Consider the following 57,222-nt stretch of genomic DNA (forward strand, 5'->3'; position numbering starts at 1 on the left):
CGAAGCTCGCCGAAGTGCGCAACCGCTCGATCATCGTCGACCGCAACGGCGCGCGCGCCGAAGTCCAGCTCCCCGCGAACACGCCGTCGCCCGCGATCTACATGCGTTGAACGGCGGTGGCCTGACCGGCGGTCAGGCCGTCACTGCACCATGTTGTTCAGCTCGATGATCGGCAGCATCACGGCCAGCACGATCACGAGCACGATCCCGCCCATCGCCAGGATCAAGAGCGGCTCGAGCAGGCTCGTCAGGAACATCGTGCGGCGTTCGAGCTCGCGTGCCTCACCTTCCGCCGCGCGATCCAGCATCGTCGTCACGTCGCCCGTCGCCTCGCCGGAGCGGATCAGGTGCACGAGCACCGGCGGAAACGTCTTCACGTTGTTCAGCGCGCGCGACAGCGCGGAGCCTTCGCGCACGCGCACGATCGCGTCGTCGATGTTCGCGCGCATCGCGCGGTTCGACAGCGTCTCGCCGGCCGCCTGCAGCGCGCGCAGGATCGGCACGCCGGCCGCGGTCAGGATGCCGAGCGTGCTCGCGAAGCGCACCGTGTTGTAGCCGCGCACGAGCTTGCCCGCGAGCGGCGCGGTCAGCACCCAGCGGTCGAACGCGAGCCTGGGCCCGTCGCGCGACAGCGTCGCCTTCACGACCCACACGACGAGCGCGATCGCGATCAGGATCGCCCACCACCAGTGCCGCACGAAATCCGACAGCGCCATCATGACGACCGTGAGGATCGGCAACTGCTGCTTCGTGCTCGCGAACACGTTGACGACCTGCGGCACGACGTAGCTCAGCAGGAACGTGACGATGCCGAACGCGATCAGCGTGACGATCCCCGGATACGTGAACGCGAGCAGGATCTTCTGCTTCAGCGCGTTGCTCTGTTCGATGTAGTCGGCCAGGCGCGACAGCACGATGCCGAGCTTGCCGGTGTGCTCGCCCGCCGCGACGAGCGCGCGATAGATTTCGGGGAAGTCGCGCGGATGCTGGCCCAGCGCATTCGCGAGCGAGTGGCCGCCGAGCACCTCCGCGCGGATCGAGGCCATCAGTTCGCGGATGTAGTCGCGCTCGGCCTGCTCGGTGAGCACGCCGAGCGCCTCGTCGAGCGGCAGCCCCGCGATCAGCAGGCTCGCGAGCTGGCGCGTGAGGATCGCCTGCTCGCGCTGCGACAGCTTGCGGCCGAACGCGAGGCGCTGCGAGCGCGCACCGCGGCTCGCGCTGGCGGCCGGCTCGACCACCAGCGGCGTGAGCCCCTGCGTGCGCAGCTGGCCGCGCGCGGCGCGCGCGCTGTCGGCATCGATCACGCCCTTCTGCGCGCGCCCGGCCGAATCGATTGCTTCGAAACGGAATGCCGACATCGCGCTATGCGCCTCCCGTCACGCGCAGCACTTCCTCGAGCGACGTCGCACCGGCCGCGAGCCAGCGCTCGGCGTCGTCGCGCAGCGTGCGCATCCCTTCCGCGCGGCCCGCGGCGAGAATCTCCGCATCGGCCGCGTTGCGGTGGATCAGCGTACGGATCGAATCGTCGACCACCAGCAGTTCGTATACGCCGCGCCGGCCCGTGTAGCCCGAATGCCCGCACTTGTCGCAGCCGACCGGATGCCACACGGTGCGGCCTTCCTCCTGCCGCTCTTCCTTGCAGACCGGGCACAGCTGCCGCACCAGGCGCTGCGCGAGCACGCCGAGCAGCGACGACGCGAGCAGGTACGGCTCGACGCCCATGTCGGTCAGGCGCGTGACGGCGGACGCCGCATCGTTGGTGTGCAGCGTCGCGAGCACGAGGTGGCCCGTGAGCGACGCCTGCACCGCGATCTGCGCGGTTTCGAGGTCGCGGATTTCGCCGATCATGATCACGTCCGGGTCCTGGCGCAGGATCGAACGCAGCGCGCGGGCGAAGGTCATCCCGATCCGCTCGTTCACCTGCGTCTGGCCGATGCCGGACAGGTCGTATTCGATCGGATCCTCGACGGTCATGATGTTGGTCGTCGCCGTTTCGAGCCGCGACATCGACGCATACAGCGTCGTCGTCTTGCCCGAACCGGTCGGGCCCGTCACCAGCACGATCCCGTGCGGGCGGGCGATCAGCTTGTCGAACTGGACGAGCGTGTCGCGGCCCATCCCGAGCGCTTCGAGGTTCAGGCGCTGCGCATCCTTTTCCAGCAGACGCAGCACCGCGCGCTCGCCGTGTCCGGTCGGCAGCGTCGACACCCGCACGTCGACCGGCCGGCCGCCGACGCGCAGCGTGATGCGGCCGTCCTGCGGCAGGCGTTTCTCGGCGATGTCGAGCTGCGCCATGATCTTGATCCGCGAGATCAGCGCGCCGTGCAGCGCCTTCTTCGGGCGCACGACGTCGCGCAGCGTGCCGTCGACGCGAAACCGCACGACCGATGCATTCTCGAACGGCTCGATGTGAATGTCCGACGCCTGTTCGCGCGCCGCTTGCGTGAGCAGCGCGTTGATCATCCGGATGATCGGCGCATCGTCTTCCGATTCGAGCAGATCCTCGACTTCGGGGATGTCCTGCATCAGCCGCGACAGGTCGACTTCGCCTTCGACCTCGCCGACGATCTGCGCCGCGCTGCCGTCCTGGCGCGCGTAGGCCTGGTTGATCGCCTGCGCGAGCTCGTCGGCCGGCACGCGATGCACGGAGATCGAGCCGAAGTTGCGCGCGATTTCGGCGAGCGCCGCATCGTTCGTGCGTTCGCTGATCCACACCTCGAGCGTGTCGTCGAGCTGGTGCGCGATCAGCACCTGGCCGCTCTTCGCGAAGCCGTACGGCAACAGGCGCGCGGCGAGCGGCGACGGCGGCTGCCGTTCGCCGGGCGCGCCGTCGTGGGCGGAGGACGCGAGCACGTCGGTCACTGCGAGGCTCCCGACGGCACCGTCAGCGGCTGTTGCTGCATCTGCTGCTGCGGCACGGCTTGCGGCTGGACGGCCGGTTGCGCCTGCTGCGCCGGCTGCGGGCCCTGCTGCTGGCGGCGAATCTTCGTCAGGTCGAACAGGTTCAGTGCCGAGCCGCCTTCGCTCGGGCCGAGCGGCATCGGCGGAACGGTCGGATCGTCCTTGTCACGCATGACGTTGTTGTCAGACTTATACGAGCCCGTGACGCCCTGGATATAGTCGTAGCGGTTCGCCGACACCGCCTGCGCGGTCTGCCGGTCGGTGATGATCACCGGGCGCAGGAACACCATCAGGTTGGTCTTCTGTCGGTTCTTCGATTCCGAGCGGAACAGCTGGCCGATCCACGGGATGTCGCCCAGCAGCGGCACCTTGCTGTTCGACACGTTGTAGTTGTCCTGCATCAGGCCGCCGAGCACGATGATTTCGCCGTTGTCCGCCAGGATCGTCGACTGGATCGAGCGCTTGGTGAAGGTCGGGCCGGTCGTGGCGGTCAACGTGCTGGTGACGACCGCCGAATCCTCGGTGTAGAGCTGCAGCTTCAGGATGCCGCCGTCGGTGATCTGCGGCTTCACGTGCAGCGTGAGGCCGACATCGCGGCGATCGTAGGTATTGAATGCGTTGTTCGTGTTGCCGCTCGTCAGGTTCGAATACGACCCCGTCGGAATCGGCACGTTCTGGCCGACGACGATCTTCGCCTCTTCGTTGTCGAGCGTGATGAGGTTCGGCGTCGACAGCACGTTCGCGTCGCTCACGCCCGCGAAATAATTCAGCAGCGCGCCAAGGCCCTGCACGCCGAACATGTTGTGCAGCCAGCCGACGTTCAGGCCCGGCAGGAGCGTCTGCCCCAGCGCGCCGAGCCCCGCCGTACCACCGGCGGCAACCGCGCCCGACACCCCGAGGATGTTGCCGCTGGGCGTACCGGGGGCGCTGAAGTTCGTGCCGCCGAGAAACTGGCCCTGGGCGATCTGCCACTGGATGCCGAGGTTGCCGGACGTATTCGAGTTCAGCTCGACGATCAGCGCTTCGATATAGACCTGCGCACGCCGTGCGTCGAGCTGGTCGATCACCGAGCGCAGGTTGCGGTAAACGGGATCGGACGCGGTGATGATCAGCGAGTTGGTGGCCGCGTCGGCCTGGATCATCCCGCCCGGCTGGTTGTCGTCGCCGCTCTTGTCCTTGTCGCCGCCGAGCAGGCCGCCCGTGCCGAGGCCGCCGCCGGACGAGCCGCTGCCGCCGTAGGCCGACGAAGAAGACGAACCGCCCAGGCCGCCCGACGGCAGCGGCGGGGTGCCCGACGTGCCGGTCGAGAAGTTGCCGCTCTGCGACGAGCCGCCGCCCTGGTTGAAGCTGTTCGCGTCGTTGGACGACGCCGACGAACCGCTGTCGCCGCTGCTCTTGCCGAGCATCCCGCGCAGCGTCTTCGCGAGCTTCACCGCGTCGGCGTTGCGCAGCGGCACGACGTGCATGTTGCCGGGCACCGCGCTCGGCGCGTCGAGCTGCTGCACGAGGCGCTTCGCGGCCGCGAGGCGCGACGCGCTCGACGCGCGCAGCATCAGCGAGTTGGTGCGCGGGTCGGCCGTGACCGACACCTTCAGCGTCGCGTCGCTGTTGCCGATCGCGCCCGGGTCGAGCATCTTCTGCAGTTGCGCGGCGAGGTCGATCGCGTTCGCATTGCGCAGCGGCACGACCTGGACCTGCGCGCCCGCGGCGCTATCGACGCCCGAGATGATCTGCGCGATGCGGCGCACGTTGTCCGCGTAATCGGTAACGACGATCGTGTTGTTCGCCGGGTAGGCGGTGACCGTGTTGTTCGGCGAGATCAGCGGCCGCAGCACCGGCAGCAGGTTGTTCGCCGATTCGTTGCGCAGCTCGAACACCTGCGTGATGACCTGGTCACCGCGCGCCTGCGGCGCATTGCCGACATAGGTCGGCACGCCCTGCAGCTTCGCGTCGGCTTCCGGCACGACCTTCAGCACCCCGTGATCCTGCACGAGCGCGAAGCCCTGCATGCGCAGCGCCGACTGCAGCGTCTTCAGCGCCTGGTCTTCCGGCACCGGCCGTTCGGCCACGAGATTGAGCTGCCCCTTCACGCGGGGGTCGACGATGATGGTCTTGCCGGTTGCGGCACCGATCGCCTTGGCGACCTGGTCGATGTCCGCATTCACGAAATTGAGCGTGACCTGAGCGTAGGCGGCCTGCGAGACGATGATGCCGGCGACGATCAGGGTCGTCGCGATGCGCCGCATAACGAAGCGATTTCTTGTCATGGATGAATGGGTCGATGCCGGCTCAGGCCACTTCCGGCGGTAGTGCTGGGATCCAGGTCCGAAAGAGGCGACATTAGCAGCTTTTCATGTCCGAAATATCACATTGAGCCGAGGACTGTCTCACATACGACATGTATCCGGCGCGCCGTATGCAATATGTAAGATTTCGGCGCCGCCCCGGCATGCCGTCCGTCGCCGTCGTTTTTGCGATGAATCGACACGAAAATGCGGTATAAACGGGCAGCCGTCGTTCGCATGTCGCCACGTGACGGACTCTCGGTATGATACGGGCGGCACGTTTCCAGTCGCACGAATAACGGACACGGGTTTTCCCGATCCTTGCGCCCATTCCTTTCGTTTTCCGCACCATGAACAGACGGTTCGCTTCGATCGCGTTGATCGCCGCCGGCGTGTGGTTCGCCTGCGGAAGCGCACGCGCGGATTGTTTCGACGAGGCCGCCCGCTACCAGAAGGTCAATCCGCTGATCCTGCGCGCGATCGCGTGGCAGGAGTCGCACAACCGGCCCGACGCGCTGAACAAGAATACGAACGGCTCGGTCGACTACGGCCTGATGCAGATCAATTCGATCCACCTGCCGGCGCTGTCGCGCTACGGCATCGGCCGCGACACGCTGATGCAGCCGTGCAAGAACGTCTACATCGCCGCGTGGCACCTGCGCCAGAAGATGAATCGCTACGGCAACACATGGCAGGCCGTCGGCGCCTATCATTCGGAAACGCCGTCGCTGCGCGACAAGTATGCGCGGCAGATCGCCGGGATCCTGACGCAGTGGAAGCTGATGCCGCCCGAGCAGTGACGCCGCGCCGCGGGCCGACGCCGTGCCGCTCGGCCGGCCGGCGCGCGTTTGATGCACAATGCGGATCTCACGCCGCGGTTTCGACCGGCCCCGGGCGACCGGCTCCGGGCCGATCGCGCCCCGTCAGGGCGCCGCGGCCGCTTTTCCCTCTTTTCCGTTGGTGCAAATCGTTATGAATCCGGCAATGAATCAGCCGTTGCCCGTCACAGTGCTGTCCGGTTTCCTCGGCGCCGGCAAGACCACGCTGCTCAATCACATCCTCGCGAACCGCGCGGGCATGAAAGTCGCCGTGATCGTCAACGATCTCGCGGCGGTCAACATCGACGCGTCGCTCGTACGCGATGCGCAGGCGCTGTCGCATGTCGAGGAACGCCTGGTCGAGATGTCGAACGGCTGCATCTGCTGCACGCTGCGCGACGACCTGCTCGTCGAGATCCGCAATCTCGCGGCGGATGGCCGCTTCGACGCGATCGTGATCGAATCGACCGGCATCGCGGAGCCGATGCCGATCGCCGAAACCTTCACGTTCGTCGACGACGACGGCGCATCGCTGTCGAACGTCGCGCGGCTCGACACGCTCGTCACCGTGGTCGACGCCTACAATTTCCTGCGCGACTACGGTTCCGACGACGCGCTCGCGACGCGCGGCATCGCCGCATCGGACGAAGACGATCGCACGCTCGTCGAGCTGCTGATCGAGCAGATCGAGTTCTGCGACGTGCTCGTGATCAACAAGACCGACCTCGTCGGCGCGGAAGAACTCGCGCGCCTGCAGCACATCCTCGCGCGGCTCAACCCGCGCGCGCACCAGGTCGTGTCGACGTTCGGCAACGTGCCGCTCGAGGAAGTGCTGAACACCGGCCGCTTCGATTTCGACGAGGCCGCGAACGCGCCGGGCTGGCTCGCGTCGCTCGATCACGATCACACGCATTGCGACGATCCCGACTGCCACGATCCGCATCATGCGCACGTGCATGGCGAAGCCGACGAATTCGGCATCGGCAATTTTGTTTACCGCGCGCGCCGGCCGTTTCATCCGGCACGGCTCTGGGCGCTGCTGCATCAGGAGTGGCCGGGCGTGCTGCGCAGCAAGGGCTTCTTCTGGCTCGCGACGCGCAACGACATCGCGGGCTCGCTGTCGCAGGCGGGCGGCGTATGCCGGCATGGCCCGGCGGGCCTCTGGTGGGCCGCGCAGGATCGCGCGGAATGGCCGGACGACGACGAGTTGCTCGCCGAAATTCGCACGGAGTGGCAGGGCGACCTCGACGACCGCTCGGTCGGCGATCGCCGTCAGGAACTGGTGCTGATCGGCATCGGGCTCGATGCCGACACATGGCGCGCAAAACTCGACGCATGCCTGCTCACCGATGCGGAATTCGCGCTCGGTGCGGCGCAATGGAGCACGTTCGACGATCCGTTTCCGGTGTGGGATGTCGATGCGCACGACGACGACGATCCCGGCGACACGCAGATCGTGCACGCGTAATACGCGGTAAAAACGGCCTGCGACAGGCAACCGTTAAATCTTGCAAGAGGGGCGCGAACTGTGGCAAAAATGCCGCGCGCGCCCAACAAAAAACCCGCCGAAAGGCGGGTTTTTTTCCTGGAACAGGCGCTGGATTAACGCTTGTTGACGGCGTCCTTGAACGCCTTGCCAGCCGTGAACTTGACCGTCTTGGCTGCCGGGATCTTGATGGTTTCGCCGGTCTTCGGGTTGCGGCCCGTACGTGCTGCGCGCTTGCCCGAACCGAAGCTGCCGAAGCCGATCAGCTGAACCGCATCACCCTTCGACACGGCCTTCTTGATGACTTCGAGCAGCGTGTCCAGCGTTTCGCCGGTTTGAGCCTTGCTGGCGCCCGTTTGGGCGGCGACGGCGTCGATCAGTTCCTGTTTGTTCATTAAGGTTCCTTTTTCAGGTTAGGTTTGACACGAACAGCGCGAACGCGCCGATTATACGTGCGCGAACCGTGCCGTCGAGAGTCAGACTTCGACGGCACAGCGCCGAATCCTGGCCCGCGCGACGTGCCGTCCGGTTTGCCGGAAGGCCACCCCGCGGTACGGCGTTGCTATGATAGCGCAGCGCAAACCCAATAACGACAAGGGTTTCAAAGATTTTCATCGGTATTTCGCCGAATGAATCGTCGATTGCCCGTTTTTTGACCTGCGCCAACCGGACGGGATACGCAGCCGGGTCCGCCGCCGCGCAACGCCGTTGGTTTTTGCCAACGACCCGCCGGACGCCTCCGCGCAATCCCTTGCCAGGCTTGGCTGCCACGTTTTTTGTTTCGCATGCCCGACCGACTCGTTCCCGCCACGCTCGCGTTCCGCGACGACGGCACCCTCATCTCGCCCGCGTACGGCGACATCTATCACAACGTCGCGGGCGCGCTCGCGCAGGCGAACTACGTGTTCATCGCGGGCAACGCGCTGCCCGGGCGCTGGCAAGGCCGGCGCACGTTCACGATCGTCGAGACGGGGTTCGGCGCGGGCGTCAACTTCCTCGCGACCTGGGCCGCCTGGCGCGACGATCCCGCGCGCTGCGAACGGCTGCATTTCGTGTCGTTCGAGAAGCATCCGTTTTCGCGCGATGACCTGCGCCTGGCACTGTCCCATATGGTTGCGAACACAACTATATCGACGGAAGCAGAAATGCTCGCCGATGCGTGGCCGATGCTCGTTCCCGGTTTTCATCGCCTCGAATTCGACGCTGGCCGGGTCGTGCTCACGCTCGCGCTGGGCGACGCGTGCGAGATGCTGCCGAAACTGGTCGCCCGCGCCGATGCGTTCTATCTGGACGGTTTCGCGCCCGCGAAAAACCCGGATCTCTGGTCGGCCGACGTGTTCCGCGCGCTCGCACGTATCGCCGCCGAGAAGGCGACCTTTGCGACTTATTCGAGCGCGGGCGTGGTGAAACAAGCGCTCCTCGAAGCGGGTTTCACGTATCGCAAGATGGCCGGGCTGGCCGGCAAGTTCGCGATGCTCGCGGGCGAATACGCACCGCGCTGGCGGATGCGCCGGCACGAACCGCCGCGCGCGTTGCCGGTTGCCGCGCGCGACGCGATCGTGATCGGCGCGGGGCTGGCCGGCTGCGCGGTCGTCGAACGGCTCGCCGCGCGCGGCTGGAACGTCACGCTGATCGAGCGGCACGCGCGGATCGCGAGCGACGCATCGGGCAATCCGGCCGGCGTATTCCATCCACTGATGACGCGCGACGACAACGTCGCGAGCCGCCTCACGCGCAGCGGTTTCCTGCATGCGCTCGCACGCTGGCGCGCGCTCGAGCATGCGGGTCATGCGTTCGCGCGCAGCACGCGCGGGATGATCCATCTCGCGGAATCGGCCGACGATTTCGTGCGGATGCGCGACGCGTTCGACGCGCTCGGCGCACCGTCCGACTACGTGTCGCTGCTCGACACGGACGCCGCGCGCGCGCATCTGAACCTGCCGGTCGCACATGGCGGCCTGCTGTTTCCGCACGGCGGCGCCGTCTGGCCGGCCGGGGTCTGCGCCGCACAAGTCGCGGCGGCCGGTGAACGCGTGACACTGCTCGCCGGCACCGAAGTCGCGCGCCTCGAGCGCGATGGCGACACGTGGCGCGCCGTCGACGCGGCAGGCGCGACGCTCGCCGAGGCGCCGGTCGTCGTGCTCGCGAACGCCGGCGACGCCGTGCGTCTCGCGGGACTGCGGCACGTCGCGCTGCAGCCGGTGCGCGGCCAGCTCACGCTGCTGCCGCCCGGCAGCACGGCACCGCTGCCGTGCCCCGCGATCGGCGACGGCTATGCGGTACCGCTCGACGACGGCACGCTGCTGATCGGCGCGACGTTCGAACCCGACGACCTCGATCCGGCGATGCGCGGCGCCGGGCATATCGAAAATATCGAGCGCGTCCGGCATCTGCTGCCCGGCCTGATCGGCGAGTTGCCGGACGTCGATACGCTGCGCGGGCGCGTCGCGTTTCGCTGGGTCGTCGCCGATCGCGTGCCGGTGATCGGCCCGCTCGCCGACGAAGCGCAGGCCGTCGCGAACGCACGCGCGCTGAGCGGTGCGAGGGCGCGCGACCTGCCGCGCACCGCGGGCCTGTACGGCGCATTCGGCTACGGTTCCCGCGGCCTCGTGTGGGCCGCGCTCGGCGCCGAACTGATCGCGTCGCAACTGGAAGGCGAGCCGCTGCCGCTCGAGCGCGAACTCGCCGATGCCGTCGACCCGGCCCGGTTCCTGATCCGCGCGCTGCGCGGCCGCCAGATCGGCTGATCTCGTCAGCCGAATCCTCACAGTCCTTCGATTTTTTCGCGCAAGGTTATCCACGCGACGCTGTGGATAACCGCGCGAAATCCGCACGCACTTCGTGTGCAATCACAGTGGACGTAAACTGGGCAACTCGGCACAGCTGTGAAACGGCCCGAAAGTTGCCCAACTCAAACCTCTGTGAGCAAACAGCCTGTGCAACGACTTATGGCCGCGCCAACGCCTTGATCTTGTTGCGTAAACCGAAGTTATCCACAGAACTGTGAGCGCCTTGTTAACTTCTACTACGTATATATACAAGTAAACCATTGAAACCAAAGACCTGTGGTGCCTCACAGCGCCGCGAGTCGATTCAATCGGTTCCGGAGCGAAAAAGCTGTGGCACAATCGGTTTCCTTCGCGTTCGTTCGGCCAAGCGCCGGACATGCTTCAATGGAACGGTCGGCTCGATTTCGAATCTGAATCATCGAGACTGCGCAGTCCGTTCACACACCAGGCCGACAATCCAGATCGGCAGCCTGAACGACAGTTCCGCCGGATGGCGGAAAGAGGCGGATCCCATGTCCCGCCGTCGTCGACCACAACATTCACACTCGGGGCGATACCCAGCCGGCGCGCATCTCATTTCTGACGCTTGACCCCGCGCCGCTGGCGATTGCTTCCAAAGGAGAAGTCACCACGATGAAGTCGGCGTTCTCATTCCTGCCCAATTGGCCGCTCGCGCCGGATGCCGTGTTCTGGGCCGGGCTCGCGTTGTTCGCGGCCGGTCTGTGTGGCGAGCTGTGCTATCGCGCATGGCGGCTGCCGCGCATCACCGGGTATGCGGTGATCGGTCTCATCGCCGGTTCGTTCGGATTCGGCGTGATCGACGCGAGCACCGACGAAACCTCGCGGCTGCTGATCGACGTCGCGCTCGGCCTGCTGCTGTTCGAGCTCGGCAGCCGCCTCGACCTGAAATGGATCCGCCGCAATCCGTGGCTCATTGCGTCGAGCCTGGCCGAGGCGACGCTGACGTTCGTGCTCGTGCTGTTCGTGATGCTCGCGCTCGGCGTGTCGGGCATGGTCGCGCTCGTGTTGTCGGCGATCGCGATCGCGACGTCGCCGTCGATGGTGATCCAGCTCAAGACCGAGCTGCGCGCGGAAGGGCAGGTGTCGCAGCGCCTCATCACGCTGACCGCGCTGAACAGCGTGTACGCGATCGTGCTGACCAAGCTCGTCACGAGCTGGCTCCACCAGGAAGCGTACGGGAACGTTTTCGCGACGATCCTGCAACCCGCCTACCTGATCGCCGGTTCGTTCATCGTCGCGTACCTGGTCGCGCGGGCGTGCAATTACCTGTTCCGTCACATGACCGCGACGATGCGCGACGAGCATTCGTTCGTCGCGCTGTTCGGGCTCGTGATGCTCGCGATCGCGGTCGCGCAGGCGCTGAAGCTGTCGACGCTGCTCACGCTGCTGCTCGCCGGCATCATCGTGAAGAACCTCGAAGCGCGGCCGCAGCTGTGGCCCGAGCATTTCGGCACGGCCGGCTGGCTGCTGACGGTGATCCTGTTCGTGCTGACGCTCACGTCGTTCACGTGGGGCGACATCGCGCTCGGCGGCCTGCTCGCAATCGCGCTGATCGTCACGCGGCTCGCCGCCAAGCTCGCCGGCGTCGTCGCGTTCGCGAAGCCGAGCGGGCTCGGGATGAAGCAGGGCGTCGCGCTCGGCATCGCGCTGACGCCGATGTCCGCGCTGTCGTACCTGCTCGTCGACGACACCTACCAGCTCTATCCGAATTTCGACCCGCACCTGCGCGCGATCGTGATGTGCACGATCGTGATCCTGCAGCTCGTCAGCCCGTTCGTCGTCTACCGCTGCCTGTCGGCGGTCAGCGAACGCAGCGACAGAAACTGATTCCGGAACCTGCCATGGCACTCGAAACCTTCGTCAATTCCGAACCGTTCACGTTCGGCGTCGAACTGGAGATCCAGGTCGTCAACACGCACAACTACGACCTCACCAAGGCTGCATCCGACCTGATGCGCCTGATCCAGGGCGAGACCTTCCCCGGCAACATCACGCCTGAAATCACCGAGAGCATGATCGAGCTGTCGACCGGCATCTGCCATTCGCACGAGCAGGCGGTCTCCGAGCTGCACGCGATCCGCGACGTGCTGGTGAAGGCGGCCGACCAGCTCAACGTCGGGCTCGCCGGCGGCGGCACGCACGCGTTCCAGCAATGGAGCGACCGGCAGATCTACGACGCGCCGCGCTTCCAGTACATCTCCGAGCTGTACGGCTATCTCGCGAAGCAGTTCACCGTGTTCGGCCAGCACGTGCACATCGGCTGTCCCGATCCGGACAGCGCGCTGTTCCTGCTGCACTCGATGTCGCGCTTCATTCCGCACTTCATCGCGCTGTCCGCGTCGTCGCCGTTCGTGCAGAACGTCGACACCGGCTTCCATTCGGCGCGCCTGAATTCGGTGTTCGCGTTCCCGCTGTCGGGCCGCGCGCCGTTCGTGCTGACCTGGGACAGCTTCGAGGAGTACTTCACGAAGATGGTCAACACGGGCGTCGTCAACTCGATGAAGGACTTTTACTGGGACATCCGGCCGAAGCCCGGCTACGGCACGATCGAGGTGCGCGTGATGGACACGCCGCTGTCGGTCGACCGCGCGGCCGCGATCGCGTGCTACATCCAGACGCTCGCGCGCTACCTGCTGACCGACCGGCCGCTGAAGCTGTCGGAGGACGACTATCTCGTCTACACATTCAACCGTTTCGAAGCCTGCCGCTTCGGGCTCGAGGGCACCTGCGTCAATCCTCAGACAGGTGAGCGCCGCACGATCGCGGAAGACATCCTCGACACGCTCGACCGGATCGCGCCGCATGCGGCCGCGCTCGGCTCGCGCGCGGCACTCGACGAGATCGGTGCGCTCGCGAAGGCGCGCGTGAATGACGCATCGTGGTTGAGAACCGTTTTCAAACAGGAAAAATCGCTGAACGAGACGGTCCGCCAGCAGTGCCTGCGCTGGCGTGAATGAAAAAATGTTTTGCAGATTACAGGCTCGACCGCGCGGCGATTCGCTGAATGCCGGTCGACGCCGATTCGGGCGTTCCGCGTCGCCAGTCCTCCTGAAAATCTGTGGATAACTGGATATTCCGCTGCAAAGTCAACGCACTGCGGTATGGATAACCCGGTGGATTGCCACCAGCCGCACGATGGCCGATTCGAACAGGAAAATGTTTGCGCGTTGCGCCGTGAGGCCGGCAGGGATTGCCGGCACAACGAAAAAATCCGGTTATCCAGCGATTTTCCACAGAATGAAGGGGATAACTTAGCTGTGCGATTTTCCGCTCTCGCTTAGAATGTCGGCTTTGCGGACACCGGAATGACCTGTGTCTCACCGGTCGCCGCGAACGCGACCGCCGCGTGTGCCTCGCGACGGCCGTGTCGACGCTCCTCGATGAGCGTCTGTTTTGAGATAGACATTCGATCTCCACACTACGGCTGCTCGGCAATCCGGGCGGCGGCAAAGCGAAAAGACTATGAGCGAAGGCGTTTACGGGAATCAGGCTTCGGGACGTGTGACCCACAGCTTGCTGCGGTTGAGTACGGCCATGCGAAGCCAGGCATGGGATTGGGCGGAAGGCGCGGGCCTCACGCCGACGCAGGGCGAGATCCTCGTGCTGCTGCTGCAACGCAAGGGCCCGATGCGGCTCGGCGAGATCGCGCGCGAGACACAGCTCACGGCTGCGACCACCAGCGATGCGGTCAGCACGCTCGAGACGAAGGGGCTCGTCGAGAAGCGCCGCGCGCTGGACGACGGCCGCGCGCTTGCCGTGCGCCTGTCGGCCCGCGGCCGTACCGCGGCGAAGAAGGCGCTGCAATGGCCGGAATTCCTGACGAAGGCGGTCGGCAAGCTCGGCGCGGACGAGCAGGGCGCGCTGTACCGCGCGCTGCTGAAGACGCTGCGCGAACTGCAGGTGGCCGGCGCGACGCCGCCGCAGCGCATGTGCCTGACGTGCACGCATTTCCAGCCGGGCAAGCAGTCGAAGAAGACCGTGCATCACTGCGCGGCGCTCGACCTGTCGATGGCCGACAGCGATCTGCGTCTCGACTGTTCGGTGCACGAAGAAGCCGACGCGGCAACGCAAAAGAAGACCTGGAAGGTGTTCGCCGGCTGACGTCCGTCGATCGACCGGGAGGCCGATGATGAACGCTGAAGTGGTGGCGATCCGCCACGTGCATTTCGAGGACCTCGGCAGCTTCGAGCAGGTGCTCGGGGCGCGCGGGCGGCGGGTGCGCTACGTCGACGTCGGCGCGTCGCGCGTCGAGGTGCTCGACGCGCTCAAGCCGGCGCTGCTCGTGATGCTCGGCGGGCCACTCAGCGTGTACGAAGACGCGCAGTATCCGTCGATCGCGCCGCTCACGGCGCTCGTGCGCCAGCGCATCGACGCCGGGCTGCCGATCCTCGGCATCTGCCTTGGCGCGCAGTTCATCGCCCGCGCGCTCGGTGCGCGCGTCTATCCGGCTGCGCAGAAGGAACTCGGCTGGGCGCCGCTGACGCTCACCGACGCGGGCCGCGCGTCGCCGCTGCGCCATCTCGACGGCGCGGCGACCTCGATGCTGCACTGGCACGGCGATACGTTCGACCTGCCGGGCGGCGCGATCCATCTGGCCTCGACACCGGCCTGCCGCCACCAGGCGTTCGCGTGGGGGCAGCACGTGCTGGCGCTGCAATGCCATCCCGAAATCCGTGCCGACCGCTTCGAACCCTGGCTGATCGGCAACGCCGGCGAAATCGCGTCGACGCCCGGCATCGACGCACGCCAGTTGCGCGCCGACACCGTGCAGCACGGTCCCGCGCTGGAGGCGGCCGCGCGACGCATGTTCGCGGAGTGGCTCGACAGCGTCGGGCTTTGATCCCGAGCGAGCGGCACCGCGCGTGACCGGCCCGCAGGCCTTGCCGGCCGGCGCGCCGCTGCATGCCGTGTGCGCGCGGCATCGCTGCCGGCGGTACGCCGGCGCTACCTGACCATCCGCTTACTGCCGAACCGGCCGCCAGCAGGCTTCGAGCCCGCATGCTACGCTCGTCCGCTGTTTCCCTTTCCTGGCGAGCGGCCTCCATGACTGCGCTGTTTTCCCCGTTCACGCTGCGCGGCGTGACCCTTCCGAACCGGATCGTGATCTCCCCGATGTGCCAGTACTCGGCCGAGCGCGGCGAGGCGACCGACTGGCACATGATTCACCTGGGCCATCTCGCGCTGTCCGGCGCGGGCCTGCTCTGCATCGAAGCGACCGCGGTCGAACCCGACGGGCGCATCACGGCCGGCGACCTCGGTTTGTGGGACGACGCGACCGAAGCAGCGCTCAGGCCCGTGCTGGCGGCGATCCGCAAACATTCGCCGGTCCGCGTCGCGATGCAGCTGTCGCACGCGGGGCGCAAGGCGTCGAGCGAGGTGCCGTGGAAGGGCGGCCAGCTCGTGTCCGTCGCCGATGGCGGCTGGCTGCCGCATGCGCCGTCGGCCCTGCCGCACAAGGACGGCGAGACGCCGCCGCTCGCGCTCGACGCGGCCGGCCTGAACCGGATCCGCGACGCGTTCGCCGCCGCCGCGAAGCGTGCCGCGCGCCTCGGCATCGATGCGATCGAGGTGCACGCGGCGCACGGCTACCTGCTGCATCAGTTCCTGTCGCCGCTTGCGAACCAGCGTACCGACGAATACGGCGGCTCGCGCGAAAACCGGATGCGCTTTCCGCTCGAGATCTTCGAGATCGTGCGCGCGGCGTTTCCGGCGGACCGGCCGGTCGGCGTGCGCGTGTCGGCGACCGACTGGGTCGAGGGCGGCTGGGAACTCGAGGACACGATCGCGTTTGCGCACGAGCTGAAGCAGCGCGGCTGCGACTGGATCGACGTGTCGTCCGGCGGCGTGTCGCCGCTACAGAAGATTCCGCTGTCGCCCGGTTACCAGGTGCCGTTCGCGCAGGCGGTGAAGCGCGCGGTCGGGATGCCGACGATCGCGGTCGGCCTGATCAACGATCCCGCGCATGCGAACCGGCTGATCGAGTCGGGCGACGCCGATTTCGTCGCGATGGCGCGCGCGATGCTGTACGACCCGCGCTGGCCGTGGCATGCGGCTGCCGAGCTCGGCGCGCAGGTGTCGGCGCCGCCGCAGTACTGGCGTTCTCAGCCGCGCGAGCACAAGGCGTTGTTCGGCGACATCGCATTCGGCCAGCGCTGAGCGTCATGCGCGCAATATTGCGCGCGATGTTGAGCGAAGCAATCTTGAACGTGTAGGATGCGGATGATTCGCCGCATGTCCCGACGCGGCACCGACCGGTGCCGCGTTTTCGTTTTGCGCGACGCAGGGCCGCGCAAAACGACAGCGCGGCCGTCTTCCATTCAAGTCGTCTTCAAAGGATTCGTTCGATGAGTTCACGCAGGATCGCGGTACGCCGCTCGGGAGTTCACGGCAAGGGCGTGTTCGCGGTGGAGCCGATCAAGGCCGGCGAACGCGTAGTGGAATACAAGGGCGAGCGAATTTCGTGGAAGGAAGCGCTGCGCCGCCATCCGCACGACCCGAACGAGCCGAACCATACGTTCTACTTCGCACTGGAAGAGGGCGGGGTGATCGACGGCAAGATCGACGGCAACAGCGCGCGCTGGATCAATCATTCGTGCGCGCCGAACTGCGAGGCCGAGGAGATCAAGGGCCGCGTGTTCATCCACGCACTGCGCGACATCGGGCCGGAAGAAGAGCTGTTCTACGACTACGGCCTCGTGATCGACGAGAAGCTGACGAAGAAACTCAAGCGGGAATACGCGTGCCATTGCGGCGCGACCGCATGCCGCGGCACGCTGCTCGCCACGCCGGACGACGACGGCAAGAAGAAAAAGAAGAAGGACAGGAAGGACGGCAAGTCCGAGTCCGGCGCGAAGGACAAGAAAAAGAAGAAGTGACCGGTGAGGCCGCGCATCGCGCGCGGCTGCTTCACCGCCGGACGGCCGCCGCGCGGCCGTCCATCGAGCCTGACGAGGGTTCGCCGCGCCTGCCTCAGTGCGTCGGCGCGGCGGCCGGCGTCTCGCTCGCCGGCTTCCCGGTGCGCCTGGCGAGCGGCACCCGCACCACGAAGCGCGAACCGCCTTCCGATGCATCCTCGTACGACACCGTGCCGCCGTGCATCGCGATGATGTCGTGCACGATCGCGAGCCCGAGCCCGGCGCCCGTCTCGACGCCGTTGCCGCTTTGCGCGTCGCCACGGAAGAAGCGCTTGAACAGGTCGGCCTGCTGATTGGCCGGCACGCCCGGGCCGTTGTCCTCGACGACGATCTCGGCGGCCGCTTCGCCGGTCTCGAGCGCGCCGCGCGCGACGTTCACCGTGATCCGCGCCCCGTGCGGCCGGGCGAGCGGCACGTATTTCAACGCATTGTCGAGCAGGTTCGCGATCACCTCGCGCAGCAGCACGGGGTTGCCGCGCACGTTCAGCGTTTCGTCCTCGCCGGGATCGTCGCTGCGCTGGAAGCCGAGGTCGACATGCGACGCGAGCGCGCGCGGCACCCATTCGGCACCCGTCTCGAACGCCATCGCGGCCAGGTCGACGTCGACGAAACGCGCGGCCTGTTCGCCCGGCTCCGCGCGTGCGAGCGACAGCAGCTGGTTCGACAGCCGCACCGCGCGGTCGGCGGCCGCGCGCAGTTCGCGCACCGCGGCATAGGTCTGCTGCGGGTCGCGCGCGACGGCGGCCTGCTCGGCATGCAGCTTCACGGCCGTGAGCGGCGTGCGCAGTTGGTGCGCGGCATCGGCGATGAACTTGCGCTGCGCGTCGAGCGCGGTCTTCAGGCGGCCGAGCAGCGCGTTCATCGCGCTCGTCAGCGGCCGGATCTCGAGCGGCACGTCGGTTTCGTCGACCGGCTCCAGCGACGTGTGGGTCTGCCGGTTCAGCGAATCGGCGAGATGCGTGAGCGGGCCGAGCTGCTGGTTGACGACGCGCCACACGATGCCCCAGCCCGCGAGCAGCAGCAGCAGCAGCGGCATCATGATCGCGACGAGGAATTCGGCCGCGATCCGGTAACGGTGCCGCACCGGCTGCGCGACCTCGACCACCATCGGCCGGCCGCCGTCGACTTCCTCGACGCGCACCTGCGCGACCCGCACCGCGCGGTTGTCGTACTCGGCCTCGAACACGTACGCGTGATGCATGCGGCGCACGTTGATGCCCCGCAGCGGCAGTTTCGGATCGCCGGCGAGTTCCTGCTCGCCGTCGCTGATCCGGTAGATCAGCGCCTCGGCCGGATCGGAGAACATCGCCTGCGCGAGCGGCGGCACCGTGAAGGGCGCGTCGGGGCCGGCGATCTGGATCTGTTTGGAGATGGCGGTCGCGAGATCGGCGAGCGAGCGGTCGATCACGTGTTGCGTGTATTGCCACGCGAGCCAGTAGGCGATCAGGCCGCTCATCAGCGCGAGCATCGACAGCGGCGCGGCGAGGCGCCGAAGCAGCGAGCGGCGCAGGCTGGTGGTCACAGCCGGATCAGAAGACATTTCGACGGGCAAATGGATAAGCGCCGCTCACGGGGAGCGGCGCGGACGTGCGCCGGACGGCGACGCGGGCAGGGCGGCTCGCCGGCGGCACGCGGCCGGCCGGCGTGCGGCGCCGCTCAGACGCTCGCGGTCTGGCGGATTTCCTGCAGCAGATAGCCGAAGCCGCGCACCGTGACGATTTCGACGCGGCACTGCTCGAGTTTCTTGCGCACGCGATGCACGTAGACTTCGATTGCGGTGTCGCCGAGATCGCCGCCGAAGTGCGTGAGGTGATCCTGCAGCTGGGCCTTGCTGACGACGCGGCCGTGACGCAGCAGCAGCATTTCCAGCACCGCGAATTCGCGCGGCGACAGTTCGAGCGGCTTGTCGTCGTTGAAGATGCGGCGATCGACGCCCGACAGGCGGACGCCGCCGAGCGACACTTCCGGACGCGGCATGTCGCTGTGCGGGCCGCTGCGGCGCATCACCGCGCGGATGCGCGCTTCGAGCTCGGCCGGCTCGAACGGCTTGAGCATGTAGTCGTCGGCGCCGGAGTTCAGGCCCTGGATCCGGTCGTTCAGTTCGTCGCGCGCGGTCAGCACGATGACCGGCGTGTGGCGGTTGGTCTGGCGGAAACGCGTGAGCAGCGTCATCCCGTCGATGCCCGGCAGGCCGAGGTCGAGGATCACGAGTTCGTGGCGGTTCTGTGCCAGCGCCTGTTCGGCAAAGATGCCGTCATGCACCATGTCGACGGTGAAGCCAGCCTGCTCGAGGCTGCTCTGGATACCGCGTGCGATGGGGCGGTCGTCTTCGATCAGAAGGAGTCGCATGAAGTTCGCTCAAGTACAATGGGTTGGCGGTTCAGGCACGCGGACAGCACGACGCCGTTTCCACAGGGGCGCCGCATCGCCTGACATCAAGCATGGCGGCCAGCGAACGATTAAATCCAATCATGTCCGATATTTCGATCCACGACCTCGAAGCCGCGATCAATTTCTGGCGCGCCCGCTCGCCGTCGAGCGGCGACGAACTCAAACTCTGCGAAGAGGCCAGCGCGCTCTCCAAGCCGTATGCGCTGCTGATTGTACAGCGCGCAAGCGCGCTGCAACTGGAAGGTTTGGACCCCAGGGCGCGGAAAGCATACGAGACTTACGTGCGCCTTAAGGATGGCTTGGAAAGTTGAAGGCTTTCGCTGAGTACATCCTAGAAAACGTTCATCGAAATGAAAAGTTGACGCGCCGCGCGTCGAAAGACGCGCGGCGGTAGAGGACGACCTCAGGCGGCCGGTTGGGTATGTGCGCACACCTGGTCGATGAACGTCGCGAGCGCGATGTCGCGCTCGGTCAGGCCGTCCGCATCGTGGGTCGACAGCGTCACGTCGACGCGGTTGTATACGTTGAACCATTCCGGATGGTGGTTCATTTCCTGCGCCTTGATCGCGACGCGCGTCATGAAGCCGAAGGCCTCGTTGAAATCGGCGAAGCGCAGGCTGCGCTGGATCGCGTCGCGGCCCGGCACGGCCGTCCAGTGCGGCAGGCCTTCGAGCCGGGTCTTGCGTTCTTCTGATGTGAGCTTGTGGATCATGTTGCACCTCGTTCGGTAACGGCGCCCGCACGCGGGCAAAGGCCACGCGGCAAAGCCGGTACCGGTCATTGTTTCATAGTTGGGCGACGGGCATTCGGGGACGGGCATCGGAAGGCGGGCGCCGGTGCACGAATCACGCCGGCGTGGCCCGCGGCCTTACGCGTCCGCGTCGTCCGGCCAGCCTTCTCCCGTGCCGCGATGCAGCACGAGATCGCCATCGCATACCGCGCCGGCCGCGAATTCGGGCAGCGCGGCCAGCCGGTCGGCCAGCGCGCGGCCGTCGACGTCGGCCAGCGCGAACAGCTGCGCGAAATCGTCGATCACGAAGTAGGTCTTCTGGAACGTGTCGATCCGGTACCGCGTGCGCATCACGCGCTCGAGGTCGAAACCGAGCCGGTTCGGCGCCGCGCTTTCGAGACTGTAGAGGCTCTCGCCCTTGCTCGACACGATCCCGGCGCCGTAGATCGACAGCCCGTTCGTGCCCTGCGCGTCTCGGATCAGGCCGAATTCCACCGTATACCAGTAGAGGCGTGCCAGGCGCGCGAGCGCCGCTTCGTCGTCCGCGACCGCGAGCGCGGTGCGGCCGTAGGCCTGCATGTAGTCGGCGAACACCGGCTCGATCAGCAGCGGCACGTGGCCGAACAGGTCGTGGAAGCAGTCGGGTTCCTGCAGGTAGTCGAGCTGGTCCGGGCGGCGCATCCACCAGGTGACCGGAAACCGCCGGTTCGCGAGGTGCTCGAAGAACACGCGATCGGGCACGAGGCCCGGCACCGCGACGATTTCCCAGCCGGTGGCCGGCTTCAGCTGGCGGTTCAGGTCGGCGAACGACGGCACGCGATCGGCCGGCAGGTCGATCTTCCCGAGCCCGGCGACGAACGCGTCGCACGCGCGACCGCGCAGCAGCGCCGACTGGCGCGCATAGAGCTGCTGCCACACCGCGTGGTCGACCTGGCCGTAACGTTCGATCGGCTGGTCGATGGTGAAATCGGCGCGGGTTTCGAGGCCCGCATCGAACTGCTCCTGCAGTTTCGCGGTGACGACGGTGGACATGGTGAGGCTCTGCACGCTGTGATGGGAACCATGCAAGTGTAGAGCGGGGGACATGCGGAATGGGCGCAAAGATGGCGTTGATTCGCTTGATGATGCGATAATCGCGCATCAAAACAGGAATCAATGCGGAGAATGCTCATGCTGGAACTCGATCACTTCGATCTCGCGCTTCTCGACGTGCTGCAGCGCTTCGGCCGCGCCACGCACCAGCAGCTCGGCGAGGAGGTGCCGCTGTCGCCATCGCAGATCGGCCGGCGGCTGCAGCGGCTCGAGGCGGCCGGCGTGATCGAAGGCTATCGCGTGATGTTGCGCCCCGAAAAGCTCGGGCTCGGCGTCACCGCGTTCACGAGCCTGAAGCTCAAGCACCACGGCGATTCGATCATCGAGCAGTTCCAGCAGCAGATCGACGTGCTGCCCGAGGTGCTCGAATGCCATGCAGTGGTGGGCGATGCCGACTATCTGCTGCGGATCGTCGCGCCGGATCTCAACGCGCTGTCGCAGTTCGTGATGAAGAAGCTGATGCGCGTGCCGGGCGTCGACAGCGTGCGCTCGAACATCGTGCTGACGACGTTCAAGCGCAATGGCGCGCTGCCGCTCGCGCACCTGGCGCCCGGCGCCGCGTGACGCGGCGGCAGGGCTGGCGGCGGGGCGCAAGGCGCCGCCGCGGATAGGGTTCGATCAGGCCGCTGCGGATTGCGCGTCGGCGTTCAGCAGGTCGACGTACGCGACCGCGACGAGATCCTCGTGCGCCACGCCGAGCTTCGCGAACACGTCATGCGCCTCGGCTTCGCCGCCGGCTTCGTCGTCGTCGGGGCCGAGCACCACTTCCAGTTCGATGAAGTCGCCGAGGCCGTCGACGCGGTCGAGGTGGATCCGCGTGCGGCCGACGAGGTACACGTGCCGTTCCTTCGTCACGATGCCGCGCGTGGTCAGCGCGGTCGCGAGCAGCGAGTGCATCGCGTCCGGGTTCGTGACCGGGCTGCGCGTGTAGTACGACGCCTTCGGACCGTCGCGATCGTCGCGCTGGTAGAAGATCAGTTCGGCCGGCGTGCCGTCTTCGAAGCGGCGCAGCTTCAGCCGGCCGCGCGGCACGTCGTAGAAGAAATCCTGCTGGCGGTAGAAGAGCGGTGCTTCGGTTGCGAGCGTCGCGGCGCGTTCGCGCAGCTGGTCGAATGCGCGGGCGCGGGCTTTGATCTCGATGTTGCGGGCCATGCGGGTCTCCTTCAATCAGGGGTCTCGCGGTGTGCGAACGGACAATCTAGCAAAAAGCCTGCGATGGTGGCGTGACGAGCGACCGGCGCGCGGCAACGCGACGCGGAGCGGGCGATTGGGGCTCGTATGTGATTTTCGCCGGTCATGCGCGGGCGAGTTGGCGATTTGAAAGATCCGCAAGATCCGCAAGTCAGCCGCAAAAGTCCACTGCACGACCCGTCACACCGACATCAGCCACGCTCATATCGCCCACTGCGTCTCGATCAGTCGCAGCGCGGCCGCGATTGCCGGTTCGTCGCGCCGTTCGACGAGCGCCACGAAAGTCAGCTCGGTCGGCACCGTCACGCGTTCGACGATCGTCAGCGCGTGCGCGTGCGCTTCGGCCAGCGCGGTCGAGTCCCGCGCGAGCGTCAACCCGATCCCCGATTTCACGAGATCGAGCATCGACTGCTCCTGGTCGACCTCGGCGACCTTCACCGGCTGCGCGCCGGCCGCCGCGAACAGCCGCGACAGCAGCCGGTGATGGGCGGACGCCGGCGGCGTCCAGATCCACGGCAGCGCGGCGAGCGCGCGCCAGTCGTGCGCGCGCTGCACGCGCTCCTTCCAGCCGGCCGGCGCGAGCACGCGGTACTGGAAACGCGTGAGCGTGACCGTGTGGAACAGCGTGTCGTCGCGCGGCTCGTCCTCGCCGGGACGGCCGATGTAGTAGCCGACGTCGAGCGCCCGCGCGCGCACCTGCTCGAGCACCCAGCCGGACATCCCGTGCCGCAGCGCGGTTTCTATCTGCGGATGGGTTTCGACCAGCGCGCGCAGGAAGCCGCCGAGCCGCAGGAAACCGGGGTCGAGAATCGTGCCGATCCGCAACCGGCCGCGCACCTCGTGCCGCAGCGCGGCAGCGGCGCGCTGCACGTCGGCGGCTGCGGCCAGCGCGCGCTCCGCGTGCGGCAGCAGCGTCTGGCCGTCGCGTGTGAGCGCGAGCCCGCGCGACGTGCGCGTGAACAGCGTGACGCCGAGCGTTTCCTGCAGATGCTTGATCTGCAGGCTGACGGCCGGCTGCGTCAGGTGCAACTGCACGGCGGCGCGCGTCAGGTTGCCTTCGCGGGCGACCGTCGCGAACGCACGGAGCAGGGTGAGATCCATCGTCGTGATATGAGTGCAGCTTATAACGCAGTTCAGCATAACTCATTGGATCGGTGGACGGCAGGCGGAGTACGCTTCATCGATCGCGTCGCCCGCGACGCACTATGCTGAAAACGACGCGCGGGATTGCGCCGCGCGGGACACAACAATGCGCTTTGCATGGGGCACGAGTAAGCGATGAAGTGCTAACTCCATCCAGCCACGCCATGGGACCCGAGTAAGCGCTAAAGCGCTAACTCGAGTCGACCGCCGTGGGGATGGAGTAAGCGCTGAAGCGCCAACTCCATCCAACCACGCCATGGGACCCGAGTAAGCGCTGAAGCGCTAACTCGGGTCGACAGGAGACACGTCGTGACGACTCAACGCACGCTCGAGGGCGAATTCGATTACGTGATCGTCGGCGCGGGCACCGCAGGCTGCGTGCTCGCGAACCGCCTGACCGAGGATCCCGAGATCCGCGTGCTGCTGCTCGAAGCGGGCGGCAAGGACGACTATCACTGGATCCACATCCCGGTCGGCTATCTGTACTGCATCGGCAATCCACGCACGGACTGGCTGTACAAGACACAGCCGGAGGCGGCGCTCAACGGCCGCGCACTGTCGTATCCGCGCGGTCGCGTGCTCGGCGGCTGCTCGTCGATCAACGGGATGATCTACATGCGCGGCCAGCGCGAGGATTACGACAGCTGGGCGCAGGAAACCGGCGACGCGGGCTGGTCGTGGGACAGCGTGCTGCCGATCTTCAAGCGCAGCGAGGACCACCACGCGGGTGCGAGCGACGCACACGGCGCAGGCGGCTACTGGCGCGTCGAGAAGCAGCGGCTGCGCTGGGAGATCCTCGAATCGTTCGCGCAGGCCGCGCAGCAGACGGGCATCCCGGCGACCGACGATTTCAACCGCGGCGACAACAGCGGGGTCGGCTATTTCGAGGTGAACCAGAAGCGCGGCGTGCGCTGGAATACGTCGAAAGCGTTCCTGCGCCCCGCGATGACGCGCCCGAACCTGACCGTGATAACCGGCGCGCATGCGCAGCGCGTGATCTTCGACGGGCGGCGCGCGGTCGGCGTCGAATATCGCGGCGGCGGCACCGACTACGTCGCGCACGCACGCGCCGAAGTGCTGCTGACCGCCGGCGCGGTGAATTCGCCGCAGCTGCTCGAACTGTCGGGCATCGGTGCGGGCGCACGGCTGCAGGCGCTCGGCATCGACGTCGTGCAGGACCTGCCGGGCGTCGGCGAGAACCTGCAGGATCACCTGCAGCTGCGGATGGCGTTTCGCGTCGAAGGCGTGCGCACGTTGAACACGCTGTCCGCGCACTGGTGGGGCAAGCTGATGATCGGTGCCGAATACGCGCTGCTGCAACGCGGGCCGATGTCGATGGCGCCGTCGCAGCTCGGCGCGTTCGCAAAATCCGATCCCGACGATCCCGCGCTCACGCGCCCCGATCTCGAATATCACGTGCAGCCGCTGTCGCTCGAGCGCTTCGGCGAGCCGCTGCACAGCTTCAACGCCTTTACGGCGTCCGTCTGCCATCTGCGGCCGAGTTCGCGCGGCAGCGTGCATATCGCGAGCCCCGATGCCGGCGTGGCGCCGTCGATCGCACCGAACTATCTGTCGACCGACCACGATCGCCAGGTCGCCGCGAACGCGCTGCGCCTCACGCGCCGCATCGCATCCGCGCCGGCGCTCGCGCGCTACCGTCCGGAGGAGATCCTGCCGGGCGAGCGATACCGGACCGAAGCCGAACTGATCGAAGCGGCGGGCGCGGTCGGCACGACGATCTTCCATCCGGTCGGTACGTGCCGGATGGGGCGCGCGGACGACGCGCGTGCCGTCGTCGACAGCCGGCTGCGCGTGCGCGGCATCGCCGGGCTGCGGATCGTCGACGCATCGGTGATGCCGTTCATCACGTCGGGCAACACGAATTCGCCGACGCTGATGATCGCCGAGCGCGCAAGCGACATGATTCGCGCCGATCGACGCGCGGCGCACGACGCCACGCTGACACGCGCGACAGCGGGCTGTCATCCGAGCGCCCGCTGTTTCGCTATGCGAAGCAAAGGTGACGCGCGAGCATCACAATGACACGGGCCGGCGATGCGCACGGCAATTGCTTCGCGCACCCGCTTATCGCTTATGTCACGCGGCTTTTTTTGCGCGACGACATGACGCGCAGCGTCACATGCATGCGTTCAATCAGGCACGTCCGATGCGAGCATGCGCACCTTGATGATGCGCGCGTCAAAAAAGCGCGTCGAAAATTCTCGCTCAGCCGCGCCCGATATGGCAGCCCGCCCTATAAGTGCAAATCCCGATGATTGCACTGCACCAACGGCGCGACAATGTTGCGCAGTGTGCATACGCGTCGGCGCGGGAGACCACCCTCGAGGCGTAATACGGCGCCCCGGGGGCAGCCCGCTGATCCGCGGACTTGTTCGCGGTCGCTTGCGCGAATCCTCCCGGTGCTTCGCCTGACTTCGTACGGAAGGGAACATGATTCTCGGCGACACGATTCTCGAAACACGCGGACTGACGAAGGAATTCAGGGGCTTCACCGCCGTGAACGGTGTCAACCTGCGTGTGCGGCGCGGCGCGATCCATGCGTTGATCGGACCGAACGGCGCGGGCAAGACCACCTGCTTCAACCTGCTGACCAAGTTCCTGACACCGACGGCCGGCCAGATCGTCTTCAACGGCATCGACATCACCGACGAGCGGCCCGCGCAGGTCGCGCGGCGCGGCATCATCCGTTCCTTCCAGATCTCGGCGGTATTCCCGCACCTGACTGCGTTGCAGAACGTGCGCATCGGCCTGCAGCGCGCGCTCGGGACCGAATTCCATTTCTGGCGCAGCGAGCGCACGTTGCGGCGCCTCGACGATCGCGCGATGGATCTCCTCACGCAGGTCGGCCTCACCGATTTCGCACACGTGCCGACGGTCGAACTCGCATACGGCCGCAAGCGCGCGCTCGAGATCGCGACGACGCTCGCGATGGAACCCGAACTGATGCTGCTCGACGAGCCCACGCAAGGGATGGGCCACGAGGACGTCGATCGCGTGACCGCGCTGATCAAGAAGGTGGCGAGCGGCCGCACGATCCTGATGGTCGAGCACAACATGAACGTGATCGCGGGCATCTCCGACACGATCACCGTCCTGCAACGCGGCGAAGTGCTGGCCGAGGGCTCGTATGCGGAAGTGTCGAAGAATCCGCTGGTGATCGAGGCCTACATGGGCAGCGCCGATGCGGCGCTCGCGGGGGCGCACGCATGAAGCACAGCGAACGGGAGGAACGCGAATTGAGCGGCGTCGAGAGCGGCACGCCCGCGCTGGAGATCACGGGCCTCGAGGCCTGGTACGGGGAATCCCACATATTGCACGGTGTCGACCTGAGCGTTCATCGCGGCGAGGTCGTCACGCTGCTCGGCCGCAACGGCGCGGGCCGCACCACGACGCTGCGCGCGATCATGGGCCTCACCGGCCGCCGCAGCGGCTCGATCAAGGTTTCGGGCAACGAGACGATCGGCCTCGCGACGCACCGCATCGCGCATTTCGGCGTCGGCTATTGCCCGGAGGAGCGCGGAATCTTCTCGAGCCTGTCGTGCGAGGAGAACCTGATGCTGCCGCCGCCGATCGGCCCGCGCGAGCACGCGATGTCGCTCGACGAGATCTACACGATGTTCCCGAACCTCGCGTCGCGCCGGCAGAGCCAGGGCACGCGGCTGTCCGGCGGCGAGCAGCAGATGCTCGCGGTGGCGCGGATCCTGCGCACCGGCGCGAACCTGCTGCTGCTCGATGAAATTTCCGAAGGCCTCGCGCCGGTGATCGTGCAGGCGCTCGCGCGCATGATCGTCGCGCTGAAGGCGCGCGGCTACACGGTCGTGATGGTCGAACAGAATTTCCGCTTCGCCGCGCCGCTCGCCGACCGCTTCTACGTGATGGAACATGGCCGCATCGTCGAGCATTTCCGCTCATCCGAACTGGAAGGCAAGATGCCGATCCTTCACGACCTGCTCGGGGTGTGACGCCGCCCCGTTTCCCTTGCCGCTAGCCGTGGCGGCCTACGAACAACCACAACGCATCAGAACAACAGGAGACGTCAATGAAAATGAAGACCCTCGCACACGCGTGTCTGGCGGTCGCGACCGCAGCGTTCACCGCCGGCGCCGCACACGCCGCGGATAGCGTGAAGATCGGCTTCATCACCGACATGTCGGGGCTGTACGCGGACATCGACGGGCAGGGCGGCCTCGAGGCGATCCGGATGGCGGTCGCCGACTTCGGCGGCAAGGTGCTCGGCAAGCCGATCGAGGTCGTCTATGCCGATCACCAGAACAAGGCGGACATCGCCGCGTCGAAGGCGCGCGAATGGATGGACCGCGGTGGGCTCGACCTGCTGGTCGGCGGCACGAACTCCGCGACCGCGCTGTCGATGAACCAGGTCGCGGCCGAGAAGAAGAAGGTCTACATCAACATCGGCGCGGGCGCCGACACGCTGACCAACGAGCAGTGCACGCCGTACACGGTCCACTACGCATACGACACGATGGCGCTCGCGAAGGGCACCGGCTCGGCGGTGGTGAAGCAGGGCGGCAAGAGCTGGTTCTTCCTGACCGCCGACTACGCATTCGGCAAGGCGCTCGAGAAGAACACGTCGGACGTCGTGAAGGCGAGCGGCGGCCAGGTGCTCGGCACGGTGCGGCACCCGCTGTCGGCGTCGGACTTCTCGTCGTTCCTGCTGCAGGCGCAGTCGTCCAAGGCGCAGATCCTCGGCCTCGCGAATGCGGGCGGCGACACGATCAACTCGATCAAGGCCGCGAAGGAGTTCGGCATCACGAAGTCGATGAAGATCGCCGCGCTGCTGATGTTCATCAACGACGTGCACAGCCTCGGCCTCGAGACGACGCAGGGCCTCGTGCTGACCGACAGCTGGTACTGGAACCGCGACGCGACGGCGCGCCAGTGGGCGCAGCGCTACTTCGGCAAGATGAAAAAGATGCCGTCGAGCCTGCAGGCGGCCGACTACTCGTCGGTGACGACCTACCTGAAGGCGGTCCAGGCGGCCGGCACGACCGACTCCGACAAGGTGATGGCCGAGCTGAAGAAGGCGAAGATCAACGACTTCTACGCGAAGGGCTACATCCGCCAGGACGGCAGCATGATTCACGACATGTACCTGATGGAAGTGAAGAAGCCGTCGGAATCGAAGGAGCCGTGGGACTACTACAAGGTGCTCGCGACGATTCCGGGCGAGCAGGCGTTCACGACCAAGCAGGAGACGCGCTGCGCGGCATGGAAGTAAGCGCGGGCGCGGCCGCAGCGATGTGGCCGCTGCACCGCCCGCGTGCACGACGGCATGACGGTTGCGCACGCAACGAAACTCATTCGGACGGCTAAGTCGATGGAAATCTTTGGCATTCCGTTGCCGGCGATGCTGAGCCAGTTGCTGCTCGGGCTCGTCAACGGCTCGTTCTACGCGATCCTGAGCCTCGGGCTGGCGGTGATCTTCGGGCTGCTCAACGTGATCAACTTCGCGCACGGCGCGCTGTTCATGCTGGGCGCGATGCTCGCGTGGATGGGGCTGTCGTATTTCGGGTTGCCGTACTGGGCGATGCTCGCGCTCGCGCCGCTGATCGTCGGCGCGTTCGGGATCCTGGTCGAGCGCTCGATGCTGCGCTGGCTGTACAAGCTCGATCACCTGTACGGGCTGCTGCTCACGTTCGGCCTCACGCTCGTCGTCGAAGGCGTGTTCCGCTCGGTCTACGGGTCGTCCGGCCAGCCGTACGACGTGCCTTCGCAGCTGTCCGGCGCGACCAATCTCGGCTTCATGTTCCTGCCGAACTACCGCGCGTGGGTGGTCGTCGCGTCGCTCGCGGTGTGTCTCGCGACCTGGTTCGTGATCGAGAAGACGCGCCTGGGCGCCTATCTGCGCGCGGGCACCGAGAACCCGAAGCTCGTCGAGGCGTTCGGCGTGAACGTGCCGATGATGATCACGCTCACCTACGGCTTCGGCGTCGCGCTCGCGGCATTCGCGGGCGTGCTCGCGGCGCCGGTGATCCAGGTGTCGCCGCTGATGGGCCAGCCGATGATCATCACCGTGTTCGCGGTGGTCGTGATCGGCGGGATGGGCTCGATCCTCGGCTCGATCATCACCGGGCTGATGCTCGGCGTGATCGAGGGCTTCACGCGCGTGTTCTATCCGGAAGCGTCGGCCACGGTGGTGTTCGTGATCATGGCGATCGTGCTGCTGATCCGCCCGGCTGGCCTGTTCGGCAAGGAAAAATGATGCAGAGAAAAGTGCTCTACGGCGTGCTGCTCGCCGCACTGCTCGCAGCCCCCTTCATCGGCGCGTATCCGGTGTTCGTGATGAAGGTGCTCACGTTCGCGCTGTTCGCGGCCGCGTTCAACCTGCTGATCGGCTATACGGGGCTGCTGTCGTTCGGCCATGCGATGTTCCTCGCGACCGCCGGCTACGCGACCGGCTATACGATCCAGACGCTCGGCTTCACGCCGGAGCTCGGCGTGCTCGTCGGCACCTTCGCCGCGACGCTGCTCGGGCTCGTCGTCGGCCTGTTCGCGATCCGCCGGCAGGGCATCTACTTTGCGATGATCACGCTCGCGTTCGCGCAGATGGTCTATTTCATCTACCTGCAGGCGCCGTTCACGCACGGCGAGGACGGCCTGCAGGGCGTGCCGCGCGGGCATTTGTTCGGGGTCGTCGACCTGTCGAACGACGTCGCGCTCTACTACGTCGTGCTCGCGGTGATCGTCGCGGCGTGCGCGTTCATCGTGCGCATCGTGCACTCGCCGTTCGGCCAGGTGCTCGTCGCGATCAAGGAAAACGAGGCGCGCGCGATCTCGCTCGGCTACGACACCGACCGCTTCAAGCTGCTCGCGTTCATCCTGTCGGCCGGGCTCGCGGGGCTGGCCGGTTCGCTGAAGGTGCTGGTGCTCGGCTTCGAGACGCTGTCCGACGCGTACTGGACGATGTCGGGCCTCGTCGTACTGATGACGCTCGTCGGCGGGATGGGCACGCTGTTCGGGCCGCTGCTCGGCGCGGCGCTGATCGTCGCGCTGGAGGACCGGCTCGGCGACATCGGCGAATGGCTCGCGTCGATGACGGGCATCGGCTGGTTCCACTCGCTCGGCGAATCGGCGACGATCGTCACCGGGCTGATCTTCATCGCATGCGTGCTTGCGTTCCGGCGCGGGATCGTCGGCGAGATGGTCGCACGGGTCAAGACGCTCAGGCCGTCCTGATTGCAGCGCGCCGCGGCGTGGCGACGCGTTGATGCGAAGCACCATCCGGCGCGGCCGGGAAGGGCGTCGCGGCGGCCTCGGGACGGTGCCGCGCGGCAAGGCTGGTGCCCCATTTTCGTGCGGCGATGCACCATAGGGGTAAATGCTAAGTTGTCGCAGGGTGAAAGGTCCTTTAATCTTCGTTTCAGTTCTGATGCACCGCGAAACGAATTTGCAGGTGGAGAACGAGGAGACAATCGAGGCACAAAGTGCCCGGACCCCAAAGCGCTGTTGGACGGAATCCAACAGCGCTTTTTCATTTGTGTGCGCGAATTTCCATTGATGGTGCAGGCGAGTGGCGCCGCGTTTCCCGCGCCCGTTTCTGCCTCACCTCATCTCGCATCGCTCGCGTTTCATCCCGTCCCCCCGTTTTCGTCCAATCCTGCCAGTCGATCGCCGCTGGCGCGCAGCCACGCGCATGCCGTCCGGGCTTACCCGGTTGGCGTGCGCAAAAAGCGTCCGTTACACTCAGCTTTCGCCGACCGTGCGGTCGGGAAAATAGTCGGCAGTTCTCCTACAAGCAAAATGCAGAAGAGGGAGTGCGGTTGGATGAGAAGCGCGGGACGATGGATCGGGGTGCGACGGGCGGCTGGCGCCGCTCGTTCGGGGGCGGCGGTGCATCGGTATGCCCGGGCTTTTACGAGCCGTCCTGCGGACGGTATGCGCGTTCTGGAGCGATTGCCCGGCACGGCGGCTTCTCCGGTCGTTGCGTTCGCATCCGACGCGTCGTTCGGATGCGCATGAACCGCCGGTTTTCCGATCGTGTGCCGCGCGCTTGCGGAGCCGAACCAGGCTCGGCCGGCCGACCTTCCCGCGATCGTTGCATTCGCATCGATCGCGTCTCGCGCAACGCTGCGTTTCTCCGTTCCCTTCATCCTGGCGACATTGCTGCCGCGCATCGTGGCGGTCGAACGACCGTTTCGGAACGCGCCGCGGCGCGTGCGTGCGCGCTATCGCCGGGGCTCGATTGCGACGCCGGCGTTTCACGGGAAAACGAGCGTAGACGCGGTACGGCGAGATAGTTAATTTATTAATTTGTTTGAGGACCGGGAGCCGCCCGAGCGACCCACGGATTTTTCGAGCAGCGTTTGGAGACAACGTAAATGAAGATGAATCGATGGATGGAGGTTCTGCTTGCCGCGGGCCTCGTGGGTGCGGCGGCCACGGCGTCGGCGCAGGTGAAGATCGGCGTGACGCTGTCGGCCACCGGGCCGGCCGCCTCGCTCGGGATTCCGGAAAAGAACACGATCGCGCTGCTGCCGAAGGAAATCGCGGGCAAGAGCGTCCAGTACATCGTGCTCGACGATGCGTCCGACACGAGCCGCGCGGTGCAGAACGTGCGCAAGCTGATCGACGAGGATCACGTCGACGCGATCATCGGCTCGTCCGTCACGCCGAACTCGCTCGCGATGCTCGATCCGGTGTCGCAGGGCAAGACGCCGACGATCTCGCTCGCGGCGAGCGCGCAGATCATCTCGCCGATGGACGCGAAGCGCGCATGGATGTTCAAGGTGCCGCAGAACGACCAGCTGATGGCCGACGCGATCGCCGGCTACATGGCGAAGCATGGCGTGAAGACGGTCGGCTTCATCGGCTTCGCCGATGCGTACGGCGACAGCTGGTACAAGACGTTCAGCGCGGCGGCCGAGAAGAACGGCCTGAAGCTCGTGTCGAACGAGCGCTTCAACCGCACCGACGCGTCGGTGATGGGGCAGGTGCTGAAGCTGTTGGGCTCGAATCCCGACGCGGTGCTGATCGCCGGTTCGGGCACGCCGGCCGCGCTGCCGGCCAAGACGCTGAAGGAGCGCGGCTACAAGGGCAAGGTGTACCAGACGCACGGCGTCGCGAACAACGACTTCCTGCGCGTGTGCGGCAAGGATTGCGAAGGCGAGATCCTGCCGGCCGGCCCGGTGCTCGTGACCGACCAGCTGCCCGATTCGAATCCGGTGAAGAAGCCGGCGCTCGGCTACAAGGCCGCATACGAAAAGGCGTACGGGGCCGGTTCGCTGGCGACCTTCGGCGGCCATGCATGGGATGCGGGCCTGCTGCTGCAGCGTGCGATTCCCGATGCGCTGAAGAAGGGCCAGCCGGGCACCGAGGCGTTCCGCGAGGCGCTGCGCGCATCGCTCGAGAGCGTGAAGGACCTGCCCGTGTCGCACGGCGTGATCAACACGACGGCGACCGATCACAACGGCTTCGACACGCGGGCGCGCGTGATGGTGCAGATCGTCGACGGCAAGTGGAAGCTGCAGGCCGAGTAAGCACCACGTGAAACCGGCGGGCGCGGCGCGAACGGTGCCGTGCGCGCCGTCGGCGGCGCGGCGATCCGTGCTCGCGCCGCATGGAATGCCGGGAAGCCCGCAACGCGACGCCTGACCGCCGGTCTTGCCGTCCGCGCGCGGGCCGTTCCCGTCGCCGTTTCTCCGCAGCATTCTCGATACACGAAACGTATGGATCTCTCGATTGCGGCGATCCTCGCGCAAGACGGCATCACGACCGGCGCCATTTATGCATTGCTGTCGCTGGCGCTCGTGCTGGTGTTTTCCGTCACGCGGGTGATCTTCATTCCCCAGGGCGAATTCGTCGCCTACGGTGCGCTCACGCTTGCGGCGTTGCAGGCGCAGAAATTTCCCGCCACCTGCTGGCTGCTGTTCGTGATGGGCATCGCGTGCTTCCTGCTGGAAGTCGGCGGCCTGGTCCGCCATCGCGAACGCCGCCATCAACTCGGCCGCACGCTCGCGACGCTCGGCAGCCGCTACGTGCTGCTGCCGCTCGCGGTGTTCGCGATCACGCGCAGCTTTGCCGCGCAGCCGCAGCCGATGCTTGCGCAGATCGCGTTGACGCTCGCGATCGTCGTGCCGATGGGGCCGTTCGTCTACCGGCTCGTCTATCAGCCGATCGCCGAAGGCACGACGCTGCTGTTGCTGATCGTGTCGGTCGCCGTCCATTTCGCGATGGTCGGCCTCGGGCTCGTGATGTTCGGCGCAGAAGGCTCGCGTACCAACGGCTTCGCGGATGCGTCGCTGTCGGTCGGCAGCATGACGGTGTCGGTGCAGAGCATCCTCGTGGTCGTGACCGCGCTGGTGCTGATCGGCGCGCTCTACGTGTACTTCGGCCGCACGATCGCCGGCAAGGCGCTGCGCGCGACGTCGGTGAACCGGCTCGGCGCGCGGCTGGTCGGCATCGGCACGACCGAAGCAGGGCGGCTCGCATTCACGCTGGCGGCCGGGCTCGGTGTGTTGTCCGGCATCCTCGTCGGTCCGTTGACGACGATCTATTACGACTCCGGCTTCCTGATCGGCCTGAAGGGTTTCGTGGGCGCGATCATCGGCGGGCTGGTCAGTTATCCGCTCGCGGCCGCCGGCTCGCTGCTGGTCGGCGTGCTCGAATCGTATTCGTCGTTCTGGGCGAGCGCGTACAAGGAAGTGATCGTGTTCACGCTGATCATCCCGGTGCTGCTGTGGCGCAGTTTCGCGGCGCCGCATGCGGAAGAGGAAGAGGAGTGACGCGATGAAGACGATGGTACGCAACAAGACCTTCTGGGTGTTTCTCGTGGTGCTCTTCGCGCTGCCGGTGCTGCCCGGCGCGCTGCAGGTGCCCGAATACTGGATCACGCTGCTGAACTACATCGGCCTCTACGCGATTGTCGCGATCGGGCTCGTGCTGCTGACGGGCGTCGGCGGGATGACGAGCTTCGGGCAGGCCGCGTTTGTCGGCATCGGCGCGTATGCGACCGCATTCCTGACCACGCGATACGGCGTGTCGCCGTGGCTCGCGCTGATCGTCGGCGTCGTGCTGACGGCGCTCGTCGCGCTGGTACTGGGCGCGGTCACGATGCGCCTGTCCGGGCATTTCCTGCCGCTCGGCACGATCGCTTGGGGGCTCGCGCTGTTCTATCTGTTCGGCAACCTCGAGCTGCTCGGCAAGTACGACGGGATCAACGGGATTCCGGCACTGAACCTGTTCGGCATCGAGCTCGGCAGCGGCCGCAGCCTGTACTTCCTGATCTGGGCCGTCGTGCTGGCCGCGATCGTGTCGGTGCAGAACCTGCTCAACAGCCGGCCCGGCCGCGCGATCCGCGCGCTGCGCGGCGGCGGCGTGATGGCCGAAGCGATGGGCGTGAACACCGCGTGGATGCGCGTCGTGATCTTCACCTACGCGGCCGTGCTCGCCGCGGTATCGGGCTTCCTGTACGCGCACCTGCAGCGCGCGGTGAACCCGACCCCGTTCGGCCTGAACCACGGGATCGAATTCCTGTTCATGGCCGTGGTCGGGGGCGTGTCGCACGTATGGGGCGCGGTGCTCGGTGCGGCGATCCTCACCGTGCTGCAGGACTACCTGCAGACGCTGTTGCCGAAGCTGCTCGGCTCGGAAGGCAACTTCGAGATCATCGTGTTCGGCGTGCTGATGGTGCTGTTGCTGCAGTACGCGCGCCAGGGCGTATGGCCGTTCGTCGCGAAGCTGTTTCCACGCGGGCCGCGCGCACATGTGCCCGACCATGCCGACCCGCTGCCGCAGCGCGCGAAGCCGGTGGCAGGCGAGCCGCTGCTCGTGGTCGACAACGCGCGCAAGCAGTTCGGCGGGCTGGTGGCCGTCAACGACGTCAGTTTCGACGTGAAAGCGGGGCAGATCGTCGGCCTGATCGGCCCGAACGGCGCGGGCAAGTCGACCACGTTCAACCTCGTGACCGGCGTGCTGCAGCCGACCGGCGGCACGATCACGTTCCGCGGCGAGCGGATCAACGGGCTCACGTCGCGCCAGATCGTCCGCCGCGGGATCGGCCGGACGTTCCAGCACGTGAAGCTACTGCCGACGATGACGGTGCTCGAGAACGTCGCGATCGGCGCGCATTTGCGCGGCCATACGGGCGTCTGGCGCAGCATCGCGCGGCTCAATGCCCGTGAGGAAGCGCAGCTGCTGGCTGAAGCGGCACGACAGATCCGCCGGGTCGGGCTGGAGAAGCACATGTACGACGAAGCTGGCAGCCTCGCGCTTGGCCAGCAGCGGATTCTCGAAATCGCGCGCGCGCTGTGCTGCGATCCGACGCTGCTGCTGCTCGACGAGCCGGCGGCCGGGCTGCGCTACCAGGAGAAGCAGCAGCTCGCGGACCTGCTGCGGCGCCTGAAGGCCGAAGGGATGAGCGTGTTGCTCGTGGAACATGACATGGATTTCGTGATGAACCTCACCGACCGGCTGGTGGTGATGGAATTCGGCACGCGGATCGCGGAAGGGCTGCCGCAGGACGTGCAGCAGGATCCGGCGGTGCTTGAAGCGTATCTGGGCGGGGTGGAGTGATGACGGACACGACGATGCCGATTCTCGAGGTACGCGGGCTGGCGGTGCGGTACGGAAAGGTCGAGGCGCTGCACGGTGCGGCGATCAAGGTCGGCGCAGGGCAGATCGTCAGCGTGATCGGCCCGAACGGAGCCGGCAAGTCGACGCTGCTGAACGCGATCATGGGCGCGTTGCCGGTGACCGGGCACGCGTCGGGCGCGATCGTTTACCGCGGTAACGACGTAGGCGCATTGCCCGTCGAGCAGCGCGTCGCGCGCGGGATGTGCCTTGTGCCGGAAAAGCGCGAGCTGTTCAGCACGATGACCGTCGAGGACAACCTCGTGCTGGGCGCGTATCGCCGCAAGGTCGCGGGTGAGTCGAACTTCCTCGACCAGCTCGATCATGTATTCGCGCTGTTTCCGCGGCTCAAGGAGCGGCGCAAGCAGGCGGCCGGCACGCTGTCGGGCGGCGAACGGCAGATGCTTGCGGTGGGCCGCGCGCTGATGGGTAAGCCCGACCTGCTGATGCTGGACGAGCCGAGCCTCGGGCTGGCGCCGCTGATCGTGAAAGAGATTTTTCATATCATCAGCGCGTTGCGTGGCACGGGCGTCGCGACGCTGCTGATCGAGCAGAACGCGCGGGCCGCGCTACAGATCTCGGACTACGGCTATGTGCTGGAGACTGGCGAGTTTGCGCTGGAAGGGCCGGCTGCCGAGTTGGCACAGAATCCGCAGGTAATCGAAACGTATCTGGGGCTTGCGAAGAAAACGGCTTGATGGGTGAGGCGGTGGGCGGGAAACGGGCGGCGTGTTTCACGTGAAACACGCCGTTTTTGTTTCGGGGGAGGGCGACGTGACGGTGAATCGAGTGTGGGGATAAGTGCCGGAGCAACCAGCGGAAGCACTGTGACGAGAGTGCGGGCTCATCGCGTCGGGTTGCACAGGGAATGAGCGTTGACGGTGGTCGGTCGCCACAGGGGATAAGTGCCGGGCGATTGACCGGAAATACTGTGATGTCACGGTGATGTCACGGTGATGTCGGTTCACGAGCCGCTACCGGGTCCTCGGTTTTGCACAGCTTGGCGATGTGCGGTGAGGTCGCGCCAGCGCCGCCAAGGCCGGCTAGGCGGCACAGCTCGGCCGATCGGCCGAAAAAAAACCGGCTAAATGAACGGTCCCTACCATTCGGACGGCCTTCGGGTGAAAAGCGAACCCGCTATAATTCGGCCCATACATTTCTCAGATAGGTTCGTGCGCAGTCCTGCGCGCGGAATCCACCATGCTTTTTCCCACAGAATTTGACGTCATCGTCGTCGGCGGCGGGCACGCCGGCACGGAGGCCGCGTTGGCATCGGCCCGTATGGGTGCGAAGACGCTGCTGCTGACCCATAACATCGAAACGCTCGGGCAGATGAGCTGCAATCCGTCGATCGGCGGTATTGGCAAGGGCCATCTGGTCAAGGAAGTCGATGCGCTCGGCGGCGCGATGGCCGCTGCGACGGACGAGAGCGGTATTCAGTTCCGGATCCTGAATTCGTCGAAAGGCCCGGCCGTGCGCGCGACGCGTGCGCAGGCCGACCGTATCCTGTACAAGGCTGCGATCCGCCATCGGCTCGAGAACCAGCCGAACCTGTGGCTGTTCCAGCAGGCCGTCGACGATCTGATGGTCGAAGGCGACCGCGTGGTGGGCGCCGTCACGCAGATCGGCATCCGATTCCGCGCACGTGCGGTGGTGCTGACGGCGGGTACCTTCCTCGACGGCAAGATCCACGTCGGCCTGAACAATTACACGGGCGGTCGCGCGGGCGATCCGGCGGCCGTGTCGCTGTCGGCGCGTCTGAAGGAACTGAAGCTGCCGCAGGGCCGCCTGAAGACCGGTACGCCGCCGCGTATCGACGGCCGCTCGATCGACTTTTCGAAGCTGGACGAGCAGCCGGGCGACCTCGATCCGATCCCGGTGTTCTCGTTCCTGGGCCGTGCGGAGCAACATCCGCAGCAGTTGCCGTGCTGGGTCACGCATACGAACGAGCGCACGCACGACATCATTCGCGGCGGCCTCGACCGGTCGCCCATGTATACAGGCGTGATCGAAGGTGTCGGCCCGCGTTACTGCCCGTCGATCGAGGACAAGATCCACCGGTTCGCGTCGAAGGAATCGCACCAGATCTTCCTCGAGCCGGAAGGGCTGACGACCAACGAGTTCTATCCGAACGGGATTTCGACGAGCCTGCCGTTCGACGTGCAGCTCGAACTCGTGCACTCGATGCGCGGCCTCGAGAATGCGCACATCCTGCGCCCCGGCTATGCGATCGAATACGACTACTTCGACCCGCGCGCGCTGAAGGCATCGCTCGAGACGAAGGCGATCAACGGGCTGTTCTTTGCGGGCCAGATCAACGGCACGACGGGCTATGAAGAAGCGGCCGCTCAAGGCCTGCTGGCCGGTCTGAACGCAGGCCGTTACGTACAGGAGAAGGACGCATGGTGCCCGCGTCGCGACCAGGCGTACCTTGGCGTGCTGGTCGACGACCTCGTTACGCGTGGTGTGGCCGAGCCGTACCGGATGTTCACGAGCCGTGCGGAGTATCGTCTGAGCCTGCGTGAAGACAATGCGGACATGCGCCTGACCGAGATCGGCCGCGAGCTGGGCCTGGTCGACGACGTGCGCTGGGATGCGTTCAGCCGGAAGCGCGACGCTGTTTCACGTGAAACCGAACGACTGAAGTCGACATGGGTCACGCCGAAGACGCTGCCGCCGGAAGAGGCGACCGCGCTGCTCGGCAAGGCGATCGATCACGAGTACAGCCTCGCGGAGCTGCTGCGTCGCCCGGGTATCAGCTACGACGGCGTGTGTGGCCTGAAGGGCGGCGAATGCGGTCCGGCGGAGCCGTTGGCCGACGATCCGGTGCTGCTCGAGCAGATCAAGGAGCAGGTCGAGATCGGTATCAAATATCAGGGCTATATCGAACGCCAGGCGAGCGAGATCGAGCGCAACGATGCGAACGAGAACACGCGCCTGCCGGACGGTATCGACTATCGCGAGGTGCGCGGCCTGTCGTTCGAAGTGAGCCAGAAGCTCAACGAGTTCCGGCCGGAAACGATCGGCCAGGCATCGCGGATCTCGGGCGTCACGCCGGCTGCGATCTCGCTGCTGATGGTGCACCTGAAGCGCCGTGGCCTCGGCCGTCGTAATGGCACTGCCGCAGAGGCGACCGAGCAGGGGGACGGCACCGTCCCGACGCAACAATGACGGCGCGTCGCGCGCCGGCGGTTAATCGGGACGTACTTGAACAAATGCTCGTCGACGGCACGGCTGCGCTCGACATCGCATTGACGGATACGCAACGCAACCAGCTGCTCGATTACGTCGCGCTGCTCGGCAAGTGGAACGCGGTCTACAACCTGACCGCGATCCGCGACCCGAAGCAGATGCTGATCCAGCACATTCTTGATTCACTCTCCATCGTTCCGCATCTGCGCGACCGTGCATCGGCGCGCGTGCTCGACGTGGGTTCGGGCGGCGGGTTGCCCGGTATCGTGCTGGCGATCGTCCGGCCGGACTGGCAAGTGACGCTGAACGATATCGTGCAGAAGAAGTCTGCATTCCAGACTCAGATGCGTGCGGAGCTGAAGCTCGCGAACCTGTCGGTCGTCACCGGGCGGGTCGAATCGCTGCAGCCGGGTGTCGAAGTGCCGGAAAAATTCGACATGATCGTATCCCGCGCCTTCGCGGATCTATCCGACTTCGTTAAACTTGCTCGACATCTCGTCGCGCCCGGCGGATCGATCTGGGCGATGAAGGGTGTCCACCCGGACGACGAAATTGCACGGCTGCCGGAAGGCAGTCGCGTAAAGCAGACGATGCGGCTGGCGGTACCGATGCTCGATGCCGAACGGCATCTGATCGAGGTCACCGTCGACGAGGCGAATTGAAGGCGCGCGGTAGCGCGCTGTTTGTTTGAAGGTAAAGGGAACACACCAACGATGGCAAAGATCTTCTGCGTTGCGAACCAGAAGGGGGGCGTCGGCAAGACGACGACATCGGTCAATCTCGCCGCAAGCCTTGCAGCGCAGGAGCAACGAGTCCTGCTGATCGATCTCGACCCGCAGGGCAACGCGACGATGGGTAGCGGGATCGACAAGGCCGCCTGCGAGTCGACTGTGTACGAAGTGCTGGTTGACGGCGTCTCGGTGACGGACGCACGCGTGCGTCCGGAGGGTGTCACGTACGACGTGCTGCCGGCCAACCGCGAGCTGTCGGGTGCCGAGATCGAACTGATCAGCATCGACAACCGCGAGCGTCGGTTGAAGGCCGCGCTCGAGCATGTGGCCGACGACTACGACTTCGTGCTGATCGATTGCCCGCCGACGCTGTCGCTGCTGACGCTGAACGGGCTGTGCGCGGCGCATGGCGTCGTGATCCCGATGCAGTGCGAGTACTTCGCGCTGGAAGGGTTGTCGGATCTCGTCAACACGATCAAGCAGGTTCACGCGAACATGAACCGCGACCTGAAGATCATCGGCTTGTTGCGCGTGATGTTCGATCCGCGCATCACGCTGCAGCAGCAAGTCTCCGATCAACTGAAAGCGCACTTCGGCGACAAGGTGTTCGACGCGGTGATTCCGCGCAACGTGCGCCTCGCGGAAGCGCCGAGTTACGGGTTGCCGGGCGTCGTGTTCGACCGCAATTCGCGCGGTGCGCAGGCGTATCTCCAGTTCGGTGCCGAGATGATCGATCGCGTGCGCGCGTTCGAGGTGTCGTGATCCGGACATGAGCGAAGCGAGGAAGAAAGACATGAACGCGGTACCAAAGAAGAAGGGCTTGGGACGTGGCCTCGAAGCGCTGCTCGGCGGCAGTGCGGACATCACCGAAGCGGTGAAGATCGAAGGGGCACCGAACACGCTCGCGCTCGGCAAGCTGCAGGCCGGCAAGTACCAGCCGCGGACGCGGATGGACGAAGGCAGCCTGCAGGAGCTGGCGGCCAGCATTCGCGCGCAAGGCGTGATGCAGCCGATCCTGGTACGGCCCATTTCATCTGACAAATACGAGATCATCGCAGGCGAGCGGCGTTTCCGCGCGGCACGCCTGGCTGGCCTCGACGAAGTGCCGGTGCTCGTGAAGGACGTGTCCGATCAGGCCGCCGCGGCGATGGCGCTGATCGAGAACATCCAGCGCGAGGACCTGAACCCGCTGGAAGAGGCGCACGGTATCCAGCGTTTGCTCGACGAGTTCGGTTTCACGCACGAACAGGCGGCCGAATCGGTCGGCCGTTCGCGCAGCGCGGTATCGAACCTGCTGCGCCTGCTGAACCTTGCTTCGCCGGTGCAGACGATGCTGCTGGCCGGCGATCTCGACATGGGGCACGCGCGTGCGCTGCTCGCGGTCGACGCCGCGACGCAGATCACGCTCGCGCATCAGGTCGTGAACAAGCGCATGTCGGTGCGCGAGACCGAGAAGCTGGTCGCGCACACGACGAAGGAAGCGCCGGCGGTGAAGGCGCGTGCGAAGGATGACGGCGGCCGCGACACGCGCCGTCTCGAGGAGGAGTTGTCCGACCTGCTCGCGTCGACGGTGAAGATCAAGCTCGGCCGCCGCGGGCGAGGGCAGGTGCTGATCGACTTCGGCAACCTCGACGCGCTCGAGGGCATTCTCGCGCGCCTTCGCGGCAACGTCGCGACGGAAGAGTAACGAGGTGCGATTGACGGAGAACATGGGCGCGGCAGCGCCGCGCCGATGGCTCGGATGGCTGATGCAGGAGCCGGTGCTGGCGGTACTGGCGCTTGCACTGATTATTCTTCAATGGTTGCGTCCGCAACCAATTGCCACATTGGCCGGTCTCGTCGACTGGCAGACCGTCGCGACGCTCGCGGGTCTGCTGATGCTGACCAAGGCGCTCGAGCTGTCCGGGTGCCTGATGTGGCTCGCGCATCGCATCGTGCATCACGTGCATTCCGAGCGCGGGCTGGCGATGCTGCTCGTCGTGTTCGCGGCGGCGCTCGCGATGTGGCTCACCAACGATGTCGCGCTGTTCGTCGTCGTGCCGCTGATGGTGTCGCTGCGCCTGCTGACGCCGCTGCCTTTCCGGCGGCTCGTGATCGTGGTCGCGCTGGCCGTCAATGCGGGGTCCGTCGCGACACCGCTCGGCAATCCCCAGAACCTGTTCCTGTGGCAATTGAGCGGCGTGTCGTTCGGCCGCTTCGTCGTCACGCTCGGGCCGCTCGCGCTGGCGCTGATGGCGCTGCTGCTCGTGCTGACGGCGTGTGCGTTTCGCGCGAAGCCGCTCGATCTGTCGGGAGACGTTCAGGCCGTCCCCGTCCAGCGCCTGCATGCGTTGCTCGCGGCGGTGCTGTTCGGTGCGTTCGTGCTGCTCGCCGATGCGCACCATCCCGTGCCGGGCCTGATTGCCGTCGTGATCGCGCTGGTGGTGGCGAGACGTGATGCAGTCCTGAAGATCGACTGGCTGCTGCTGCTGATCTTCGTGCTGATGTTCGTCGTGCTGCGCAGCGCGGCCGCGCTGCCCGTCGTGCACGACGCGATCGCGCGGACTCACCTCGATTCGCCGCTGCGCGTGTTCGCGGCAGGCGCGGTGCTGTCACAGGGCATCAGCAACGTGCCGGCGGCGATCCTGCTGTCGGAATTCACGCACGACTGGCGGGCGCTCGCGTTCGGCGTATCGGTCGGCGGTTTCGGTTTCGCGATCGGTTCGCTCGCGAACCTGATCGCGGTGCGTCTCGCGAAGGAGCCGCGCATGTGGCTGCCGTTTCACCTCGTGTCGATCCCGTTCGCGCTCGTGAGCGCGGCATTGGGTGCGTGGTTGCTCGTGCGCGGTTAAGCGATGCGGCCGCCTGCGGTGCAGGCGCGCTGCAAGCTTGGCGGGGTGGGGCACAGCATTCGCAGTGGGTGAGAAGCCGGGGCTGTTGATAAGTGCGGCGATCCACAGTCGATCGACTGTGGCGGCACAACAACTGATTGCAGGCATCGACGCGCTCGCGTGCGAGCGTATTTCACGCATCGCGCTCGTCGCGGTGGTCACAGTATTTCCTCTCCTTCGCATCGCTGCGCCCGATCATTTTCCGTGATCGCGTCACAGCGGAATTCCTGCTGCAAACGCGTCGTGCCGGTGTCACCCGCACCAGGCGTCGATGCCACGTCATTGCCTCGTCGCCGGACTTTTTCGGGCAAGAAATACCGGTGCAAAAAAGCGACCTTACAACTGTCATCGTACGTCGTGGATTCGCGCGTTTTTCACATGATGAGGCGTCGTTTTACGCAGGTTTTTGTCGCGTCTAAAGCCTTGAATCACTTGCAACTATCGCTTACAATCGCCCGGATTTGTTAGCTAGGCACCCCTGAAAGCTTTCGGAAAGCAGGGGCCGGGTTCAAGGATTTTGCGGAAGATTGCGATGGCGGGTCAGGCGCCGAACGACAGGCACGATGATCACCGAGCGCAACGCACCGCTTCAGCGGCCGGCGAACGGCGCGAGTCCGACGACGACTGGGATGCCGAGCAGCAAGATAACAACATCGTTCCGCTCACGCGGACGGAAGCCGAGAGGTTGTTCGGTCCGGACGTGAGCAAGCCGTCGCGCGTGACCCCCTACAAGGTGGTGATCGCGCAGGTGGTCTTGTCCCTGGTTGCAACGCTGGCGTGGTGGCTGTTTTCAAAGTCGCCGGGCGCCGCTGCGCAATCCGCGTTTCTGGGCGGAGCGATCGGCTGGGTGCCAAGCGCGTTGTTCGTGGCACGACTGAAGGCAGGTGGCTCGGCCACCGTGATGAGCTGGGTGATGGGCGAAGCCCTGAAGCTCGGCGTGACGATCGGGATGTTCGCCGCAGTGGCGTACGGCTACGCCGGCGTGCACTGGCCGGCACTCCTCGTCACCTACCTCGTCGTGCTGAAGACGTACTGGATCGCGCTGGCCTGGCGGTAAGCAACAAGCAGCGTGCGGTTTCGACAACGAATCGCACCGGCCCGTTCCCGCAATCACGGCAATAGCGTATTGCGGAACGGGGCAAAACGATTTTCGACAATTTGGGTGGCATTAACGATATGGCAGCTAGCGAAGGCACGCGCGGTCCGGATCCGTCCGAGTACATTGCGCACCACTTGCAGAATTTCTCCACCTCGCATCAGACGTCGATTTTCGACATCCACGTCTGGAACCTCGACACGCTGTTCTGGTCGATCGTGTGCGGCATCGTGACGATCCTCCTGCTGCGTCTGGCCGCCCGCAAGGCGACGTCGGGCGTGCCGGGCCGTTTCCAGTGCGCGATCGAGATGCTCGTCGAAATGGTCGAGGATCAATCGAAGGCCATCGTCCACGGCAACCGCACCTTCATCGCTCCGCTCGCCCTCACGGTGTTCGTGTGGGTCGCGCTGATGAACTCCCTCGACTTCCTCCCCGTCGACCTGCCGGGCCGCGTGATCGGCCTGCTCGGTCTGTCGGACGTGATTTCCCACCATCGCATCGTCCCGACGGCCGACCTGAACGGCACGCTCGGCATCGCGCTCGGCGTGTTCGTCCTGATGATCTACTACAGCATCAAGATCAAGGGCGCGGGCGGCTTTGTGCATGAGCTGCTGTCGGCCCCGTTCGGTGCCCACCCGCTGCTGTGGATCCCTAACCTCGCGCTCAACATCGTCGAATATCTCGCGAAGACCGTCTCCCTCGGCATGCGGCTGTTCGGCAACATGTACGCGGGTGAGCTGTTGTTCCTGTTGATCGCCCTGCTCGGCAGCATGTGGAGCTTCGGTGGCGACGCAACGTTCCTCGGCTTCGTTGGTCACGTGATCGCGGGTAGCGTCTGGGCAATCTTCCACATCCTGATTGTTCTGTTGCAGGCATTCATCTTCATGATGCTGACGCTGGTGTATCTCGGCCAAGCGCACGACAAGCACTAAGCGCGGCGTGCAAAAAAGAGTTTCCGTTTTAGTTTTTTAAATCTCAGTTCCAAGTCTTTTCACAAAGGAGTGATCATGCAAGCTTACATCGCCAACATCCAGGGTCTGACCGCCATCGGTATCGGCATCATCATCGGCCTGGGTGCAATCGGCGCCTGTATCGGTATCGCGCTGATGGGTGGCAAGTACATCGAAGCCTGCGCACGTCAGCCGGAACTCATCAACCCGCTGCAAACGAAGATGTTCCTGCTGGCCGGCCTGATCGACGCTGCATTCCTGATCGGCGTTGGTGTCGCAATGCTGTTCGCGTTCGCGAACCCGCTCCTGTCGAAGCTCGTCGCAGGCTAAGGTTCCTCGGAAATATGCGACCGGCGTGAGCCGGCGCAGGGCGGAACGGAGACTTGGGGCGCTGATCGAATGCAACTCGATGAGCGCCTTACCGTTTCATTTTTCCGGAATAGCAGATAAGGAAACACCGTGAATCTCAACGCAACTCTGTTTGCGCAAATGGTCGTGTTCCTGGTCCTCGCGTGGTTCACGATGAAGTTCGTGTGGCCGCCGTTGATCAACGCCCTCGACGAACGTTCGAAGAAGATCGCCGACGGCCTCGCAGCCGCGGAGAAGGGCAAGGCGGAACTCGACGCAGCGCACAAGCGCGTGGACCAGGAACTCGCGCAGGCCCGCAACGACGGCCAGCAGCGCATCGCCGACGCTGAAAAGCGTGCCCAGGCGGTCGCCGAGGAAATCAAGGCCAACGCCCAGGCTGAAGCCGCCCGCATCGTCGCCCAGGCGAAAGCGGAAGCAGAACAGCAAATCGTGAAGGCGCGCGAAGCGCTGCGTGGCGAAGTCGCCGCGCTGGCCGTGAAGGGCGCCGAGCAGATCCTGAAGCGCGAAGTCGATCAAACGGCCCACGCCCAACTGCTGAATCAACTGAAAGCCGAGCTCTGATCATGGCCGAACTTGCAACCATCGCCCGCCCTTACGCAGAAGCGCTGTTCCGCGTGGCCGAGGGAGGTGACATCGCCGCCTGGTCCACGCTCGTGCAAGAGCTGGCCCAGGTTGCGCGTCTGCCGGAAGTGCTGTCGGTCGCGTCGAGCCCGAAGGTGACGCGCACGCAAGTAGCCGAGTTGCTGCTTGCTGCGGTGAAGTCGCCGGTCGCGGCCGGCGCCGAAGCGAAGAACTTCGTGCAGATGCTGGTCGACAATCATCGCATCGCGCTGCTGCCGGAAATCGCCGAGCAGTTCGAGGCGCTCAAGAACGAACGTGAAGGTGCAGCCGACGCCGAGATCGTGAGCGCGTTCCCGCTGAACGGCGCGGATCTCGAAAGCCTCGTCTCTGGCCTCGAACGCAAGTTCAAGCGCAAGCTGAAGCCGACGGTCGAAGTCGATTCGTCGCTGATCGGCGGCGTGCGCGTGACGGTCGGCGACGAAGTGCTCGACACCTCGGTTCGCGCGCGCCTCGCATCGATGCAGGCTGCCTTGACCGCCTGAGCGCCACGCCGGCACGCAACAGAATTGACTATCAGGAGCGAATAATGCAACTCAATCCCTCTGAGATCAGCGAGCTGATCAAGAGCCGGATCCAGGGCCTTGAAGCGAGCGCAGACGTTCGCAACCAGGGCACCGTGATCTCCGTGACCGACGGTATCGTGCGTATCCACGGCCTGTCGGACGTGATGCAGGGCGAAATGCTCGAGTTTCCGGGCAACACGTTCGGCCTCGCGCTGAACCTCGAGCGCGACTCGGTCGGCGCGGTGATTCTCGGCGAATACGAACACATCTCGGAAGGCGACATCGTCAAGACGACGGGCCGCATTCTCGAAGTCCCGGTTGGTCCGGAACTCGTCGGCCGCGTGGTCGATGCGCTCGGCAACCCGATCGACGGCAAGGGCCCGGTCAACGCGAAGCTGACCGACGCGATCGAAAAGATCGCCCCGGGCGTGATCTGGCGTAAGTCGGTGTCGCAGCCGGTGCAGACGGGCATCAAGTCGATCGACGCGATGGTGCCGATCGGCCGTGGCCAGCGTGAGCTGATCATCGGCGACCGTCAGTGCGGCAAGACCGCGGTGGCGCTCGACGCGATCATCAACCAGAAGGGCAAGGACCTGATCTGTATCTACGTCGCGATCGGCCAGAAGGCTTCGTCGATCATGAACGTGGTTCGCAAGCTCGAAGAAACGGGCGCGATGGAATACACGATCGTCGTCGCCGCTTCGGCTTCGGATTCGGCAGCGATGCAGTACCTCGCGCCGTACGCCGGCTGCACGATGGGCGAATACTTCCGCGACCGCGGCCAAGACGCGCTGATCATCTATGACGACTTGACCAAGCAGGCTTGGGCATACCGTCAGATCTCGCTGCTGCTGCGCCGCCCGCCGGGCCGTGAAGCATACCCGGGCGACGTGTTCTATCTGCACTCGCGTCTGCTCGAGCGTGCTGCTCGCGTGTCGGAAGAGTACGTCGAGAAGTTCACGAACGGCGAAGTGAAGGGCAAGAGCGGCTCGCTGACGGCACTGCCGGTCATCGAAACGCAGGCTGGCGACGTGACCGCGTTCGTTCCGACGAACGTGATCTCGATTACCGACGGCCAGATCTTCCTGGAAACCGACCTGTTCAACGCAGGCATCCGCCCGGCAATCAACGCCGGCGTGTCGGTGTCGCGAGTCGGCGGCGCCGCTCAGACGAAGGTCGTGAAGAAGCTGTCGGGCGGTATCCGTACCGACCTCGCGCAGTACCGTGAACTGGCCGCATTCGCGCAGTTCGCGTCGGACCTCGACGAAGCGACCCGCAAGCAGCTCGAGCGCGGCCGCCGCGTGACGGAACTGCTGAAGCAGCCGCAGTACCAGCCGCTGCAGGTCTGGGAACTGGCCGTGTCGCTGTACGCCGCGAACAACGGCTACCTCGACGATCTCGACGTCAAGCAAGTGCTGTCGTTCGAGAAGGGCCTGCGCGACAACCTGAAGACCAGCCACGCTGACCTCATCAAGCGCATCGAAGACACCAAGGATCTCTCGAAGGACGACGAAGGCGCACTGCGCTCGGCGATCGAATCCTTCAAGAAGTCCGGTGCCTATTGATCCGCGAGTGACACACTGAGGCCGCGCGGGTGCTGATGCGCCCGCGCCGCTTCGGTCAAGGAGCAAGCTATGGCTGGAATGAAGGAAATTCGCGGCAAGATCAAGAGCGTGCAGAACACGCGCAAGATCACGAAGGCGATGGAGATGGTGGCTGCATCGAAGATGCGTCGCGCGCAGGAACGCATGCGCGCCGCTCGTCCGTATGCAGACAAGGTCCGTGCCATCGCCGCGCACATGAGCCGTGCTAACCCGGAGTACCGCCACCCGTTCATGGTGGCAAACGACGGCGCGCAGACGGCCGGCATCATCCTCGTCACGACGGACAAGGGTCTTTGCGGCGGTCTGAACACCAACGTGCTGCGTGCGACGGTGCAGAAGTTCAAGGAGCTGGAAGAGAAGGGCCAGAAGGTCGAAGCCACCGCGATCGGCGGCAAGGGCCTCGGGTTCCTGAACCGCTTCGGCGCGAAGGTGATGTCGCAGGTCGTGCACCTCGGCGACACCCCGCATCTGGACAAGCTGATCGGCGCCGTGAAGACGCAGCTCGATCTGTACTCGGAAGGCAAGCTGTCGGCGGTCTATATCGCTTACACGCGCTTCGTCAACACGATGAAGCAGGAAGCCGTGATCGAGCAGCTGCTGCCGCTGTCGTCGGAACACTTCGAAGCCGATGACGGTACGCCGGCCACGTCGTGGGACTACATCTACGAGCCGGACGCGCAGGCAGTCGTCGACGAACTGCTCGTGCGTTACGTCGAGGCGCTGGTGTACCAGGCCGTCGCGGAGAACATGGCGTCCGAGCAATCGGCGCGGATGGTCGCGATGAAGGCCGCGTCCGACAACGCGAAGACGGTGATCAGCGAACTGCAGCTCGTGTACAACAAGAGCCGCCAGGCCGCGATTACGAAAGAACTGTCGGAGATCGTCGGCGGCGCAGCCGCTGTTTAAGCGCGCGCCACGGACGACAACTGCGCCCTTGCGCGAGTAAAGAATCAGGTATTTAAAGGAAAAGCGATGAGTACTGCTGCTTTGGTAGAAGGCAAGATCGTACAGTGCATCGGCGCCGTTATCGACGTGGAATTCCCGCGCGACAGCATGCCGAAGATCTACGACGCGCTCATTCTCGATGGCTCGGAACTGACGCTCGAAGTCCAGCAGCAGCTGGGCGACGGCGTGGTCCGTACCATCTGTCTGGGTGCATCCGACGGCCTGCGCCGCGGCCTGACCGTGAAGAACACGAGCAAGCCGATTTCGGTTCCGGTCGGCAAGCCGACCCTCGGTCGTATCATGGACGTGCTCGGCCGTCCGATCGACGAAGCCGGCCCGATCGAAAGCGAAACGACGCGTTCGATCCACCAGAAGGCTCCGGCGTTCGACGAACTGTCGCCGTCGACCGAACTGCTCGAAACGGGTATCAAGGTCATCGACCTGATCTGCCCGTTCGCGAAGGGCGGCAAGGTTGGCCTGTTCGGCGGTGCTGGCGTGGGCAAGACCGTCAACATGATGGAGCTCATCAACAACATCGCGAAGGAACACGGCGGTTACTCCGTGTTCGCGGGCGTGGGCGAGCGTACCCGTGAAGGGAACGACTTCTACCACGAAATGAAGGACTCGAACGTTCTCGACAAGGTCGCGCTGGTGTACGGCCAGATGAACGAGCCGCCGGGCAACCGTCTGCGCGTCGCGCTGACCGGCCTGACGATGGCCGAGCACTTCCGTGACGAAGGCCTCGACGTGCTGTTCTTCGTCGACAACATCTACCGTTTCACGCTGGCCGGTACCGAAGTGTCGGCACTGCTCGGCCGTATGCCGTCGGCAGTGGGCTATCAGCCGACGCTGGCTGAAGAAATGGGCAAGCTGCAAGAGCGCATCACGTCGACCAAGAAGGGCTCGATTACGTCGGTCCAGGCCGTGTACGTCCCTGCGGACGACTTGACCGACCCGTCGCCGGCAACCACCTTCGGCCACCTGGACGCAACCGTCGTTCTGTCGCGTGACATCGCTTCGCTGGGTATCTACCCGGCGGTCGACCCGCTGGACTCGACGTCGCGCCAGATCGACCCGAACGTGATCGGTGAAGAGCACTACTCGATCACCCGTCGCGTTCAGCAGACGCTGCAGCGCTACAAGGAACTGCGCGACATCATCGCGATTCTGGGCATGGACGAACTGTCGCCGGAAGACAAGCTGTCGGTCGCACGTGCGCGTAAGATCCAGCGTTTCCTGTCGCAGCCGTTCCACGTCGCTGAAGTGTTCACGGGCTCGCCGGGCAAGTACGTGCCGCTGAAGGAAACGATCCGTGGCTTCAAGATGATCGTCGACGGCGAGTGCGACCACCTGCCGGAACAGGCGTTCTACATGGTCGGCACGATCGACGAAGCCTTCGAAAAGGCCAAGAAGATCCAGTAACGGCTTGAGTGAGTCGCAAGCCGGCGTGTGCCGGCCGGAGCAATCAGTCAGCGATGACTTTGTTCCGGCTGCTCGCGCCGGCCGCAATACGCTCAACCCGTGGATGAGATTGGAGTCGATATGGCAACCATCAAAGTAGACGTCGTCAGCGCGGAAGAGCAGATCTTCTCGGGCGAGGCGAAATTCGTCGCGCTGCCGGGCGAAACGGGTGAGCTGGGCATTCTGCCGGGCCACACGCCGCTCATCACCCGGATTCGTCCGGGTGCGGTGCGCATCGAAGTCGAGGGCGGCAACGACGAATTCGTGTTCGTCGCAGGCGGCATTCTCGAAGTGCAGCCGGGCGCCGTGACGGTGCTCGCCGATACCGCGATCCGCGGCAAGGACCTCGACGCGGCGAAAGCCGAGGAAGCGCGCAAGCGTGCCGAGGAAACGCTGCAGAACGCGAAGTCGGACCTCGACCTCGCAAAGGCGCAATCCGAGCTCGCGACCGCGATGGCGCAGCTCGAAGCGATCCAGCGTCTGGCGAAGATCCGCAGCCGGCACTGAGCCGCGCGCGCGTATCCCGCGAAAAAAAGCAGCCTTCGGGCTGCTTTTTTTTCGCCCGTCGTTTTCGTCTGTTTTTTTGCGGGCCGGATCGTATCGTCCGGTCGTGCTATTTCATCCGTCCGCCGCGATTTGATGTCAGAGTGTCGTCAGCAGAGCGCGGCATCATCCGGCAGAGGCAGTCCGCCGCGATCGTGGCGGAGCAGGCAGGCGCGCGAGCCGCGCGCCGGGCCGATCAGACAAAAACGGACGGAGACATCGATGGCAGCAGACCTTGGCAAGGGGGCGCTGATCGCGCCCGAAAACGGACTGTCGTACGTGCGCGGCGCGACCGACGTGCCGCTATCCGAAGCGACGATCAGCCGGTTCCTGCTCGACACGGCCGGCCGCTTTCCCGATCGTCCGGCCGTCGTGTTCCGCGAACAGCAGGTGCGCTGGACCTGGCGCGAATTCGCACGCGAGGTCGACGTGCTCGCGGCGGGCCTCGCCGCGCTCGGGATCGTGAAGGGCGACTGCGTCGGCATCTGGTCGCCGAACCGCAGCGAATGGCTGCTCACGCAGTTCGCGACCGCGCGCATCGGCGCGGTGCTCGTCAACATCAACCCGGCCTACCGGCTCGCGGAACTCGAATACGCGCTGAACAAGGTCGGCTGCAAGGCCGTGATCGCGGCCGAGCGCTTCAAGACGTCCGCGTACGTCGAGATGCTGCAGACCATCGCGCCTGAGCTCGCGAGCGCGACGCCGGGCGACCTGCATGCGGCGCGCGTGCCGAGCCTGCGAACGATCGTTTCGATGGGCGAGGCGGCGCCGGCCGGCATGTTCCGCTTCGCGGACGTGATGGCGCGCGGCCGCGACACGCTCGATGTCGCTCGGCTCGACGCGATCGGCGCGACGCTCGTGGCCACCGAGCCGATCAACATCCAGTTCACGAGCGGCACGACCGGCAGCCCGAAGGGCGCGACGCTCACGCACCGCAACGTCGTCAACAACGCACGCTCGATCGCGGCGGCGATGCGCTTCACCGAACAGGATTCGCTCTGCATCCCGGTGCCGTTGTATCACTGCTTCGGGATGGTGCTGGCCGTGCTCGCGTGCGTGTCGAAGGGCGCGGCGATGGTGTTCCCCGGCGAGGCATTCGATCCGGTCGCGACGCTCGCGGCCGTGGCCGACGAACGCTGTACCGCGCTGCACGGCGTGCCGACGATGTTCATCGCGGAACTCGATCATCCGGACTTCGCGAAGTTCGACCTGTCGACGCTGCGCACCGGCATCATGGCCGGCTCGCCGTGCCCGATCGAGACGATGAAGCGCGTCGTGTCGCAGATGCATTTGCGCGAGATCACGATCGCGTACGGGATGACGGAGACGAGCCCCGTGTCGTTCCAGAGTTCGACCGACGATCCGCTCGAGAAGCGCACGACGACGGTCGGGCGCATCCAGCCGCACCTGGAGGTGAAGATCGTCGATCCGAACGGCGAGATCGTGCCGGTCGGCGCGACGGGCGAGCTGTGCACGAAGGGCTATTCGGTGATGCTCGGCTATTGGGACGACGACGCGAAGACGCGCGAGGTGCTGGTCGACGGCTGGATGCATACGGGCGACCTCGCGACGCTCGACGCGGACGGCTACTGCAATATCGTCGGTCGGCTGAAGGACATGGTGATCCGCGGTGGCGAGAACGTGTATCCGCGCGAGATCGAGGAATTCCTGTTCAGGCATCCGAAGATTCAGAGCGCGCAGGTGTTCGGCGTGCCGGATCCGAAATACGGCGAGGAGCTGTGCGCGTGGATCGTGCTGCGCACGGACGAGCAGATGACCGAGGACGACGTGCGCGCGTTCTGCAGCGGCCAGATCGCGCACTACAAGATTCCGCGCTACATCCGCTTCGTCGACGAGCTGCCGATGACGGTGACGGGCAAGGTGCAGAAGTTCGTGATGCGCGACCGGATGATCGAGGAACTGAAGCTGGACGTGCAGAAGACCGCGTGAGAGGCCGGTTGGCCGGCGGCAGGAAAAAACGCGGCGGCCTGCGGGCCGTTGCGTTTTCGATGGACGAAAAAAAGCGGGCTTATTAGCCCGCTAAAAACCACACGCTACGGGGTTAGCGCGAGGAGACCAAAGATGAAACCGGATCCGGCGGGGGGCCGGAAACGACTCCAACAGGGATGCCCCTCGGAAGGGCTTCGGTACGTGACCGACTGGCTCGCAGCGCTTCGCGTCCGCTCACACTTGGCACACGAGACCGCATCCGTGTTGAAACCGTTGAGGCCATTGTGGGCGAATTGCTCACCCCTCGCGGTAACAAAGTGTTTCAGGTTGTAACGCCCGCCAGATAAGGCTTTCCGGGATTTTTTGCTGTTTTCGGGGTCCTGAAAAAGGTCATATTTACCCATCTTTTCCGCAGAGTTTTCAGCGGTTGCACATAATGCGTTTTTCATGCGTATCAGCATCGGTGAATGGCCGATTTACACGCCCGAATGTGCATCGCGCGGCACATATCGCATATGACGATTCATTCGTCAGAAAGATTTTGAAACGTGATCGGCGCGCGCGGTAGTCGGCTATTCGGCCAATTTTCGCGGTTTTACGTCTTCAGCCCCCTGCGCCGTGTGTAACGGGGGGGCGGCGGACGGCCATACTGCCGCCCGCGCCCCGTTCGCCTGCTGCGATAGCGGGGTCGTGTCTGCTATCGGCCGCCGTCGCCGCCCGCGATCGTGCTTACTTCAGCCACTTGTCGGCGATCGCCTGGTATTCGCCGGTCGACAGCGCGAGGTGCAGCCACTGGTCCACATACTGCTGGAACACGACGTCGCCGCGCGGCACCATGTACGCCTTTTCGCCGAACTGGAACGGCTTGTCCGGATGCACCGAGCACAGGCCCGGATTCAGCTTTTGCTGCAGCAGCGTCTCGGATGCGTCCGTCACCATGACGTCCGCCTTGCCCGCGATGATCTGCTTGAAGATCGTCACATTGTCAGGGTAGACGGTCAGGTTCGCGTGCGTGAAGAACTGCTTCGCGAAGCGCTCGTTGGTGCCGCCCGGGTTCACGATCACGCGTGTCTCGGGTCGGTCGATCTGTGCGACGGTCTGGTACTTGTCGGCGTCCGCGCAGCGCACGATCGGCGTCTTGCCGTCGACCACGTACGGCTGCGTGAAGAACACGCGCTTCTGGCGCTCGAGCGTCGTCGATACGCCGCCGACCGCGATATCGCACTTCGCGACGAAGTCGTTGGTGAGGTTCGACCAGCTCGTCTTCACGAAGTCGGCCTTCACGCCGAGCGATTTCGCGAGCGACTCGGCCATGTCGATGTCGATGCCCTCGAAGCGGCTGTCGCTCCGGTAGTACGAATACGGCTTGTAATCGCCCGTCGTGCACACGCGCAGCGTGCCGCGTGCGAGCACGTCGTCGAGCCGCGAGCCGGCCGCGGCCGCGGACGACGGTGCGGTCGTACCCTGCGCGTGCGCGGCGGCGCAGCAAAGCAGGGTGGCGGCGGCGAGTGCGGCGCGCGTGGCAAATGTCTTCATCGGTCTCCTCCGTGGATCGGTTCGATATCAGCGTCCGATCATAACGGAGCCATCGCGCGCGTCATATGGCCGCCATCGCATCGACATACGCAGCCGTGCGGCCCCGCTCCGGTAAAATGCCGCTTTGCCTTCGCATCGTCGCTCCTACCGTGGCCCATACCCTGCTCAACGACACCTTCCTGCGTGCGCTTCTGCGCGAGCCGACCGACTACACGCCGATCTGGCTGATGCGCCAGGCTGGCCGCTACCTGCCCGAGTACAACGCGACGCGCGCGCGCGCCGGCAGCTTCCTCGGCCTTGCGAAGAATCCCGATTACGCGACCGAAGTGACGCTGCAGCCGCTCGAGCGCTTCCCGCTCGACGCCGCGATCCTGTTCTCGGACATCCTGACGATTCCCGACGCGATGGGCCTCGGCCTCGACTTCCAGGTCGGCGAAGGGCCGAAGTTCGCGCATCCGGTGCGCACCGAGGCCGATGTCGCGAAGCTCGCGGTGCCCGACATCGAGGAAACGCTCGGCTACGTGACGGGCGCCGTGCGCGAGATTCGCCGCGCGCTGACCGACGGCCAGGGCCGCCAGCGCGTGCCGCTGATCGGCTTCTCGGGCAGCCCGTGGACGCTCGCGTGCTACATGGTCGAAGGCGGCGGGTCGGACGACTTCCGCACGGTGAAGTCGATGGCGTATTCGCGCCCCGACCTGATGCACCGCATCCTCGACGTGAACGCGCAGGCCGTGGCCGCGTACCTGAACGCGCAGATCGAAGCCGGCGCGCAGGCCGTGATGATCTTCGATACGTGGGGCGGCGCGCTGGCGGACGGCGCATACCAGCGCTTCTCGCTCGACTACATCCGCCGGGTGGTCGCGCAACTGAAGCGCGAGCACGACGGCGAGCGCGTGCCGGTGATCACGTTCACCAAGGGCGGCGGGCTGTGGCTCGAGGAAATCGCGGCGACCGGCGTCGACGCGGTCGGGCTCGACTGGACGGTCAACCTCGGCGCCGCACGCGAGCGTGTCGCGGGGCGCGTTGCGCTGCAGGGCAACCTCGACCCGACGATCCTGTTTGCGCCGCCGGCCGCGGTGCGCGAGCAGGCCCGCGCGGTACTCGACAGCTACGGCAATCATCCCGGCCACGTATTCAACCTCGGCCACGGTATCTCGCAGTTCACGTCGCCCGACCACGTCGCCGAACTCGTCGACGAAGTGCACACGCACAGCCGCAAGATTCGTAGCGGAGCGGCGGGCTGAGCGCAAGCGTTGTCATGCTGCACTGCGGGATGACGGCGTTTCGCTGTCGGCGCTAAACAGGGCGCAACCCCGCCCCGGTTGCCGATCCATCGCTTGTCAAGACTTGACTTATGCACATTTTCCACGTTGCAGCGCGGTAGAGCCCTGCATCGGTCGAATTGTCTCGCTATGGTTGGGTAATTTGAATAGCAGCCTTATGGAATAAGGCTCCGCGGGGCGCGGCACACGGCGGCCGGAAACAGCGGAAAGCACGGCCCCGCGCGCTTTGCGGCGATTGGACGGGGAGTTCTCAACAAAGTTATCCACAGGCTGGTCAGGGTATACGGCGATTCCTAATGCGAATCCAAAACTTAGCGCCGAATCTGAAGTTTTACTTTAAGTCCGTCACCGTGATGCGGACTCGGATGCAAGTCGTCCGTGCGCTGTGCGCCGCCGGAGCGCGGTGATGGACGGCACCTACCTGCGGGTCGCCCTCGACCATCCGCTCGCCACCCTGTTCGACTACCGCTGCGACGTCCAGCCGGCGCCCGAGCCAGGCACCCTGGTGCAGGTGCCGTTCGGCAAGCGGCAGGTCGTCGGCCTCGTCTGCGAAGTGACGACTCACACCGACGTGCCGCCGTCCCGCTTGCGGGCAATCGACGCGATCTGCACCGAGCTGCCGCCGCTGGCGCCGGACTGGCTTGCGCTCGTCTCCTTCGCGGCCGACTACTACCAGCGCGGTCGCGGTGAAGTCGCGCTGCCGGCGTTGCCGCAGGCGCTGCGCGACGCGGAGCGCTGGGGGCGGCTGCTGGCGCCCGAAGTGCGTCACCGGCTGACCGAAGCCGGCCGCGCGGCGCTCCCCGATGCACTGCCCGCGCGCGGGGCCGCGCTGCGGCGGCTCGCGCAGGCACTCGCCGACACCGATTCGCTGACGCTGCCCGATGCGCGCGCATTGCACCCGAAGGCGGCGGCCACGCTCGACGACTGGGCGGCGCGCGGCTGGGTCGCGATCGAGGAAATCGGCTGGGCCGACGCGCCTGTGCCCAAAGCTTTGGATAACCTGTCGACAACCGGTGGACGAACTGTGCCGCCGGCGCTCACCGACCAGCAGGTCGAGGCGCTCGACGCGATCCGCGCCGCGCAGGGCTTCGCGCCGTTCCTGCTGCATGGCGTGACCGGCAGCGGCAAGACCGAGGTGTATCTGCATGCGCTCGCCGCGCTGCTCGATGCGCGGCCCGACGCGCAGGCGCTCGTGCTC

Annotated in this window: 52 protein-coding genes (2 of these 52 running past the window's edge); 40 read left to right on the forward strand and 12 right to left on the reverse strand. The window is 65.7% G+C overall.

What is annotated here, in order from left to right; translation table 11 throughout:
- Positions 1–110, forward strand: the final stretch of a protein-coding gene (locus DIE16_RS20455; protein ID WP_044845208.1) for a hypothetical protein. 301 nt of this gene lie to the left of the window's left edge; only the last 110 of its 411 coding nucleotides appear in the window; the start codon falls outside the window, past its left edge; the stop codon is at positions 108–110.
- A 30-nt stretch (positions 111–140) separates the two neighbouring features.
- Here the strand turns inward: DIE16_RS20455 and gspF are convergent, their stop codons facing one another.
- The 3 genes from gspF to gspD are packed head-to-tail and all read right to left on the reverse strand — an operon-like array spanning position 141 to position 5,168.
- Complete coding sequence (gene gspF / locus DIE16_RS20460) at positions 141–1,358, reverse strand: type II secretion system inner membrane protein GspF (RefSeq protein WP_124893315.1); 1,218 nt, start codon at positions 1,356–1,358, stop codon at positions 141–143.
- 4 nt (positions 1,359–1,362) lie between these two features.
- A complete protein-coding gene (gspE, locus tag DIE16_RS20465) occupies positions 1,363–2,862 on the reverse strand; it encodes a type II secretion system ATPase GspE (RefSeq protein WP_124486804.1) in 1,500 nt (499 codons plus the stop codon).
- Positions 2,859–5,168 carry a type II secretion system secretin GspD gene (gene gspD, locus DIE16_RS20470; protein ID WP_124893316.1) on the reverse strand — a complete coding sequence of 770 codons (2,310 nt, stop codon included), beginning with the start codon at positions 5,166–5,168 and terminating at the stop codon, positions 2,859–2,861. Before gspD ends, gspE begins: the two co-directional genes overlap by 4 nt.
- 368 nt (positions 5,169–5,536) lie before the next feature.
- On the opposite strand from gspD, the gene DIE16_RS20475 reads away from it, so the two are divergent.
- Positions 5,537–5,986, forward strand: coding sequence for a lytic transglycosylase domain-containing protein (locus DIE16_RS20475; RefSeq protein WP_044845212.1), 450 nt, complete (start codon positions 5,537–5,539; stop codon positions 5,984–5,986).
- 172 nt (positions 5,987–6,158) lie between these two features.
- Entirely contained in the window at positions 6,159–7,472 is a 1,314-nt protein-coding gene (locus DIE16_RS20480) for a GTP-binding protein (RefSeq protein WP_124893317.1), read from the forward strand.
- Between the two features lie 134 nt (positions 7,473–7,606).
- Here the strand turns inward: DIE16_RS20480 and DIE16_RS20485 are convergent, their stop codons facing one another.
- Both DIE16_RS20485 and DIE16_RS20490 read right to left on the reverse strand, forming a co-directional pair.
- On the reverse strand, positions 7,607–7,885 hold the full coding sequence (locus tag DIE16_RS20485; protein ID WP_006401505.1) for an HU family DNA-binding protein: 279 nt from the start codon (positions 7,883–7,885) through the stop codon (positions 7,607–7,609).
- A gap of 13 nt (positions 7,886–7,898) precedes the next feature.
- Positions 7,899–8,261, reverse strand: a complete 363-nt coding sequence (locus DIE16_RS20490; RefSeq protein WP_124486807.1) for a hypothetical protein — start codon at positions 8,259–8,261, stop codon at positions 7,899–7,901.
- Between the two features lie 14 nt (positions 8,262–8,275).
- Between DIE16_RS20490 and mnmC the strand changes: the two genes are divergently transcribed.
- The 7 genes from mnmC to DIE16_RS20535 all read left to right on the forward strand — a co-directional run bounded on the left by mnmC (position 8,276) and on the right by DIE16_RS20535 (position 17,175).
- The gene (gene mnmC / locus DIE16_RS20495) at positions 8,276–10,237 is read left to right on the forward strand and encodes a bifunctional tRNA (5-methylaminomethyl-2-thiouridine)(34)-methyltransferase MnmD/FAD-dependent 5-carboxymethylaminomethyl-2-thiouridine(34) oxidoreductase MnmC (RefSeq protein ID WP_124893318.1); all 1,962 of its coding nucleotides are present in this window, start codon (positions 8,276–8,278) and stop codon (positions 10,235–10,237) included.
- Between the two features lie 675 nt (positions 10,238–10,912).
- The gene (locus tag DIE16_RS20510; protein ID WP_044845215.1) at positions 10,913–12,127 is read left to right on the forward strand and encodes a cation:proton antiporter; all 1,215 of its coding nucleotides are present in this window, start codon (positions 10,913–10,915) and stop codon (positions 12,125–12,127) included.
- A gap of 14 nt (positions 12,128–12,141) precedes the next feature.
- On the forward strand, positions 12,142–13,257 hold the full coding sequence (locus tag DIE16_RS20515) for a YbdK family carboxylate-amine ligase (protein ID WP_006490006.1): 1,116 nt from the start codon (positions 12,142–12,144) through the stop codon (positions 13,255–13,257).
- A 505-nt stretch (positions 13,258–13,762) separates the two neighbouring features.
- Positions 13,763–14,401 carry a MarR family winged helix-turn-helix transcriptional regulator gene (locus DIE16_RS20520; RefSeq protein WP_044845216.1) on the forward strand — a complete coding sequence of 213 codons (639 nt, stop codon included), beginning with the start codon at positions 13,763–13,765 and terminating at the stop codon, positions 14,399–14,401.
- Positions 14,402–14,429: 28 nt separating this feature from the next.
- Entirely contained in the window at positions 14,430–15,140 is a 711-nt protein-coding gene (locus DIE16_RS20525; protein ID WP_124520510.1) for a glutamine amidotransferase, read from the forward strand.
- A 203-nt stretch (positions 15,141–15,343) separates the two neighbouring features.
- Complete coding sequence (locus DIE16_RS20530) at positions 15,344–16,456, forward strand: NADH:flavin oxidoreductase/NADH oxidase (protein ID WP_124893319.1); 1,113 nt, start codon at positions 15,344–15,346, stop codon at positions 16,454–16,456.
- Between the two features lie 188 nt (positions 16,457–16,644).
- Complete coding sequence (locus DIE16_RS20535; RefSeq protein WP_124486811.1) at positions 16,645–17,175, forward strand: SET domain-containing protein; 531 nt, start codon at positions 16,645–16,647, stop codon at positions 17,173–17,175.
- Between the two features lie 94 nt (positions 17,176–17,269).
- Here the strand turns inward: DIE16_RS20535 and DIE16_RS20540 are convergent, their stop codons facing one another.
- Entirely contained in the window at positions 17,270–18,754 is a 1,485-nt protein-coding gene (locus DIE16_RS20540) for a sensor histidine kinase (RefSeq protein WP_124893320.1), read from the reverse strand.
- 116 nt (positions 18,755–18,870) lie between these two features.
- On the reverse strand, positions 18,871–19,563 hold the full coding sequence (locus DIE16_RS20545) for a response regulator transcription factor (protein WP_006401494.1): 693 nt from the start codon (positions 19,561–19,563) through the stop codon (positions 18,871–18,873).
- 122 nt (positions 19,564–19,685) lie between these two features.
- Here DIE16_RS20545 and DIE16_RS20550 point away from each other — a divergent pair, with 122 nt between their 5' ends.
- Entirely contained in the window at positions 19,686–19,916 is a 231-nt protein-coding gene (locus DIE16_RS20550) for a DUF3717 domain-containing protein (protein ID WP_044845220.1), read from the forward strand.
- A 92-nt stretch (positions 19,917–20,008) separates the two neighbouring features.
- On the opposite strand, the gene DIE16_RS20555 is transcribed toward DIE16_RS20550, so the two are convergent.
- Complete coding sequence (locus DIE16_RS20555; protein WP_044845221.1) at positions 20,009–20,317, reverse strand: 4a-hydroxytetrahydrobiopterin dehydratase; 309 nt, start codon at positions 20,315–20,317, stop codon at positions 20,009–20,011.
- A gap of 156 nt (positions 20,318–20,473) precedes the next feature.
- A complete protein-coding gene (phhA, locus tag DIE16_RS20560) occupies positions 20,474–21,367 on the reverse strand; it encodes a phenylalanine 4-monooxygenase (RefSeq protein WP_221625274.1) in 894 nt (297 codons plus the stop codon).
- A gap of 138 nt (positions 21,368–21,505) precedes the next feature.
- On the opposite strand from phhA, the gene DIE16_RS20565 reads away from it, so the two are divergent.
- A complete protein-coding gene (locus tag DIE16_RS20565; RefSeq protein WP_006408082.1) occupies positions 21,506–21,991 on the forward strand; it encodes an Lrp/AsnC family transcriptional regulator in 486 nt (161 codons plus the stop codon).
- Positions 21,992–22,045: 54 nt separating this feature from the next.
- On the opposite strand, the gene DIE16_RS20570 is transcribed toward DIE16_RS20565, so the two are convergent.
- Positions 22,046–22,579, reverse strand: coding sequence for a class IV adenylate cyclase (locus DIE16_RS20570; protein WP_124893322.1), 534 nt, complete (start codon positions 22,577–22,579; stop codon positions 22,046–22,048).
- Between the two features lie 240 nt (positions 22,580–22,819).
- Entirely contained in the window at positions 22,820–23,719 is a 900-nt protein-coding gene (locus tag DIE16_RS20575; protein ID WP_044845224.1) for a LysR family transcriptional regulator, read from the reverse strand.
- Between the two features lie 351 nt (positions 23,720–24,070).
- Between DIE16_RS20575 and DIE16_RS20580 the strand changes: the two genes are divergently transcribed.
- From DIE16_RS20580 to DIE16_RS20705, 26 genes are all read left to right on the forward strand, one after another.
- Positions 24,071–25,804 (forward strand): GMC family oxidoreductase, encoded by a 1,734-nt coding sequence (locus DIE16_RS20580; RefSeq protein WP_260434419.1) that lies wholly within the window; start codon positions 24,071–24,073, stop codon positions 25,802–25,804.
- 408 nt (positions 25,805–26,212) lie between these two features.
- The gene (locus tag DIE16_RS20585; protein WP_040142748.1) at positions 26,213–26,992 is read left to right on the forward strand and encodes an ABC transporter ATP-binding protein; all 780 of its coding nucleotides are present in this window, start codon (positions 26,213–26,215) and stop codon (positions 26,990–26,992) included.
- A complete protein-coding gene (locus DIE16_RS20590) occupies positions 26,989–27,744 on the forward strand; it encodes an ABC transporter ATP-binding protein (protein ID WP_124486816.1) in 756 nt (251 codons plus the stop codon). Before DIE16_RS20585 ends, DIE16_RS20590 begins: the two co-directional genes overlap by 4 nt.
- A gap of 77 nt (positions 27,745–27,821) precedes the next feature.
- A complete protein-coding gene (locus DIE16_RS20595) occupies positions 27,822–29,021 on the forward strand; it encodes an ABC transporter substrate-binding protein (protein ID WP_124520443.1) in 1,200 nt (399 codons plus the stop codon).
- A gap of 99 nt (positions 29,022–29,120) precedes the next feature.
- The gene (locus DIE16_RS20600) at positions 29,121–30,005 is read left to right on the forward strand and encodes a branched-chain amino acid ABC transporter permease (RefSeq protein WP_044845228.1); all 885 of its coding nucleotides are present in this window, start codon (positions 29,121–29,123) and stop codon (positions 30,003–30,005) included.
- A complete protein-coding gene (locus tag DIE16_RS20605) occupies positions 30,005–30,979 on the forward strand; it encodes a branched-chain amino acid ABC transporter permease (protein WP_044845249.1) in 975 nt (324 codons plus the stop codon). The genes DIE16_RS20600 and DIE16_RS20605 overlap by 1 nt, the downstream gene beginning before the upstream one ends.
- Before the next feature lie 1,142 nt (positions 30,980–32,121).
- Positions 32,122–33,279, forward strand: a complete 1,158-nt coding sequence (locus tag DIE16_RS20610; RefSeq protein WP_044845229.1) for an ABC transporter substrate-binding protein — start codon at positions 32,122–32,124, stop codon at positions 33,277–33,279.
- Between the two features lie 189 nt (positions 33,280–33,468).
- On the forward strand, positions 33,469–34,524 hold the full coding sequence (locus tag DIE16_RS20615) for a branched-chain amino acid ABC transporter permease (protein ID WP_124893323.1): 1,056 nt from the start codon (positions 33,469–33,471) through the stop codon (positions 34,522–34,524).
- A gap of 4 nt (positions 34,525–34,528) precedes the next feature.
- Entirely contained in the window at positions 34,529–36,313 is a 1,785-nt protein-coding gene (locus DIE16_RS20620; protein ID WP_124893324.1) for an ATP-binding cassette domain-containing protein, read from the forward strand.
- On the forward strand, positions 36,313–37,068 hold the full coding sequence (locus DIE16_RS20625; protein ID WP_044845231.1) for an ABC transporter ATP-binding protein: 756 nt from the start codon (positions 36,313–36,315) through the stop codon (positions 37,066–37,068). The genes DIE16_RS20620 and DIE16_RS20625 overlap by 1 nt, the downstream gene beginning before the upstream one ends.
- 502 nt (positions 37,069–37,570) lie before the next feature.
- On the forward strand, positions 37,571–39,541 hold the full coding sequence (mnmG, locus tag DIE16_RS20630; protein WP_044845232.1) for a tRNA uridine-5-carboxymethylaminomethyl(34) synthesis enzyme MnmG: 1,971 nt from the start codon (positions 37,571–37,573) through the stop codon (positions 39,539–39,541).
- A complete protein-coding gene (gene rsmG, locus DIE16_RS20635) occupies positions 39,538–40,224 on the forward strand; it encodes a 16S rRNA (guanine(527)-N(7))-methyltransferase RsmG (protein ID WP_124486820.1) in 687 nt (228 codons plus the stop codon). Before mnmG ends, rsmG begins: the two co-directional genes overlap by 4 nt.
- A gap of 51 nt (positions 40,225–40,275) precedes the next feature.
- Positions 40,276–41,055: a ParA family protein gene (locus tag DIE16_RS20640; RefSeq protein ID WP_044845234.1), complete on the forward strand. Its 780-nt coding sequence runs from the start codon at positions 40,276–40,278 to the stop codon at positions 41,053–41,055.
- A gap of 31 nt (positions 41,056–41,086) precedes the next feature.
- Positions 41,087–41,980: a ParB/RepB/Spo0J family partition protein gene (locus DIE16_RS20645; RefSeq protein WP_006482728.1), complete on the forward strand. Its 894-nt coding sequence runs from the start codon at positions 41,087–41,089 to the stop codon at positions 41,978–41,980.
- Between the two features lie 22 nt (positions 41,981–42,002).
- On the forward strand, positions 42,003–43,124 hold the full coding sequence (locus tag DIE16_RS20650; RefSeq protein ID WP_124486888.1) for an SLC13 family permease: 1,122 nt from the start codon (positions 42,003–42,005) through the stop codon (positions 43,122–43,124).
- Between the two features lie 64 nt (positions 43,125–43,188).
- Positions 43,189–43,371, forward strand: coding sequence for a hypothetical protein (locus DIE16_RS20655; RefSeq protein ID WP_124486821.1), 183 nt, complete (start codon positions 43,189–43,191; stop codon positions 43,369–43,371).
- A gap of 324 nt (positions 43,372–43,695) precedes the next feature.
- Positions 43,696–44,220: an ATP synthase subunit I gene (locus tag DIE16_RS20660; RefSeq protein WP_124571491.1), complete on the forward strand. Its 525-nt coding sequence runs from the start codon at positions 43,696–43,698 to the stop codon at positions 44,218–44,220.
- Between the two features lie 119 nt (positions 44,221–44,339).
- Positions 44,340–45,191, forward strand: a complete 852-nt coding sequence (atpB, locus tag DIE16_RS20665; RefSeq protein ID WP_039351439.1) for a F0F1 ATP synthase subunit A — start codon at positions 44,340–44,342, stop codon at positions 45,189–45,191.
- A 75-nt stretch (positions 45,192–45,266) separates the two neighbouring features.
- Positions 45,267–45,539, forward strand: a complete 273-nt coding sequence (gene atpE, locus DIE16_RS20670; RefSeq protein WP_021160442.1) for a F0F1 ATP synthase subunit C — start codon at positions 45,267–45,269, stop codon at positions 45,537–45,539.
- Positions 45,540–45,668: 129 nt separating this feature from the next.
- On the forward strand, positions 45,669–46,139 hold the full coding sequence (locus DIE16_RS20675) for a F0F1 ATP synthase subunit B (protein WP_006477283.1): 471 nt from the start codon (positions 45,669–45,671) through the stop codon (positions 46,137–46,139).
- Between the two features lie 2 nt (positions 46,140–46,141).
- Positions 46,142–46,681 carry a F0F1 ATP synthase subunit delta gene (locus DIE16_RS20680; RefSeq protein ID WP_014895498.1) on the forward strand — a complete coding sequence of 180 codons (540 nt, stop codon included), beginning with the start codon at positions 46,142–46,144 and terminating at the stop codon, positions 46,679–46,681.
- 44 nt (positions 46,682–46,725) lie between these two features.
- Complete coding sequence (gene atpA, locus DIE16_RS20685; protein ID WP_014895499.1) at positions 46,726–48,267, forward strand: F0F1 ATP synthase subunit alpha; 1,542 nt, start codon at positions 46,726–46,728, stop codon at positions 48,265–48,267.
- A 69-nt stretch (positions 48,268–48,336) separates the two neighbouring features.
- Complete coding sequence (atpG, locus tag DIE16_RS20690) at positions 48,337–49,212, forward strand: F0F1 ATP synthase subunit gamma (protein WP_034209645.1); 876 nt, start codon at positions 48,337–48,339, stop codon at positions 49,210–49,212.
- 66 nt (positions 49,213–49,278) lie between these two features.
- The gene (gene atpD, locus DIE16_RS20695; RefSeq protein ID WP_044845237.1) at positions 49,279–50,673 is read left to right on the forward strand and encodes a F0F1 ATP synthase subunit beta; all 1,395 of its coding nucleotides are present in this window, start codon (positions 49,279–49,281) and stop codon (positions 50,671–50,673) included.
- A gap of 120 nt (positions 50,674–50,793) precedes the next feature.
- On the forward strand, positions 50,794–51,219 hold the full coding sequence (locus DIE16_RS20700; RefSeq protein WP_006477288.1) for a F0F1 ATP synthase subunit epsilon: 426 nt from the start codon (positions 50,794–50,796) through the stop codon (positions 51,217–51,219).
- 258 nt (positions 51,220–51,477) lie between these two features.
- The gene (locus tag DIE16_RS20705) at positions 51,478–53,205 is read left to right on the forward strand and encodes an AMP-binding protein (RefSeq protein ID WP_124893325.1); all 1,728 of its coding nucleotides are present in this window, start codon (positions 51,478–51,480) and stop codon (positions 53,203–53,205) included.
- 729 nt (positions 53,206–53,934) lie between these two features.
- Here the strand turns inward: DIE16_RS20705 and DIE16_RS20715 are convergent.
- Positions 53,935–54,741 carry a transporter substrate-binding domain-containing protein gene (locus DIE16_RS20715; RefSeq protein WP_124486824.1) on the reverse strand — a complete coding sequence of 269 codons (807 nt, stop codon included), beginning with the start codon at positions 54,739–54,741 and terminating at the stop codon, positions 53,935–53,937.
- Between the two features lie 149 nt (positions 54,742–54,890).
- Between DIE16_RS20715 and hemE the strand changes: the two genes are divergently transcribed.
- Positions 54,891–55,985: a uroporphyrinogen decarboxylase gene (gene hemE, locus DIE16_RS20720; RefSeq protein WP_311766328.1), complete on the forward strand. Its 1,095-nt coding sequence runs from the start codon at positions 54,891–54,893 to the stop codon at positions 55,983–55,985.
- 445 nt (positions 55,986–56,430) lie between these two features.
- Positions 56,431–57,222, forward strand: the 5' end (the start) of a protein-coding gene (locus DIE16_RS20725; protein WP_124893326.1) for a primosomal protein N'. The gene runs 1,470 nt beyond the window's last position; only the first 792 of its 2,262 coding nucleotides appear in the window; the start codon lies at positions 56,431–56,433; the stop codon falls past the right edge of the window.

The sequence above is a fragment of the Burkholderia sp. Bp9090 genome (genome assembly GCF_003857985.1).
GTDB lineage: Bacteria > Pseudomonadota > Gammaproteobacteria > Burkholderiales > Burkholderiaceae > Burkholderia.

Coding starts and splice junctions, on each gene's coding strand:
- DIE16_RS20640 (WP_044845234.1), top strand. CDS start 40,276: ATGGCAAAGATCTTCTGCGTTGCGAACCAGAAGGGGGGCGTCGGCAAG.
- DIE16_RS20705 (WP_124893325.1), top strand. CDS start 51,478: ATGGCAGCAGACCTTGGCAAGGGGGCGCTGATCGCGCCCGAAAACGGA.
- DIE16_RS20530 (WP_124893319.1), top strand. CDS start 15,344: ATGACTGCGCTGTTTTCCCCGTTCACGCTGCGCGGCGTGACCCTTCCG.
- DIE16_RS20715 (WP_124486824.1), bottom strand. CDS start 54,741: ATGAAGACATTTGCCACGCGCGCCGCACTCGCCGCCGCCACCCTGCTT.
- DIE16_RS20615 (WP_124893323.1), top strand. CDS start 33,469: ATGGATCTCTCGATTGCGGCGATCCTCGCGCAAGACGGCATCACGACC.
- gspF (WP_124893315.1), bottom strand. CDS start 1,358: ATGTCGGCATTCCGTTTCGAAGCAATCGATTCGGCCGGGCGCGCGCAG.
- atpD (WP_044845237.1), top strand. CDS start 49,279: ATGAGTACTGCTGCTTTGGTAGAAGGCAAGATCGTACAGTGCATCGGC.
- gspD (WP_124893316.1), bottom strand. CDS start 5,168: ATGACAAGAAATCGCTTCGTTATGCGGCGCATCGCGACGACCCTGATC.
- DIE16_RS20475 (WP_044845212.1), top strand. CDS start 5,537: ATGAACAGACGGTTCGCTTCGATCGCGTTGATCGCCGCCGGCGTGTGG.
- DIE16_RS20565 (WP_006408082.1), top strand. CDS start 21,506: ATGCTGGAACTCGATCACTTCGATCTCGCGCTTCTCGACGTGCTGCAG.
- atpB (WP_039351439.1), top strand. CDS start 44,340: ATGGCAGCTAGCGAAGGCACGCGCGGTCCGGATCCGTCCGAGTACATT.
- DIE16_RS20535 (WP_124486811.1), top strand. CDS start 16,645: ATGAGTTCACGCAGGATCGCGGTACGCCGCTCGGGAGTTCACGGCAAG.
- DIE16_RS20515 (WP_006490006.1), top strand. CDS start 12,142: ATGGCACTCGAAACCTTCGTCAATTCCGAACCGTTCACGTTCGGCGTC.
- DIE16_RS20590 (WP_124486816.1), top strand. CDS start 26,989: ATGAAGCACAGCGAACGGGAGGAACGCGAATTGAGCGGCGTCGAGAGC.
- DIE16_RS20620 (WP_124893324.1), top strand. CDS start 34,529: ATGAAGACGATGGTACGCAACAAGACCTTCTGGGTGTTTCTCGTGGTG.
- atpG (WP_034209645.1), top strand. CDS start 48,337: ATGGCTGGAATGAAGGAAATTCGCGGCAAGATCAAGAGCGTGCAGAAC.
- DIE16_RS20545 (WP_006401494.1), bottom strand. CDS start 19,563: ATGCGACTCCTTCTGATCGAAGACGACCGCCCCATCGCACGCGGTATC.
- DIE16_RS20550 (WP_044845220.1), top strand. CDS start 19,686: ATGTCCGATATTTCGATCCACGACCTCGAAGCCGCGATCAATTTCTGG.
- DIE16_RS20575 (WP_044845224.1), bottom strand. CDS start 23,719: ATGGATCTCACCCTGCTCCGTGCGTTCGCGACGGTCGCCCGCGAAGGC.
- atpA (WP_014895499.1), top strand. CDS start 46,726: ATGCAACTCAATCCCTCTGAGATCAGCGAGCTGATCAAGAGCCGGATC.
- DIE16_RS20680 (WP_014895498.1), top strand. CDS start 46,142: ATGGCCGAACTTGCAACCATCGCCCGCCCTTACGCAGAAGCGCTGTTC.
- DIE16_RS20645 (WP_006482728.1), top strand. CDS start 41,087: ATGAACGCGGTACCAAAGAAGAAGGGCTTGGGACGTGGCCTCGAAGCG.
- DIE16_RS20605 (WP_044845249.1), top strand. CDS start 30,005: ATGCAGAGAAAAGTGCTCTACGGCGTGCTGCTCGCCGCACTGCTCGCA.
- mnmG (WP_044845232.1), top strand. CDS start 37,571: ATGCTTTTTCCCACAGAATTTGACGTCATCGTCGTCGGCGGCGGGCAC.
- DIE16_RS20480 (WP_124893317.1), top strand. CDS start 6,159: ATGAATCCGGCAATGAATCAGCCGTTGCCCGTCACAGTGCTGTCCGGT.
- DIE16_RS20650 (WP_124486888.1), top strand. CDS start 42,003: ATGGGCGCGGCAGCGCCGCGCCGATGGCTCGGATGGCTGATGCAGGAG.
- atpE (WP_021160442.1), top strand. CDS start 45,267: ATGCAAGCTTACATCGCCAACATCCAGGGTCTGACCGCCATCGGTATC.
- DIE16_RS20510 (WP_044845215.1), top strand. CDS start 10,913: ATGAAGTCGGCGTTCTCATTCCTGCCCAATTGGCCGCTCGCGCCGGAT.
- DIE16_RS20625 (WP_044845231.1), top strand. CDS start 36,313: ATGACGGACACGACGATGCCGATTCTCGAGGTACGCGGGCTGGCGGTG.
- DIE16_RS20520 (WP_044845216.1), top strand. CDS start 13,763: ATGAGCGAAGGCGTTTACGGGAATCAGGCTTCGGGACGTGTGACCCAC.
- DIE16_RS20540 (WP_124893320.1), bottom strand. CDS start 18,754: ATGTCTTCTGATCCGGCTGTGACCACCAGCCTGCGCCGCTCGCTGCTT.
- DIE16_RS20600 (WP_044845228.1), top strand. CDS start 29,121: ATGGAAATCTTTGGCATTCCGTTGCCGGCGATGCTGAGCCAGTTGCTG.
- DIE16_RS20555 (WP_044845221.1), bottom strand. CDS start 20,317: ATGATCCACAAGCTCACATCAGAAGAACGCAAGACCCGGCTCGAAGGC.
- DIE16_RS20570 (WP_124893322.1), bottom strand. CDS start 22,579: ATGGCCCGCAACATCGAGATCAAAGCCCGCGCCCGCGCATTCGACCAG.
- DIE16_RS20585 (WP_040142748.1), top strand. CDS start 26,213: ATGATTCTCGGCGACACGATTCTCGAAACACGCGGACTGACGAAGGAA.
- DIE16_RS20700 (WP_006477288.1), top strand. CDS start 50,794: ATGGCAACCATCAAAGTAGACGTCGTCAGCGCGGAAGAGCAGATCTTC.
- DIE16_RS20610 (WP_044845229.1), top strand. CDS start 32,122: ATGAAGATGAATCGATGGATGGAGGTTCTGCTTGCCGCGGGCCTCGTG.
- DIE16_RS20485 (WP_006401505.1), bottom strand. CDS start 7,885: ATGAACAAACAGGAACTGATCGACGCCGTCGCCGCCCAAACGGGCGCC.
- rsmG (WP_124486820.1), top strand. CDS start 39,538: ATGACGGCGCGTCGCGCGCCGGCGGTTAATCGGGACGTACTTGAACAA.
- DIE16_RS20595 (WP_124520443.1), top strand. CDS start 27,822: ATGAAAATGAAGACCCTCGCACACGCGTGTCTGGCGGTCGCGACCGCA.
- DIE16_RS20660 (WP_124571491.1), top strand. CDS start 43,696: ATGGCGGGTCAGGCGCCGAACGACAGGCACGATGATCACCGAGCGCAA.
- DIE16_RS20525 (WP_124520510.1), top strand. CDS start 14,430: ATGAACGCTGAAGTGGTGGCGATCCGCCACGTGCATTTCGAGGACCTC.
- phhA (WP_221625274.1), bottom strand. CDS start 21,367: ATGTCCACCGTCGTCACCGCGAAACTGCAGGAGCAGTTCGATGCGGGC.
- mnmC (WP_124893318.1), top strand. CDS start 8,276: ATGCCCGACCGACTCGTTCCCGCCACGCTCGCGTTCCGCGACGACGGC.